This is a genomic window from Dendronalium phyllosphericum CENA369, assembly GCF_016056275.1.
In the GTDB taxonomy this organism is placed as follows: domain Bacteria; phylum Cyanobacteriota; class Cyanobacteriia; order Cyanobacteriales; family Nostocaceae; genus Dendronalium; species Dendronalium phyllosphericum.
This window is the reverse complement of sequence record NZ_JAECZA010000014.1, coordinates 1-57,671: the sequence shown is the minus strand read 5'-3', so window position 1 is coordinate 57,671 and position 57,671 is coordinate 1. Positions and strand designations below refer to the sequence as shown.

General features: G+C 42.3%; 43 protein-coding genes, 28 tRNA genes and 1 pseudogene (1 of these 72 running past the window's edge). 58 read left to right on the top strand and 14 right to left on the bottom strand.

Annotation, left to right across the window (positions count from 1 at the left end; genetic code table 11):
• Both petE and petJ read left to right on the top strand, forming a co-directional pair.
• A protein-coding gene (gene petE, locus I8752_RS06085; RefSeq protein ID WP_214431405.1) for a plastocyanin crosses the window boundary here: on the top strand, positions 1 to 74 show its end. The gene continues 343 nt to the left of window position 1, outside the view; the window shows 74 of its 417 coding nt (coding positions 344-417); the start codon falls outside the window, past its left edge; it ends in the stop codon at positions 72 to 74.
• 355 nt (positions 75 to 429) lie between these two features.
• The gene (gene petJ / locus I8752_RS06080; RefSeq protein WP_214431413.1) at positions 430 to 771 is read left to right on the top strand and encodes a cytochrome c6 PetJ; all 342 of its coding nucleotides are present in this window, start codon (positions 430 to 432) and stop codon (positions 769 to 771) included.
• 334 nt (positions 772 to 1,105) lie between these two features.
• Here petJ and I8752_RS06075 read toward each other — a convergent pair whose 3' ends face one another.
• Positions 1,106 to 2,602: a hypothetical protein gene (locus I8752_RS06075; protein ID WP_214431404.1), complete on the bottom strand. Its 1,497-nt coding sequence runs from the start codon at positions 2,600 to 2,602 to the stop codon at positions 1,106 to 1,108.
• A gap of 494 nt (positions 2,603 to 3,096) precedes the next feature.
• On the opposite strand from I8752_RS06075, the gene I8752_RS06070 reads away from it, so the two are divergent.
• The gene (locus I8752_RS06070) at positions 3,097 to 3,792 is read left to right on the top strand and encodes an esterase/lipase family protein (protein WP_214431403.1); all 696 of its coding nucleotides are present in this window, start codon (positions 3,097 to 3,099) and stop codon (positions 3,790 to 3,792) included.
• Positions 3,793 to 3,894: 102 nt separating this feature from the next.
• Positions 3,895 to 4,509 carry a cytochrome b N-terminal domain-containing protein gene (locus I8752_RS06065; RefSeq protein WP_214431402.1) on the top strand — a complete coding sequence of 205 codons (615 nt, stop codon included), beginning with the start codon at positions 3,895 to 3,897 and terminating at the stop codon, positions 4,507 to 4,509.
• A gap of 145 nt (positions 4,510 to 4,654) precedes the next feature.
• Here the strand turns inward: I8752_RS06065 and I8752_RS06060 are convergent, their stop codons facing one another.
• The gene (locus I8752_RS06060) at positions 4,655 to 6,574 is read right to left on the bottom strand and encodes a cation:proton antiporter (protein ID WP_214431401.1); all 1,920 of its coding nucleotides are present in this window, start codon (positions 6,572 to 6,574) and stop codon (positions 4,655 to 4,657) included.
• A gap of 423 nt (positions 6,575 to 6,997) precedes the next feature.
• Here I8752_RS06060 and I8752_RS06055 point away from each other — a divergent pair.
• Positions 6,998 to 7,070 (top strand) — tRNA-Glu (locus I8752_RS06055).
• 100 nt (positions 7,071 to 7,170) lie between these two features.
• Here the strand turns inward: I8752_RS06055 and I8752_RS06050 are convergent.
• The 3 genes from I8752_RS06050 to I8752_RS06040 all read right to left on the bottom strand — a co-directional run bounded on the left by I8752_RS06050 (position 7,171) and on the right by I8752_RS06040 (position 10,970).
• Positions 7,171 to 7,770, bottom strand: coding sequence for an SRPBCC family protein (locus I8752_RS06050; protein WP_214431400.1), 600 nt, complete (start codon positions 7,768 to 7,770; stop codon positions 7,171 to 7,173).
• An 8-nt stretch (positions 7,771 to 7,778) separates the two neighbouring features.
• On the bottom strand, positions 7,779 to 9,797 hold the full coding sequence (locus I8752_RS06045; RefSeq protein ID WP_404827079.1) for a sensor histidine kinase: 2,019 nt from the start codon (positions 9,795 to 9,797) through the stop codon (positions 7,779 to 7,781).
• Between the two features lie 837 nt (positions 9,798 to 10,634).
• Positions 10,635 to 10,970, bottom strand: coding sequence for a ribbon-helix-helix domain-containing protein (locus tag I8752_RS06040; protein ID WP_011321131.1), 336 nt, complete (start codon positions 10,968 to 10,970; stop codon positions 10,635 to 10,637).
• A gap of 70 nt (positions 10,971 to 11,040) precedes the next feature.
• Here I8752_RS06040 and I8752_RS06035 point away from each other — a divergent pair, with 70 nt between their 5' ends.
• The 3 genes from I8752_RS06035 to I8752_RS06025 all read left to right on the top strand — a co-directional run bounded on the left by I8752_RS06035 (position 11,041) and on the right by I8752_RS06025 (position 12,304).
• Entirely contained in the window at positions 11,041 to 11,289 is a 249-nt protein-coding gene (locus I8752_RS06035) for a hypothetical protein (RefSeq protein ID WP_214431398.1), read from the top strand.
• Between the two features lie 123 nt (positions 11,290 to 11,412).
• A complete protein-coding gene (locus I8752_RS06030; RefSeq protein WP_214431412.1) occupies positions 11,413 to 11,898 on the top strand; it encodes an HNH endonuclease in 486 nt (161 codons plus the stop codon).
• A gap of 16 nt (positions 11,899 to 11,914) precedes the next feature.
• Entirely contained in the window at positions 11,915 to 12,304 is a 390-nt protein-coding gene (locus tag I8752_RS06025) for an alr0857 family protein (protein ID WP_214431397.1), read from the top strand.
• A gap of 34 nt (positions 12,305 to 12,338) precedes the next feature.
• Here the strand turns inward: I8752_RS06025 and I8752_RS06020 are convergent, their stop codons facing one another.
• On the bottom strand, positions 12,339 to 13,184 hold the full coding sequence (locus tag I8752_RS06020) for a polysaccharide deacetylase family protein (protein WP_404827078.1): 846 nt from the start codon (positions 13,182 to 13,184) through the stop codon (positions 12,339 to 12,341).
• Between the two features lie 194 nt (positions 13,185 to 13,378).
• Between I8752_RS06020 and I8752_RS06015 the strand changes: the two genes are divergently transcribed.
• From I8752_RS06015 to I8752_RS05900, 24 genes are all read left to right on the top strand, one after another.
• Complete coding sequence (locus I8752_RS06015; protein ID WP_214431396.1) at positions 13,379 to 13,555, top strand: hypothetical protein; 177 nt, start codon at positions 13,379 to 13,381, stop codon at positions 13,553 to 13,555.
• Positions 13,556 to 13,671: 116 nt separating this feature from the next.
• Positions 13,672 to 13,745 (top strand) — tRNA-Asp (locus tag I8752_RS06010).
• Positions 13,746 to 13,748: 3 nt separating this feature from the next.
• Positions 13,749 to 13,825 (top strand) — tRNA-Glu (locus tag I8752_RS06005).
• A gap of 3 nt (positions 13,826 to 13,828) precedes the next feature.
• Positions 13,829 to 13,901, top strand: a tRNA-Cys gene (locus I8752_RS06000).
• A 10-nt stretch (positions 13,902 to 13,911) separates the two neighbouring features.
• Positions 13,912 to 13,987: transfer RNA gene (locus tag I8752_RS05995), tRNA-Met, on the top strand.
• Between the two features lie 2 nt (positions 13,988 to 13,989).
• A tRNA-Trp gene (locus I8752_RS05990) sits at positions 13,990 to 14,061 on the top strand.
• Between the two features lie 9 nt (positions 14,062 to 14,070).
• Positions 14,071 to 14,169, top strand: a tRNA-Glu gene (locus I8752_RS05985).
• 7 nt (positions 14,170 to 14,176) lie between these two features.
• Positions 14,177 to 14,259, top strand: a tRNA-Tyr gene (locus I8752_RS05980).
• A 4-nt stretch (positions 14,260 to 14,263) separates the two neighbouring features.
• Positions 14,264 to 14,353, top strand: a tRNA-Ser gene (locus tag I8752_RS05975).
• A gap of 71 nt (positions 14,354 to 14,424) precedes the next feature.
• Positions 14,425 to 14,499: transfer RNA gene (locus I8752_RS05970), tRNA-Arg, on the top strand.
• 80 nt (positions 14,500 to 14,579) lie between these two features.
• A tRNA-Phe gene (locus I8752_RS05965) sits at positions 14,580 to 14,654 on the top strand.
• A gap of 6 nt (positions 14,655 to 14,660) precedes the next feature.
• A tRNA-Asn gene (locus I8752_RS05960) sits at positions 14,661 to 14,735 on the top strand.
• 10 nt (positions 14,736 to 14,745) lie between these two features.
• Positions 14,746 to 14,818: transfer RNA gene (locus I8752_RS05955), tRNA-Gln, on the top strand.
• Positions 14,819 to 14,821: 3 nt separating this feature from the next.
• Positions 14,822 to 14,897: transfer RNA gene (locus I8752_RS05950), tRNA-Gln, on the top strand.
• A 6-nt stretch (positions 14,898 to 14,903) separates the two neighbouring features.
• Positions 14,904 to 14,980: transfer RNA gene (locus I8752_RS05945), tRNA-Leu, on the top strand.
• A 25-nt stretch (positions 14,981 to 15,005) separates the two neighbouring features.
• A tRNA-Leu gene (locus I8752_RS05940) sits at positions 15,006 to 15,083 on the top strand.
• A gap of 1 nt (position 15,084) precedes the next feature.
• Positions 15,085 to 15,157 (top strand) — tRNA-Pro (locus tag I8752_RS05935).
• A gap of 3 nt (positions 15,158 to 15,160) precedes the next feature.
• Positions 15,161 to 15,234, top strand: a tRNA-Leu gene (locus tag I8752_RS05930).
• A gap of 4 nt (positions 15,235 to 15,238) precedes the next feature.
• Positions 15,239 to 15,315, top strand: a tRNA-Leu gene (locus tag I8752_RS05925).
• A gap of 6 nt (positions 15,316 to 15,321) precedes the next feature.
• Positions 15,322 to 15,394: transfer RNA gene (locus I8752_RS05920), tRNA-Pro, on the top strand.
• A gap of 4 nt (positions 15,395 to 15,398) precedes the next feature.
• Positions 15,399 to 15,471, top strand: a tRNA-Leu gene (locus I8752_RS05915).
• A 324-nt stretch (positions 15,472 to 15,795) separates the two neighbouring features.
• Positions 15,796 to 15,867: transfer RNA gene (locus tag I8752_RS05910), tRNA-Gly, on the top strand.
• 86 nt (positions 15,868 to 15,953) lie between these two features.
• Positions 15,954 to 16,027 (top strand) — tRNA-Arg (locus I8752_RS05905).
• An 85-nt stretch (positions 16,028 to 16,112) separates the two neighbouring features.
• Positions 16,113 to 16,186: transfer RNA gene (locus I8752_RS05900), tRNA-Ala, on the top strand.
• Here I8752_RS05900 and I8752_RS37955 read toward each other — a convergent pair.
• Positions 16,160 to 16,291, bottom strand: a complete 132-nt coding sequence (locus I8752_RS37955; protein WP_263985287.1) for a hypothetical protein — start codon at positions 16,289 to 16,291, stop codon at positions 16,160 to 16,162. The genes I8752_RS05900 and I8752_RS37955 overlap by 27 nt on opposite strands.
• A gap of 8 nt (positions 16,292 to 16,299) precedes the next feature.
• On the opposite strand from I8752_RS37955, the gene I8752_RS05895 reads away from it, so the two are divergent.
• From I8752_RS05895 to I8752_RS05865, 7 genes are all read left to right on the top strand, one after another.
• Positions 16,300 to 16,382 (top strand) — tRNA-Ser (locus I8752_RS05895).
• A 171-nt stretch (positions 16,383 to 16,553) separates the two neighbouring features.
• Positions 16,554 to 16,626, top strand: a tRNA-Asn gene (locus I8752_RS05890).
• Positions 16,627 to 16,637: 11 nt separating this feature from the next.
• A tRNA-Lys gene (locus I8752_RS05885) sits at positions 16,638 to 16,711 on the top strand.
• Between the two features lie 9 nt (positions 16,712 to 16,720).
• Positions 16,721 to 16,792 (top strand) — tRNA-Lys (locus I8752_RS05880).
• Between the two features lie 645 nt (positions 16,793 to 17,437).
• Positions 17,438 to 17,797: a hypothetical protein gene (locus I8752_RS05875; protein ID WP_214431395.1), complete on the top strand. Its 360-nt coding sequence runs from the start codon at positions 17,438 to 17,440 to the stop codon at positions 17,795 to 17,797.
• A 285-nt stretch (positions 17,798 to 18,082) separates the two neighbouring features.
• Positions 18,083 to 18,622 (top strand): Dps family protein, encoded by a 540-nt coding sequence (locus I8752_RS05870; RefSeq protein ID WP_214431394.1) that lies wholly within the window; start codon positions 18,083 to 18,085, stop codon positions 18,620 to 18,622.
• A gap of 220 nt (positions 18,623 to 18,842) precedes the next feature.
• On the top strand, positions 18,843 to 19,610 hold the full coding sequence (locus I8752_RS05865; RefSeq protein ID WP_214431393.1) for a ChaB family protein: 768 nt from the start codon (positions 18,843 to 18,845) through the stop codon (positions 19,608 to 19,610).
• Positions 19,611 to 19,886: 276 nt separating this feature from the next.
• On the opposite strand, the gene hpnK is transcribed toward I8752_RS05865, so the two are convergent.
• From hpnK to I8752_RS05850, 3 genes are all read right to left on the bottom strand, one after another.
• Entirely contained in the window at positions 19,887 to 20,879 is a 993-nt protein-coding gene (hpnK, locus tag I8752_RS05860; protein ID WP_318780817.1) for a hopanoid biosynthesis-associated protein HpnK, read from the bottom strand.
• Positions 20,839 to 22,275 carry a hopanoid biosynthesis associated radical SAM protein HpnJ gene (hpnJ, locus tag I8752_RS05855; protein ID WP_225895468.1) on the bottom strand — a complete coding sequence of 479 codons (1,437 nt, stop codon included), beginning with the start codon at positions 22,273 to 22,275 and terminating at the stop codon, positions 20,839 to 20,841. Before hpnJ ends, hpnK begins: the two co-directional genes overlap by 41 nt.
• Before the next feature lie 105 nt (positions 22,276 to 22,380).
• Entirely contained in the window at positions 22,381 to 23,202 is an 822-nt protein-coding gene (locus tag I8752_RS05850) for a squalene/phytoene synthase family protein (RefSeq protein WP_214431391.1), read from the bottom strand.
• Positions 23,203 to 23,789: 587 nt separating this feature from the next.
• On the opposite strand from I8752_RS05850, the gene I8752_RS05845 reads away from it, so the two are divergent.
• Together I8752_RS05845 and I8752_RS05840 are read left to right on the top strand one after the other, a co-directional pair.
• Positions 23,790 to 24,710, top strand: coding sequence for a Na+-translocating NADH-quinone reductase subunit B (locus I8752_RS05845; protein ID WP_214431390.1), 921 nt, complete (start codon positions 23,790 to 23,792; stop codon positions 24,708 to 24,710).
• Positions 24,711 to 24,752: 42 nt separating this feature from the next.
• The gene (locus I8752_RS05840; protein WP_214431389.1) at positions 24,753 to 26,132 is read left to right on the top strand and encodes a DUF2330 domain-containing protein; all 1,380 of its coding nucleotides are present in this window, start codon (positions 24,753 to 24,755) and stop codon (positions 26,130 to 26,132) included.
• A gap of 359 nt (positions 26,133 to 26,491) precedes the next feature.
• Here the strand turns inward: I8752_RS05840 and I8752_RS05835 are convergent, their stop codons facing one another.
• Together I8752_RS05835 and I8752_RS05830 are read right to left on the bottom strand one after the other, a co-directional pair.
• Positions 26,492 to 27,286 carry a response regulator transcription factor gene (locus tag I8752_RS05835; protein WP_225895467.1) on the bottom strand — a complete coding sequence of 265 codons (795 nt, stop codon included), beginning with the start codon at positions 27,284 to 27,286 and terminating at the stop codon, positions 26,492 to 26,494.
• 161 nt (positions 27,287 to 27,447) lie between these two features.
• On the bottom strand, positions 27,448 to 29,406 hold the full coding sequence (locus I8752_RS05830) for a scytonemin biosynthesis sensor histidine kinase (RefSeq protein ID WP_214431388.1): 1,959 nt from the start codon (positions 29,404 to 29,406) through the stop codon (positions 27,448 to 27,450).
• A gap of 1,498 nt (positions 29,407 to 30,904) precedes the next feature.
• Between I8752_RS05830 and scyA the strand changes: the two genes are divergently transcribed.
• The 17 genes from scyA to I8752_RS05745 all read left to right on the top strand — a co-directional run bounded on the left by scyA (position 30,905) and on the right by I8752_RS05745 (position 54,911).
• Complete coding sequence (scyA, locus tag I8752_RS05825; RefSeq protein ID WP_214431387.1) at positions 30,905 to 32,791, top strand: scytonemin biosynthesis protein ScyA; 1,887 nt, start codon at positions 30,905 to 30,907, stop codon at positions 32,789 to 32,791.
• 114 nt (positions 32,792 to 32,905) lie between these two features.
• Entirely contained in the window at positions 32,906 to 33,967 is a 1,062-nt protein-coding gene (gene scyB, locus I8752_RS05820; protein WP_214431386.1) for a tryptophan dehydrogenase ScyB, read from the top strand.
• A gap of 71 nt (positions 33,968 to 34,038) precedes the next feature.
• Complete coding sequence (gene scyC, locus I8752_RS05815) at positions 34,039 to 35,007, top strand: scytonemin biosynthesis cyclase/decarboxylase ScyC (protein ID WP_214431385.1); 969 nt, start codon at positions 34,039 to 34,041, stop codon at positions 35,005 to 35,007.
• A 98-nt stretch (positions 35,008 to 35,105) separates the two neighbouring features.
• Positions 35,106 to 36,374 (top strand): ScyD/ScyE family protein, encoded by a 1,269-nt coding sequence (locus tag I8752_RS05810; protein ID WP_214431384.1) that lies wholly within the window; start codon positions 35,106 to 35,108, stop codon positions 36,372 to 36,374.
• 122 nt (positions 36,375 to 36,496) lie between these two features.
• Positions 36,497 to 37,840: a ScyD/ScyE family protein gene (locus tag I8752_RS05805; protein ID WP_214431383.1), complete on the top strand. Its 1,344-nt coding sequence runs from the start codon at positions 36,497 to 36,499 to the stop codon at positions 37,838 to 37,840.
• Positions 37,841 to 38,129: 289 nt separating this feature from the next.
• Positions 38,130 to 39,302 carry a scytonemin biosynthesis PEP-CTERM protein ScyF gene (gene scyF, locus I8752_RS05800; protein ID WP_214431382.1) on the top strand — a complete coding sequence of 391 codons (1,173 nt, stop codon included), beginning with the start codon at positions 38,130 to 38,132 and terminating at the stop codon, positions 39,300 to 39,302.
• Positions 39,303 to 39,588: 286 nt separating this feature from the next.
• A complete protein-coding gene (locus I8752_RS05795; protein ID WP_214431381.1) occupies positions 39,589 to 40,866 on the top strand; it encodes a glycosyltransferase family 4 protein in 1,278 nt (425 codons plus the stop codon).
• 3 nt (positions 40,867 to 40,869) lie between these two features.
• The gene (tyrA, locus tag I8752_RS05790; protein ID WP_318780816.1) at positions 40,870 to 41,955 is read left to right on the top strand and encodes a bifunctional chorismate mutase/prephenate dehydrogenase; all 1,086 of its coding nucleotides are present in this window, start codon (positions 40,870 to 40,872) and stop codon (positions 41,953 to 41,955) included.
• A 328-nt stretch (positions 41,956 to 42,283) separates the two neighbouring features.
• Positions 42,284 to 43,510, top strand: a complete 1,227-nt coding sequence (locus I8752_RS05785) for a 3-dehydroquinate synthase (RefSeq protein WP_214431380.1) — start codon at positions 42,284 to 42,286, stop codon at positions 43,508 to 43,510.
• Positions 43,511 to 44,147: 637 nt separating this feature from the next.
• Entirely contained in the window at positions 44,148 to 46,337 is a 2,190-nt protein-coding gene (locus I8752_RS05780; RefSeq protein WP_214431379.1) for an anthranilate synthase, read from the top strand.
• Between the two features lie 181 nt (positions 46,338 to 46,518).
• Positions 46,519 to 47,352 carry an indole-3-glycerol phosphate synthase TrpC gene (gene trpC, locus I8752_RS05775; protein ID WP_214431378.1) on the top strand — a complete coding sequence of 278 codons (834 nt, stop codon included), beginning with the start codon at positions 46,519 to 46,521 and terminating at the stop codon, positions 47,350 to 47,352.
• A gap of 248 nt (positions 47,353 to 47,600) precedes the next feature.
• Positions 47,601 to 48,428, top strand: coding sequence for a tryptophan synthase subunit alpha (gene trpA, locus I8752_RS05770; RefSeq protein ID WP_214431377.1), 828 nt, complete (start codon positions 47,601 to 47,603; stop codon positions 48,426 to 48,428).
• Between the two features lie 184 nt (positions 48,429 to 48,612).
• On the top strand, positions 48,613 to 49,845 hold the full coding sequence (trpB, locus tag I8752_RS05765) for a tryptophan synthase subunit beta (RefSeq protein ID WP_214431376.1): 1,233 nt from the start codon (positions 48,613 to 48,615) through the stop codon (positions 49,843 to 49,845).
• Positions 49,842 to 51,086 (top strand): anthranilate phosphoribosyltransferase, encoded by a 1,245-nt coding sequence (gene trpD / locus I8752_RS05760; protein WP_214431375.1) that lies wholly within the window; start codon positions 49,842 to 49,844, stop codon positions 51,084 to 51,086. The genes trpB and trpD overlap by 4 nt, the downstream gene beginning before the upstream one ends.
• 88 nt (positions 51,087 to 51,174) lie before the next feature.
• Positions 51,175 to 52,239 carry a 3-deoxy-7-phosphoheptulonate synthase gene (gene aroF, locus I8752_RS05755; protein ID WP_214431374.1) on the top strand — a complete coding sequence of 355 codons (1,065 nt, stop codon included), beginning with the start codon at positions 51,175 to 51,177 and terminating at the stop codon, positions 52,237 to 52,239.
• 500 nt (positions 52,240 to 52,739) lie between these two features.
• Positions 52,740 to 53,354, top strand: coding sequence for a hypothetical protein (locus tag I8752_RS05750; protein ID WP_214431373.1), 615 nt, complete (start codon positions 52,740 to 52,742; stop codon positions 53,352 to 53,354).
• A 444-nt stretch (positions 53,355 to 53,798) separates the two neighbouring features.
• Positions 53,799 to 54,911 carry a hypothetical protein gene (locus tag I8752_RS05745; RefSeq protein WP_214431372.1) on the top strand — a complete coding sequence of 371 codons (1,113 nt, stop codon included), beginning with the start codon at positions 53,799 to 53,801 and terminating at the stop codon, positions 54,909 to 54,911.
• Positions 54,912 to 54,967: 56 nt separating this feature from the next.
• On the opposite strand, the pseudogene I8752_RS38955 reads toward I8752_RS05745, so the two are convergent.
• A pseudogene (locus I8752_RS38955) lies at positions 54,968 to 55,141 on the bottom strand (IS982 family transposase); the annotation flags it as partial.
• Positions 55,142 to 55,427: 286 nt separating this feature from the next.
• Positions 55,428 to 57,563, bottom strand: a complete 2,136-nt coding sequence (locus tag I8752_RS05740; RefSeq protein ID WP_214431407.1) for a tetratricopeptide repeat protein — start codon at positions 57,561 to 57,563, stop codon at positions 55,428 to 55,430.
• Positions 57,564 to 57,671: the final 108 nt, after the last annotated feature.

Here is a 57,671-nt window from a genome sequence, read left to right as displayed (position 1 = left end):
CTGCTGGTGAATATAGCTTCTATTGCGAACCCCACCGTGGTGCTGGTATGGCTGGTAAAATCGTTGTCGAATAGAATCAGCACTTTTGAGACAAGATAATTTTCCCGGTTCCTCAGCAAGATTGGCCAAAACCAACACGCCACCTTTCTAGAGTGGTTCATAAAAGGAAAGATAAATGGCGGTGACGAGTCCTATTTCCGCCGAGAATACTCAACGCCACATGGCGATGGAGGTTATGAGCTCGTCACCGCTAATTTTGTTCAAATTTGCCTACATCAGAAATTAATCACGTTTATACTCTCTAGGAAATAAAACCTTATGGGGTAGAGTACAAATAGCGACTGGCAACTTTAGAATAACTATTCTGAGGCTTCTTTTAAACCATAGAATGAGTTGCTGGAGGCTTCTTGTGAGGAGAATATCTTGAAAATACGTATATTAATAGTATTATTGTCGGCGATCGCTCTATTCAGACTGACCTCTATTCATCCAGCACTAGCTGCCGAAACACCCAACGGAGCCAAAATTTTCAATGATAACTGTGCTGCCTGCCATATAGGTGGTGGTAATATCCTCATTTCTCAGAAAACTTTGAAAAAGGAAGCATTGTTAAAGTACCTGGAAAACTATGAACGAGATCGAATTCAGGCGATTATCCATCAAGTACAGAACGGCAAAAATGCTATGCCTGCCTTTAAAAACAAGTTGAGCGCTGAGGAAATTTTAGAAGTAGCTGCTTACGTTCTCCAACAATCAGAACAAGGTTGGTGATTTATAGCAAAGTGCTGAGTGCTGAGTGCTGAGTACTGAGTGCTGAGTGCTGAGTAAAAACCCAGTTACTTTAAGACTTTGAGCAATCATAACTCTCCTAAAGGGTGTGGCTACGGCTATAGTTATTCGCTCAAGGTTCGATTTACTTTTGCCTTGTTGTAGTAGTGGCGTGGAAATTTATGCAAAATACTGGCTCCTGTACTTAAGGAGCCAGCTTGGCGTACGGTTTTGCCACACCAGTCGTCACAGCCGAGGTAAACCCTCTTGCAATGCTGGACTCACCGTGCAGCAATGGGTTGACTTGAGAAAACTAGCGTGAAACTCCAAACCGTTTTTATTTTTCTGGATTAGAGTTTTGTCTTTGCTGTCTTACCTCGTTCAACTTTTGTATTAATTTTTGACTGGGTTCGACAGAGAGCGGCTGTTGAGTATTGTTAGCAGCTGGTGTAGGCAATGGTTTGACATTGGTTATCGGTGCAGGTGCTGGCTGCTCGTTTCTAATTCGCAGTGCTGGTAATGGTTTAACACTAGTTGCTGGTGTTGACGTTGGCTGATTTCCATTAACCGATGTAGACAAAGGTTTGGGAATAACTACAGCTGGCTTTTGCTCTTGAGTAGCCTCAGCAGAGTTATTGTCATTGTTTTGGAAACGCAGGCTAAATGGATAACGGTTAGTCTGCTTATCTCCCTTAGGAGCCTTAGCATTGAAATATTCTCTAGCCTTTAATTGTAAATCAGGGGTAATTGACTTGTCTTGGAACTTGATGTCTAAGACTTTACCTTCAGGATCTACTACTAAATAACCCAATACCGTACCTTCAATGCCAGGTTTATCTGTAGAGATTGTGTCGCGAATGACTGCTTTTTCTTGCGAATGGGGGTATTCTCTCTGAACAGCTTTTCTCAAATTTTCGTAAGAGTTTACCTGAGCAACGATAGTCTGTTGTGTGGCTTGCGTAGGCAAATTAGGCATTTTAGGTGTAACGCCTGACTGCCTGCTAATACTTTCACTTGCTAAGGTCAAGTTATCTCCAGCTTTGGGAATTTCTCCAATCGGAGCTACTTGCGATCGGTTTTGAGCAACTTTGTACGTATCATTGCTAACTGGCGTAGTTTGGCGAGTGATATTACTGTTTGCCGCCGTAATCGGTGGAGCAACTGAAGGGCTAGGAGGCTGGGCATTCAGCAAATCATTGGGTATTCTAGCCGGAGATACTTTCGGCAACGGATCTACAGGCAGCGGTTTAGATTCTCCTAACGCTAATTCCTTTTCGCTAAAATTAGAAATTGGTGTAGTGAATTTTTTGTTAGCAGCATTGAAACCAGACGTATCAAATCCTAGGTCATTTCTAGGAACTTGCTGCAAAGACCGGCGTGGAGACGAGGAAGAAATACGATAATCGTTTGGGTTTGTGACAATCGGTGGTGAGATTGGTTGCATATACGCAGGTGGCGACGGGGGCAACACAATCGATTGGGCATCCAGATTTGGCGGAACTGACTGTTGAAGAGGTAATTGAGATTGTTGGAGAGGTAATTGAGATTGTTGGAGAGGTAATTGAGATTGTTGGGGTAGTTGGGGTAGTTGGGGTTGCAAAGCAACTTGGTTGCTATTTGGAGTTTGCGGCAGACGGTTTTGGTCTGCTTGGCTTAATTCCAAAATTCCTACTGGTTTTGTTGATGCTGATTGTTGAGATTTGCTAGAGTCTATAGGCATCAATGGCACAATCAACGCAATAGCACCGTGGATACCAAGAGATGCTATAGCTGCTATTCCAGTTGGCTGGCTTAAGACTTCTGGTATATTTTTTAGTAGGGAGACGTAAGACATAGCTGTTATCGTTCACTCGGCTCAATTGCAGTTAACACAAGGGAATTTATCTTTATTGCAATAGTTGCGCCCTCTTAAAAATAATAACTTCCTGCGCTGGCACTCAAAACGGTAAGATTGTATTTTTTTGAAGTTTTTATTTTAATAAGGCAGTATTGCACTTTTGAGTTGCATTTGCTGACGAAGTTCTTAAAAACGATCGCTTCAATTTTTGTGAGGTGATGCACAACAAAAACTGAAACCTAGAGTAGTTGTTAGTCAAGGCGAACGCGTCAGTCTCAAGACGTAGACTAGGCTTGCTTGAGTTACCTATTTGACCTCCTGACTACTTTTGATTCAGTTTTGCTTTTGTAATATATTTCCCAATGCTCGTAACACATAAGGAAATTTGAGCAAACAATACCACATCGCCCCAATCGCAAACTGTAGCTAATTTTGCTCTTTGTCCTCAGATTGGCATTACTTTTTAATATTTGAACGCCTAAATTGCCAAAATGCCATTACCTACCGTTATTTTACCTGGATATTTAGAAAGTGCGATCGCTTATCGCCAATTAGAAGAATCCCTCAAGCAGTTGGGGTTTCCAACGGTTACAGTCCCGCTGCGACGGCGGGACTGGATATCTACTCTCGGTGGAAGACCAGTAACGCCGATTTTGGGGAAACTCGATCGCACAGTCAAACAGATATTACTTGAATGTAATGCCGCTCAAATCAACTTGATTGGTCACTCAGCTGGAGGTTGGATTTCCCGTATTTATTTGGGAGAAAAACCTTATTTAGCAAGGAGCGAGCTGAAATCGTCCCTTTGGAAAGCTCACCCCTTGGTTGCTACTCTGATTACTCTAGGTACGCCCCATATCAGCCAAGAACGCTGGACGCGCTCAACTCTGGATTTTGTTAACAATAACTACCCTGGAGCTTTTTACAAAAATGTCCGTTACGTTTGTGTTGCGGGAAAAACCATTTTTGGAGCAAGGCGGCGTGGCAGCTGGCTAGCTTACAGCAGTTATCAATTAACCTGTGGTACTGGTAACACTTGGGGAGATGGCATCACACCGATTGCAACTGCCCATCTAGAAGGTGCTGAAAATCTTGTGATTGAAGGTGTCAGGCATTCCCCCAGAAGTCCGGGAATTTGGTACGGTTCGCCAGAACCATTAAAAGCTTGGGTACGATATTTAATTTAATAAAGTTTCTTTTTATGATAAAACACAAAATAACTTAATTTTTCTTAGCTAAAATTGTAATAAAAATACACTTTTAGTTAAAAAATTTAAGAGGAGTCAGCCATGCAAAGCACCGAGTTCGATAGGATTTTGCAGCGACTAACGACTGTAATCTCAGTCGTAATTCTTAGCTTGTCTTTAATTTATGTCTCAACCGGAATTTTACTGTCTTTTTACTACGAACCGACAGCAGGTGGGGCTTATCATTCACTGAGAATGATTGATACAGAAGTGAAATACGGTTGGCTATTCCACAGAGCGCACGATCTTGCTGGTAATGCAGTAATCGCGATCGCCCTGATTCAAATTGTGGCAATGTTTTTAAGTCGCCAATTTCGCAAGAGTTGGCTGATTGCTTGGGTGAGCGGCATTTTATTCACCCTGAATGCGATCGCTCTAGATTGGACAGCGATGATTTTATCTTGGGATCAAGAAGGATACTGGCGTTTTAACATAGAGCTAGGAAATATCGAAGCAATTCCTTTAGTCGGTTCCCAACTGCGAGACATCTTGACGGGCGGCGGAGCAATCAGCAGTCTTACTGTCCAACACATGTACGCCATACACAACTATTTGATTTCGATTACTGCCGTAATTCTGGCTGTAGTGCATTTATCAGCATTACTCTGGCAAGAAAAGGAAATGTCTCAGGAAGAGTCATTAGTCAGTAGTCAGTAGTCAAGAGTCAGAAGGCAGAAGGCAGAAGGCAGGAGGTAGGAGGTAGGAGTAATTATTATTTCTTGTCTCCCTCATCCCCCTCATCTCCCCCTGCTCCTCTGCTCCCTTGTCCCCAGTTCCTAATCCCCAGTCCCCAGTACCGTCCTCACCCACCAGGCGCATCGCTAACAGAAAGTTGAGCTAACTTGGCTAGAGGCACTTCTTCCAACTCCGGTAACTTTTCAACAGACAAAGGAGTAGACTGGGTAGCGCCAGATAAACGTTTTAAAAGGTTAGGTCTGGGGTCATATAACAAATAAATAATGCGATCGCCTACTTCCCACTCTTGATTTGCTGGCATTATCTGTAGGCGTTCTTCTCGTTCTAGCAACAGAGGCACTAATACCCCAGTCCGAATCTTTTCTTGTATGCGATCTAGTTGATTAGAAAATTCCGATTCATCCAGCGTAGTTGTACCTAACTTGACGCGCCCATCATTGAGGTACTCATTCCAAGTCTTAATTGCTAAATCTGTGGCAAAAGCTTGGTGAACCTTATTATTTGAGCTTCCAGTCGCTTGTGGGTCGCGGGGAAAAACTGCTAAAACGCGTGGCGGATGAAATTCCTCAGCAGCCCGTTGAGCTAAGACAAAATTCACTTCACCATTACTAGTCATCGCCAAAAAAGTGCCTATAGAGGCCAGTCCTGCTTCTTCTAGAACCGCAGCATCAAGGGCACTGCTCGATATCACCCGCAGATTTTGGGCTTCTGCTTGGGAAAAACATTCGGGGTCAGTATCAATCATGACGACGTTTTCTCCCCGTTCTTGAAAGAATCGGGCAATCAATAGACTCAACGGATTACAACCTACAATTACTGCTCCAGTGGCTTCTTTAGAAGTGATTTGCAGCCAATTAGCAATCCAGCCAGCTGTTAGCCCTTGACAGACAACCGTCATGATAATTGTCAGAAAGACTAAGGCTTTGATGGCATCACCACCGTTAATGCCTCGCTGTGTTAGCAAAATTCCAAATAAAGAAGCAACAGAAGCAGAAACAATCCCTCTAGGAGCAACCCAGCTTAAAAACAGTTTTTGTCGCCAATTGAGGTCGCTATTCCAGGTACACAACAAGATGTTAATCGGGCGAACGACGAACATCAACACCAAAACAGTAAATAAACTGCCCCAACCCAAAGCAAACACACTAGCGATTGATAGGTCCGCTGCTAGCAGGATGAATAGTACAGAAACGCTCAGAATTGTTAACTGACCTTTAAAGCTACGCAACAAGCGTTCTTCTGGCACTGAGGAATTGGCAAATACCGCTCCTGCAACTACTGTTGTCATTACTCCCGCTTCACTGCGGATCGTTTGTGCCCAACAAAACAAACCCCACAGTATCGCCAACACTACTAAGTTTTTTAACTCGAATGATAAAAAATGGGCGCGTTTGAAAATCAAGCTCATCAAATAGCCACCGATTCCACCAATTGCCGCACCAACTCCCAAACGCAAAAGTAACCCGACGATAGCGTTAATGGGATCGGTATCGCCATTCACAATCGTGTCAAGGACAACGAAGGCAAGAATGGCCCCCACTGGATCGATTAAAACCCCTTCCCCTTCCAAAAGGGTTGCCACTTGTCGATCCACATTGATTTGTTTGAGTAGAGGACTGACCACAGTTGGCCCTGTCACCACAACTATGGAAGCGTAGAGAAAAGCTATATTCCAGGGAAATTCACCTAACCAATGAGCCGCCATACTACCGCCAAGCAGTGTGATTAGCGTTCCCAAGGTTACGAGTAATTGCAAACTCACTGAAACTCGACCTAATTCTCGCAGATCCAAGTTGAGTCCGCCTTCAAATAAAATTATTGCTGTCGCCAGAGCAACAATCACCTCTAGTCCTGTGCCTAGCAAGTGGGGGTGCAAAAACCCAATGCCATCAGAGCCAAGCACAATACCTAATAACAGCAACAAGACGATGCTCGGTACGCGCAAGTATGCGGCCAGCACTTGGGCGCTAATCCCTGCAAAAACAGCGATCGCCATCTGTATGGTGATTTCAAAAGATGCTTCCATGTTGTAGATTTTGAGCGATATATTTCAAAATCTTTTGTAAAGAAGAGTAAATATTACTTCTAAAGGGTACAACATCACACCCTTTGTATTTGCTAAATTCAAACTTTTTTTCATACTTAGTTTTTGATAATACTCTATTTTTACTAGTTTGGGAGAAATAGCAGTGCTTAGTTAGAAATTAAAAGCGCCTCTTTGGATACGTGGTATCAACCCAAGATAGCGAAGTATATTTGAGTTTGCAATTATGCATTGGAGCTTATATTACTTCAGCTAATGAAATAAACAAATAATTACTTTATTATTTGATTTTTGTAGCGATCGCTGCTATTTACAACTTGTTTAGCTTTCACTCAAAACTTTTTTGGCAATAACCGTTGACATCAACGGAAAAATTCGTTAACTTATATAAGGTCTGAGTCTGATGCCCCCATCGTCTAGAGGCCTAGGACACCTCCCTTTCACGGAGGTAACGGGGATTCGAATTCCCCTGGGGGTACTTAAGTAAGCAAAAACTAGTTGTAAAAACAGAATGTTTTCTGTCTTTACTGAATCAGCCTTCACCTCAAGAAGATTTTTGAAGTGAAGGCAAATAAACTCTATGAATTTTGATTAGCCAATTGCTCTACACGCTGGTGAATAGCTAAAAGATTTAAACGCAAATCGTTACTGAGGCGACGTTCGATAATTGTCACTGGCATAGTCAGTTTAGGCCAAATTTGGATGGTATAGCAGAGATTAGTACCGACAAACTCACCAAAAGAATAAGGCTCTAGACACCAGCTACCAGAAAAGCCTTTGAAATCTCCCTCTACCATCTGGAAATTAATTTCTTTGGGGAAATTCTCTACCAAATCCAAAACCACACGCGCACAGAAGTTGAAATTGAGTAGGCGCTGAGAACCGATTTGTTCGAGTCGAATACCACCGTTAGGATGCTCAAGCAAGCGACTTTTGGCTAGGTTGGGTATAAAGTCAGCTAAGGCTTCATAATCTGTAAGCACTTTCCAGATTGCTTCAACTGGTTGGGGAATTTGCACCTTAGCACTAATTTGCCGCTGTCGCTCTGCGATTTTCTCAATTTGGACTGCCACATCTGGCAAATCACCTGCATTAGCAGCAAACTTGTCTTCTAGGGTTGTGTCCTCACCAGCTCCGATGAGATCGAGATCCTCTGTGGTGTTGTGTTGTTCAGTCACTTTCAGATTTATGGTTTACTTTCGTCAGAAAATTGAGGCAGAGTGAGAGTGAAGCAAATTTCGCTCAGTTGGGAATCTGAGATGGGAATACTCTCAACGGAAATTGACCCATTCAGATGCTGTACTAAGGACTTGACTAAAGCTAATCCTAAGCCAGTCCCAGGTGTCCAACGTCCTCCTCTACCGCGACGGAACCTATCAAAAATGTAGGTTGCCTCTTCTTCGGAGATGCCACGTCCTGTGTTAGTCACTTTGATTGTAACTTGGTCGGCAAGTTGCTCGACTTGGTGAGTGGCTTGCAAGCGAACGATAGTATCACGCTCAGAGTACGTGGAGGCGTTATTTAATAGTTCTTGAAGGATGCGGTCAAAACTTTCTAGTTCGGTTTGTAGTTTTAACGGCTCCTGTGGTAAATCTACGGTTATACTTAATCCTTTATCTACGAGCTTTTTCTCAAAGGACGCGCCTAATTCCTGAATTTTAGTATTTAAATCAATAATTTCAAACTGAGGAGGTTCTTGGTGAGACTCTAATTTTTGCAGTTTCAACAAGTCATTGATTAAATTTATTTCTTTAGTACATTCTTGCTCTAGGATATTTAGGTATGTGGACTGACGCTCCGGTGTTACTCCCGGCCGACGTAAATTTTTGATAGACATTAGCATATTTGTCAGCGGGTAGCGCAGGCGATCGCTCATGTTACTCAAAAACTCGTCTTTGAGTTCGTTAAGTTCCCGCAGCTGCTCTACATATTGTCGGGTTCTTTCATGCAATTTGGCTTGAAGTTCCAGACTGCTTTTAAGTTTCGCCGTTCGCTCATCTACCACAGTTTGTACTTGCCGCAATGTCTGTGACTGAATTATGGCATTGCTCACTTGGGCACAAACCATTTCCACAAGATTTAATTCTGCTACTTGCCAACTGCGAGGAACCGCTTGCTGTAGCACTAAGAATCCTAAAATTCTACCTTGATTTTCTAATGGCATTAATAGGACTGCTGGCAATACCTCAACTGCAAACAAAGAGGCAACTACCGATGTATCTTGTAATTCTGTATAGTCATTGATGATTACTGGTTTTCCAGAGTCTACAAACACGCGCTGGCATAAACCACAATCTGTAAGCGAAAAGGACTCTTCTAAGCTGTTTGCTCTACTAGTACGAGAAGTTTGTGATTCTCGATTCCATTCGCCAACAACAGTAGCTTTGGCATTAGGAATTTGTTTTTTGGGTTGAATTCTAAACAGAGGATCTGTATATTTCAAAAGTATTAGCAAACCCCGATCTGCCTGGAGAGACTCGGCAGTAGATGCGATCGCCAACTGGAGCATTTGATTGATCTCCAAGTTTGTACGACTAAGTATTGTTAATTGCTTGATTAAGCTTTGGTGTTGGTTGGTCTTTTGCAAATACTGCTGTTGAGCAGCAATCAACTGTGCTTGTGCCACTTGGGAAAAAGCGATCGCGCAAGACGACTCCACCGCTTTTAGTAATTGTTTTTCTGATTCGCTCCAGTCATGGGGTTGGAATTTAATCAGACTAATCACGCCATTATTTTTTCCTCCAAAACGGGTAGGAATAGCTAATACCGCTTTGATCGGCAATGGCAAGTATTGACACCCAACTACCAAACTGTTTTGAATTGTTGCAATATCCTCAATAGTTAAAGTTTCAGCAACACATTGCAATACTCGCCAGTCCATTAGCAACTGTTCCATCGGGAACATCTCGCTGAGATGAGGCATTCCTAGATATTCATCACAACACCAATTACCAGTGGTCGGTTCGACCGATGCTTCATCAGTAACAGTAACCAAGCAGCAATCAACTTTAGAGGTAACTCCCAGCAATTGGGCAATCTCTTGCAGCATCAGTGCCGTTACTGAGGTATTGGCAATGATGTAGTTAATCTTTTGCCCCAACTGGTGGGCTAGTTCTTCCTGATGCTGCATCAGCTTAACTGGATATGGTTGTAGTCGCTCTAGGTCATCCGGGCACTGTGGCGGCAGTGATAAATGATTTTTCATTCCTGGCACGCTTTTAGATAATGACCCCATTTGTTTTGCACCCAAATTCTTGGCATATTTTTCACTTTTAGTGGTGTTGTTCCACCTGAGGAATTGCAAATCTTTGTATTAAGACTTTGCTTTTACCTGTTGTAGCCTTTTTTTATATAGATGACCAAGATACTGGTATATTAAACCAATTTATACATAGGTATTAAAATATTTAAAATATACTTAAGTGCTTCAACCAACTTGTCTTTGAGTGACTTATGCAGACTTGATTCACTAACTTTGGCCTAGGATACCCTGTCTGTAACTATACATAAACCGTAATTCTTCTGGAATTGAGGCAGCAAGTTCAAAAATAAATGCCGTGCTAATACTGAGGTTATTTTATAGAACGAGTATTATTTTTGGCATTAATTTTTATGAAGTAAGCTACTCTTTTCTATGGGTTTGCTAAACGTTAAATACTATTACAGCAAAATTACAGGAAAAATGTGGATGACCAATCGAGAACTCCAGCAAAGAATTTATGATGTAGTTGTCTAACTTTTATTCTCTACGGTTGTTTATTTACTAAAGTCTGCTGGTTTTCATCTGCAAGTGCTGTAATTATGGAGAAGTAGATAAGGGAATTGGGGACAAACTTTGACTGAAAGTAGGGGGTTGTCACAAAGATGTCTTGTTTCTTTGTTGTACTCTTTAAGAGAATAAATCTTTTTTCTTTTCAAGATTTAAGAAGTGTTTTTATAAATTTTTTAAATAAATATAATAAATATAATAAGTAAAATTAAATTATGAATGCAGCTCGGTTGCCTTAGTTAGTAACCGAGCTGCATTCACCTGAATATAGGGCTATCCAGCCAGACTCTCGACACTCAGAGGAACCATATCGCCATTCCTCGTCAGTCCTAGCAACATCGGTTGTTGGGGTTGAATAAGTTGACCTGTAAGTACACAACGTTCTTCTTGTTGAGCAGTGGCAGCTATACTAGCTCGAATATCGGCTCGTGAAAATCGGGGTTTCCACTCACCTGATTTTTGCTGGACATAATTCCAGAGGATATCTCGGATCAAAGCTTGATACCCTTGATTGCCAGCTATCTCTTTGAGTTTTTCTTTGAGTTCTCGCTCTAGGCGAATGCTGGTAACTTCCATGTCTGTGGTTGGGGTGCGAGCGATTGTATGCATGATTTTTTCTCCTTAAAGTGTGGACAGGATAGTAATACAAGTGTAGTATGTTTAAAGGAATGTTCAATAGGTGAAATTTTCTGTGATATCCATTTACCCCATCTCCACTTCTTCGCGTGCTACCAACTGCCGAGCCAGTTGGGAATTAGCAGCTGCGGGAGTGGAGTATTTATTTATGGGCGATGGGAGCCAAATTCATTGGCAAATCACAGAGGGTAATTATGATTTTAGATATTTCAGCATTAGCGCGCTGAATGCAAAACCACAACTAGATGAAGGAAGCGGGAGGTACAGACGAAGGAATACTGTACCGATATAAGACCAGAAAATTTTTCGGTCAATTTCTAACCCCCGCTTCTCCCGAACCAGAAGCGGGGGTTTCTTTATAAGGAGTGAAGCTGTGACGACATCTTCGAGACGCTACGCGAACTTAAAGCAATCTATGGTGGTTTTTTCACAAAATGACTTGCCACTGTGTCAGGTCAATATCAAGCGAGCAATTGTACCGTTAGTAACAAACAAAGCTGAAGCGTTAGGTTTCCCGACGCAAGGCGGATGGCGAGTTCAATTACCTAGCTTAGTAATAGATGTGCCAAAACATATTCGCTTGAAAATTGCTTCTAGTAAGCGTATGTGGAAAGTTCTGCCAGTCAATGGGTGGGAAATGTTGCAAAAAGACGATCGCAGTTGCCAATATTGCGATAGTAGCAAACATCCAAAACTAAATCCTCTGGTTTTGCGATTTAAAAGCGGCTCACACACTTGGGATAACTTAGTCACAGCTTATGAAAGATGTAACTCCCGTAAAGGTGACTGTACCTTGTTTGAAGCTGGTATGCAACGACAACAAGCGCTAAAGACACCAGTCCATCAAACGATTTTTTGGGTCAAACAATTCTGGATAAATGTGCAAGCAAACCTGGAATAACAGGAGAGCATAAGGAATGCTGAAATTAACTTACACCGAAGGGAGCTTTTATTTAGAGTGTCTTACTCAGTCGCCAGAGGAATGGGTGGCGCAGCGAGTGATTTTGGCACTGCGAGTCGGACAAAGTCTGTGTGTTGAACCTAGCACTGCTTCCTTTTTGCTGCCTGTTGATTTACCAGGGGTAGATTTGCTGAAGGCTGAGGTGAAACGAGATGACAGTGAAATCATTTCCCTGTGTGTCTGTGACACAGAGTTTCTAGAAGTCACTTTGCGGGGTTCTTGGCTATCAGATAATTCAGAGAACGCTGTAGGTGTATTTACTACTACGATGAGCGATCGCGCCGAGTTTTTGTTACATAAACTTTGGCAAGAAGCGCAAGCTTGCGCTTCTGTGATGAGTGAATGAACAAAAAAGTAGGGTGAGTTGAATTTCTCACCCTTTATGGTATTTTGAGTAGTTCGGGAATTGTTACAAATCTGTAGCCTTGCTGTTTGAGTCCGCTGATGATTTGTGGCAAAGCCTTTACGGTTCTTTGGCGATCGCCACCACCATCATGCATCAAAACAATAGCACCTGGTTTTGCGCCTTTGAGAACATTGTTCACAAATGCTTGCGGTTTGGCATGGGGATCGGTATCGGCTGAAGTTAGCGACCACATAATTACAGTATCTTTCTGACTTTTAGCGTAAGCAGCTAGTCCGTTATTTAAAAAGCCTCCAGGAGGACGAAACAAATAAGTTTTCACTCCTGTAGTTTTGTAAATTAAGTCGGCTGTGCGTTCGATTTCACTTTTGGCTGTGGCTTCATCCATCCGTCGATACCAATGATGCCAAGTATGATTGCCGATTGCATGTCCCTCGGCTACCTCTCGCTTGGCAAGTTCCGGATTGGCTTGTAAGGCTTGTCCTACCCAAAAGAATGTCGCTTTCACATCATTTTGCTTGAGAATATCTAGCATTTGTGAGGTTGTATTTTGCCAAGGGCCATCATCAATAGTCAAGGCAATAACCTTTTCATTACTGCCAAGATGCACTTGATAAACTGTTTTTCCCTGAAATTTATTTGGTGCAGCGAAAGAGAGGTTTTCTACTTTGGCTGCTGGTAATACTTGGGAATTAACTTTGCTGTTTGTTGGCTGAACTGGAAATTTTGCAGCATGAAGTTTACTTGTTGGTAGGTCAGTTTTCAATTGGGGAAGCTTACCTGGGTTCATGCTACAAGCTGTTACAGAGAAAGCGATCGCCATAACACCAAATATACTTTGTCGCTTAAGGTTGTTTGCCACATCAGGTTTCCAAAAACTCGTTCGATTGTAAACTGTAGTTCTGCTTTTTAGAGAGTTTAGCAAACTACAACCTATATCCAGAGACAGTTTTAGACAATTACAAAAAAATTTTCCCAAACCCCTTGACAATTTTTGTAGTATTTTTGTAGTATAAACGTAGTGAAGCGAAAGACAAAGCTTCCAAGGTAAAAGTTATGTTCTACATCCAAGTAGTGCGGCAACGCAGGGGTGGCAAAGCCCCTTCTACTTCCAAACCATCTGAAGTAGAAACAAGAAACGAAAAAAGTTCTAAATTTGCGAAGACAAAAACAATCGAATACATCAGTAATACACAACAGGTTTATTACTTAGAGCGTCGGTTATTTTGTTAACAGTTTCTAACAGTCATAAGTAATTTTTCCGAACCTTGAAAACTGAATAAGAAATGGGCAAGTTCACCAACAATCTGTGCCTAAAAGCCTAAAAATTGGGCACAGATATCAAACATGGGGGTATAGCTCAACTGGTTAGAGCGATCGCCTGTCGAGCGATAGGTTGCGAGTTCAAGTCTCGTTACTCCCGTGTAGCCTTGTGGACGACTAGATAAGTCGCTGTGCCTCTCAAGCACAGAGAAGCGGGTGCAACTCCCGTCGAGGCTCCCAAACGGCTGAGTAGCCAAGTGGTCGAAGGCATTGGTTTGCAAAACCGACATCGTGAGTTCAAATCTCACCTCAGCCTTTGGTGACATTGCAGTGTAGCTTAACTAGCAAAGCACCAGGTTCATACCCTGGTTGATGCGGGTGCAAATCCCTCCGCTGCCACCAATGCAGGGATGGTGTAATGGCAACACCTCGTGACTCCAAATCCGATGTTCTGGGTTCAAATCCTAGTCCCTGCGTCAATCGTGCCCCCGTGGACGAACGGTTTAAGTCGCTGTTCTTTCAAAGCAGAGATTGCGGGTACTCTTCGAGAAGCCGCTTCGCGTCTACAAATCCCGTCGGGGGAATTATTTCGGGTCGGTGGCCGAGTCTGGTTGAAGGCGACAGTCTGTAAAACTGTTCTATTTTGCGCGCAGGTTCAAATCCTGCTCGACCCACTGTGGAGAGGTGGCTGAGTGGCTAAAAGCATCCTCCTGCTAAGAGGAAACGGGTAGTTAATGCCCGTCGCAGGTTCAAATCCTGTCCTCTCCGCCTTAAAAGTGCTGAGTGCTGAGTAAAAATACTAATACCCTGTACTTAGTCCCCAGTCCCTAGTCCCTCTTGAGAGCGTGGTGTAACTGGATAACATCTCAGTCTACGAAACTGAAGACGTGAGGGTTCAAATCCCTCCGCTCTCGTTAGATGGGAGAGATGATGGAGTGGCTGATTAAAGCGGAACTAAATCAGTCCACGGCTAAGCTCCATCTCTCCTCTTTATCCCCCGGTAGCTCAGTTGGTAGTTAGCGCCTGTCTGAAGAACAGGAGGTCGTCGGTTCGATTCCGACCTGGGGGGCTGCGTTGCCTCATAGCTCAATGGCAGAGCCAGCGGCTGTTAACCGCGAGGTTGTAGGTTCAAGTCCTACTGAGGCAGCCATTTATTTCATTGCCGGGTGGACGAATTGGGAAGTCGCATCGCTCTGAACGATGAGGTTGCAGGTTCAAACCCTGCCCTGGCAATACAGCCCTGTGGTGTAATTGGCAACATCGCGCCCTTTGAAGGCGGAGATTCCAGGTTCGAGTCCTGGCGGGGCTGCCAAATCTTGCTCCTGTAGCCCAACTGGAAGAGGCTGCCGTCTCAAAAACGGTAAGTTGTGGGTTCGATTCCCACCAGGAGTACCAAATTTAAAACTTAAATCTAAAACTTGCTCCTGTAGCCCAATTGGAAGAGGCGGCAGACTTAAAATCTGTCTGGTTGTGGGTTCGAGTCCCACCAGGAGTACCAACGGGATGTAATTCAGCGGCCAGAAGCCATGCTTTGGGAGCATGGAGTCGCAGGTTCAAATCCTGCCATCCCGATATGCCCCTGTGACGGAACTGGCATACGTGCTGGAATCAGAGTCCAGATTTTGCAGGTTCAAATCCTGTCAGGGGTACTAAGCTCTCGTGGCGGAATGGAAGACGCACTAGACCGAGGATCTAGTTTTTTACAGGTTCAAATCCTGTCGGGAGTACCAAAATATCTGGGTGTGGCGCAGTTGGGAGCGCAGGAGTTTCGGGAACTCAAGGTCGTAGGTTCAATCCCTACCACTCAGACTTTGCCCTTGTAGCCCAACGGAAGAGGCGCTTCGCTTAGAACGAAGAGGTTGCTGGTTCAAATCCAGTCAGGGGTATTTGGTGATTTTGCGGGGATGAAGCAAGAGTGGCTTGGAGGTCTCATAAGCCTCACATCAGCAGGTGCAATTCCTGCCCCCGTCACCAAATGCTAGTGTAGCTCAATTGGCAGAGGAGGACACCGCCGTGCGGGGGTTCCCCCCGTTGAGGCGAGTATCCGTCAACTGACTTGTAATCAGTAGGTTGCAGGTTCAATTCTTGTTACCAGCTTCAGAATGCGGGTGTGATGTAACGGTAGCATGAGACGTTTCCACCGTCTTCGTGCGAGTACCCTTCGGGAAGCCGCTTTGCGTCTACAAATCTCGCCGTCCGCTCTGATTTCTGCGGGTGTGATGTAGTCGGTAGCATCTGAGTGCGCCATATTCAGTGCGTGGGTTCAAGTCCCTCCACTCGCTTGCGTAGTCCTGTAGCTCAACGGTAGAGCAAGTGCCTTACAAGCAAAAGGTTGCAGGTTAAAATCTTGCCAGGACTACCAAATATTGGGAGTGTAGCTCAATGGAATAGAGCTTCGAGCTTCTACCTCGAAAGTTGTAGGTTCGAGTCCTACCACTCTCGCCTGAAAAAGTTAAAAATCAAAAGAACAAATTTAATTATTTCTCTTTCTTTTGACTTTTAACTTTACTCTTTTCACTTGTTTGATGGGGTCATAGCTCAGTTGGCTAGAGCGCCTGCCTTGCAAGCAGGAGGTCATGGGTTCAATTCCCATTGATTCCACTGATGGTGTCTGAAGCCAAAGCGATCGCGGCGCTGGTTTGTGGAACCAGTCATAGCGGGTACTCTTCGAGAAGCCGCTTCGCGTCTACAAGTCCCGTCAGACACCCCTGAATGGAAGATGCCGCTGAATGGACGGCAACTGGTCTTGAAAACCAGGGTACAGATACCTGTAGGGGTTCGATTCCTCCATCTTCCGCCTATCCACCTGAAGCCGAAAAGCGAGGCGCTGTGCTGATAACACAGAGATAGGAGGGGCAGTACCTCCCTGGTGGATTAATACTGTGAAAGAAGTTTCCTTTGTCTACCGGATGCAGACTTGTCTTTTTGAAGGACGAGTAGCTAGGTTTAATTCCTGGACAAAGGCTATTCTGGGGTGGCTCAATTGGCAAAGCAAGCGGCTGTTAAGCGCGAGGTTGTGGGTTCGATTCCCACCCCTGGAGTTAATTTTTATGGGGATATAGCTCAGTTGGTTAGAGCAGGTGACTCTTAATCTCAAGGTCGTAGGTTCGAGTCCTACTATCCCCATTTTTTTATGGGTGGTTGACATAGCGGCTGTGTAGCGGGCTTTTAATCCGTACTAGAGAGGTTCGACTCCTCTACCACCCATTTTTTTGGTAGCTGATTGTTGGAGATCGGCTCTGTCCGTGTATCTAGTTCACTATTTTTTCTGGGCGATCGCAACCTTCGATCTCATGTCGATGCCAGGAGTTTGCCTTGCTTGATAGAGGCAATGTCCTGTAAACACAAATATTAAATTAATATATGAATAAATATATTTATAGATATGAAGTGGTAAAGGCTATTTGAATATAAATAGAATACAGGCGATCGCTTGTAGAATTTCGAGTGAAAATATTTTGCCTCAATTTGCTGATTAGAGTATTCAAATCGTATAATTTAACTCTAGTCGATATATCTATAGATTGATTTTAATGTACCTCTAGATAGAATAAACTTCATTCTGGAGATTGATGCAAGTGTTAGTCTCTAATAGGTAATAATTAAGTAGGTGAAATTTGACCGAAGACTATCTGTGTAAAACGCAATGTTTAATATAATAAATTTTCTAAATTTATTATTATACAAAGCTGAAATACACGCGATGTGTGCTTTAAAATTTCATGATTTAGGGACTTAGAACTATAGAAGCATACCTTGATAATTTTGAGGGGTCAAATTTACCAGGTAAAAGCATGGGCTTCTTTTGCAAGACAAGTCCTGTGTTGTTGAAGCTGTTATTGAGGATTGCAAATGAAAATTTTTACTGTTGTTTTATCTAGCCTACGCCCGGTGCGCTTCTTAATTGTGGCTTTTACTTGTGCGTTACTATTGTTGTCTAGTGCAGTTCCAGCCTTTGCAATAAGTAGCCCTCAAAGCGATCCTAAAGATGCTACTACACAACTTTTAGGAACTCAGCGCGAAGCTGACGAAGTTGCTAAAGAGCCACCACCAGGACTGAAAGAAGTTCAAAAGAAATCAAACGAGGGACTTAATGAGGTTCAAGGGGCTGCTGATATTGAGAAGCAGAAGCGTCCTGATAATTCGCAGGGTGCAACCTCAGTTAGAGATGAGGTAGAGAATTTTTTAGGAAAAGTGACAGGTAATAAGTAAGCAATTCATTTTTGAAACTACTTTACGTCTGAATAAAATGGACATCTTGATTGCTGGCGGCTTTCAAGATGTCTATTATTTTATATTGAAATAATAGAGGAAATAAAAATTGGTTGTATATTAAAGTTTTTTTAATTAGCTTTACTTGTTATCTGTTATGAGGTACAGATAAATACAAACTTAAGTCGTAATTTATAAAGCTTGCACAATATTTCCTATGGTTGATGCCTAATATATGGGAATTTTGAGATGTTATTGAATAAGTTCGCTTAGGGATGGAAAGCAATGCGTCCGATAAACATTGGTTTAACAGAGGAACAGCGTCAAGGAGTAATAGATCTGTTGAATCATGATTTAGCAGATTCCTATGTGGTGTTAGTCAAAACTAAAAAGTACCACTGGGATGTGGTCGGCCCTCAGTTCCGTAGCCTGCACCAGCTTTGGGAAGAACACTACGAAAAACTGACTCTCAATATTGATGCTTTAGCAGAGCGGGTTCGTGCTTTGGGTGGCTACCCAGTTGGCACAATGGAGGGGTTCCTCAAGATTGCCTCCGTTAAAGAACATGCTGGTGATGTACCCACAGCAACGCAGATGGTAGCTAATCTTGTGGAAGATCACGAACAGATTGTTCGTAACTTGAGAGAGCATATCGATCGAGCCAGCGAGGAGTTCCATGATGAGGGAACAGCTGACTTTCTGACTGGACTGATGGAAGAACATGAAGAAATTGCCTGGATGCTGCGCTCGTTTATTGAAGGCCAACCTATAGAGCCAAATGGTTCAAAGCCAGCAACAGAAGCTAAAACCCCGATAGGCGTGTAGCCAATAGTAGATGTAAATCCAGGTCATAACATTTGGGAACTTCCAAATGAAAGACATCCTATTAGCTTTGTTTACTGTTTCCAGTAAACAACTGTAAAAAGGCGATTCGTTTCTTGCAGTTCCTTTGATTTGAGGATGGCAGTTTGTAGGAAGAATTAATCTTCCCGCAACTGCCTTCTCACATATCAACTATAAAAAGCAAGATTCAAGGAGTATTCAAGTGCCAGAAGCTTACAAAGCAGAACGTACAATATCTGCTGTATTTAAAGAACAAAAGCAGATTGATGATGTTATTCGACGTTTACTTGACAGAGGTGTGCCTAGAGATCGGATTTCGGTCATGGGCAGAAATTTCCAGTCAGAAACTCGAATTTCTGGCTTTATTACTAAAAAAGACAAAATTTTAGGAGGTTTGAGAACAGGAGCAATTTTTGGCTCTTTGTTTGGTTCCTTCCTCAGCTTGCTTACAGGCGTAGGTGTACTGTTCATTCCCTTTATCGGTTCAATTGTCGCAGCAGGCCCAATTAGTGCCCTGTTATTAGGAGCTACTAGCGGCGCGATCGCAGGTAGTGCGGGTGCTGGTTTAGTATCGGCTCTGACTGCTTGGGGAATGCCAGAAGATAAAGCCGCTATTTATCAAACTCGTTTACAAGCTGGCGAATTCTTATCAATGATAGAAGTGCCGAGCGATCGCGTTGGTGAATTTCAATTGCTACTCGAAAGTGCTGGTGGCGAAGAAATTCATACAGTTGAGAAAACATTTGCTCGCCCTTGTCTTGGCCCTTGCAACAGTGCAGAAGATTTGTCTCCAGAGGTGCGATCGCATCTTTCTAGTGATGCTCAACGCACATTTATAGAACGCTACAATGCTGTATTAAGTGAGACAAGCGATGAGTTCACAGCCGAACAAGCAGCATGGGAAGCAGTGCACAAAAACTATGATGAAGATGAAAATGGTGTCTGGTCAAAGGCTAAAGTAAACGTTTAATCTAGTTAGGCCATCGTTGGCTAGAACTGATTACCTAATACCAACAATTACCACGTTAACCAAATTGGGAAAGCATATATAGTGAAAAGAACAGGCTAAAGTATAGGCAACAACTTTGCTTTAGCTTGTTTTTTACGTATATTCATTATAAATGATACCAAGTCCGGCTAATTCGTTATCAAATCATGTCCGGCTAACAACTTGTAATTAAGCTAATCTATGCAGAAAGCCTGAAAACTCCTCCCCTCGCTCCCCTGCGGTCTTAACGATAAGTCTTTAGCCGGGCACGATATTACGGGTTGCTTTCACGTAATTAGTTAGTTCAAAGCCATTGATTGCCAACACTTGGCGCACTTCCTCGCTTAAAAGGGCAGCAAGTTCTATTTCACCCGCCCCTAGTGGCCCGTTGTGTGGTTCTCCATCTTTAAGTACTGCGGGATGAGAGTAAATCTCAACCAAATCAGCCTGAATCTGGGGTATGAGTCCAAGCAAATATTCCTCAGTCATGGAACCTGTTTGCAGCAACCCGTAGACTCTATTGGCAAAGCTAATACCTTGAGATGTCAGCAAACCTTCACCATAGCGACGCAATCCACCAAATACCGCCGACCAAACAAGCTTAGTTAGTAATTCCCGACGGTCAAGCTTTAAAGACATTCTCAGTTCTTCAGATGGCAGACGAATAACTCGAATGTCAAACTCCTGTGCAAACTCAACTAGAATATTCAGTACTCCTGGATGGACGTGTAAATGTAAATGTCCGTCCACATGGGAAAGAAGTAATCCAGATTCGCGGAATTTTTCTAACTGGGCGCGAATTTCCTGCCTTAGTTCCTCACGGGCGGCACGATGGAATTGATAGCGCAACCCAGCTTGCAAGGGGCTGTTTGAGAAGTTCCCCATTGAGTCAACCAAATGGGGAATCTGAGAGGGGGGCAAAACAGCGCGACCGCATACCAACACCAAGTGTAGACCAACTGCCAAATTGGGGTGAGTACGTGCTAGAGCGATCGCTTCTTTGGCCGCATCGCCAGTTACCATCAAGCTGGTACTAGTCAGCACCCCTTGCTCGTGTGCTTTGATAATTGCTTGATTAACGCCACGAGAAAAGCCAAAATCATCGCCATTGATAATGATATGGCGGACATGAGAAAGGGAGATTGGAGATTGAAATTTCTCCTCTGCTCCCCTGCTCCCCTGCTCCCCTGCTCCCTTGCTCCCCATACTCTTATGTCCGTTCGCTAGCAACAAATTGCTTACGCTTGGCACGTAAGTTCAGATATTCCCGTGCCTCTTTGTACAAGCGCTGGCGTTCCTTGGCATCAAAAATTGCATTCTTGACAATGCGGGCAACAATGCGGGGGCGGAAATAATATTTATCGTAGAAATACTCAACTGCCTGCATCATTTCGCCACGGGACAACCCAGGATACTCAATGTGAGGTAACTGATGGCCTGTTTCATCAGTCATGTCAACATCAGAACGCAGATAGTTGTTTGCTTCGACATAGCTGTACAGTTCAGTCCCAGGGAAAGCATGAGCAATTGACACTTGAATCGTTTCGCAATCCAGTTCCTTGGCAAATGCCAGTGTCTGCTCGATGGTTTCTTTGGTTTCACCTGGCAACCCAATAATGAAATCACCATGGACAACAATACCAGCTTTTTTGCAGTTCTTCATAAAAGTGCGGGCTTGTTCTACTGTTGCTCCCTTCTTGATGTTCTTGAGAATTTGAGAATTACCCGACTCAAACCCGACAATAAACAAACGACAACCAGCCGCTTTCATCGCCTGGAGAGTTTCTAAATCTACATGCACGCGGGATGTACAAGACCAAGTAAAATTCAGCGGCTTGAATTTCTCGCACAATGCCAGTACTCGCTGTTTACCGATAGTAAAAGTATCATCATCAAAGAAAATTTCTTTGACATCTGGGAAGAGTTTCAGGGCGTGTTCTACTTCTTTAGCAACGTCATCTACAGACCTTTGTCGCCAAGCATGACCGTCAAAGGTTTGGGGCCAAAGGCAAAAGGTGCATTTGGCAGGACAGCCGCGTGTGGTGTAGAAGGCAATGTATGGATGCAGTAAGAAGGGTACGTTGTAGCGAGTTACATCGAGGTCGCGCTTGTAAATAGGCGTGGCCCAAGGAAGAGCATCCAAATTTTCAATTGGGGGGCGGGGTTCGTTGTGAACTATCTGACCATCTTTGCGGAAACTCACACCTTTGATTTCTTCGAGGGGCTTGCCAGCAGCAAACTCCGGAACCGAATAATCAAACTCTCGATGCGTCACAAAGTCGATCGCTTCACTTGCCATTAAGCTTTCTGTTGGCTGTGTTGTGACATGAGGGCCGACAAAGGCAATTTTTAAACTAGGCTTTGCTGCCTTCATCATCTCTGCTAAACGGACATCGCTATAAAATCCCGGCGTACTTGTAAAAATTACAACAAAGTCGTAATCCGTTGCGATTTGCACAGTTTCTTGGGGCGAAATACCGTGCGGTGGGGCATCAAGCACCCGACTTTCCGCGATCGCAGCAGCTGGATATGCCAGCCATACAGGATACCAATACGATTCAATTTCCCGTGTGGCAGGCCAGCGAGAGCTAGCTCCCCCATCAAATCCTTCAAAAGAAGGTGGATTCAGCAGCAAAGTCTTCATCATAAATCTTTACGTGTCCTTGTCTTTATTGCTTGTTTACGGCTGTTATGAAGTGGAAAAATCAGAAAATGGTGGCTGTTAACAGGGGATATCAGGATAAAGCTTGTTTTATTTGCTGATGTTACTTAGCTGCTCAATGAGTGCAAACACATCACTACGGCTAAGTTTTTCTTTACCGTTAGCTAGAGCATCTAGAGTACCATGAGCTAAGGTTAAAGGAATTTGACAAAAATCTAAAGCAGGCCCCGTAGGCAGAGATTGGGTATAGGCATTTGCTAGAATTAGATTGCGACGAGCATATTCGTGAAGATTTGTTGTACTCCAACCTTCTGGAAAGAAGTTTACCCCACGTTTGATATCTTCTTTGTGATTACGCAGGATATTAACTGCTTGTAGTCCGCGACCGAAGGCGATCGCTTGAGTGCGGTTCGTTTGCGTTCCGTCATACCAAGTCCATAAATCTGAGAGTAACAAACCAACTGCACCTGCAACTCCAAAGGTGTAACGATCTAAATCAGATTCTGTATGAATTTTCCAGTTTTTTTCTGCCCAGTAAGCCATTCGGTCTGCCATTGCAGCGGTAGCATCCCAAATTCGCGGGGCGATGGTTTCAGGTGCTAGTAGCGACCATTCTCTCACCCTAACAGTGACTTCTTCTAGGGAATTCTCATATCCGCTAAATCCTACAGAAAAAGCATCAACCGCAAAACCATCAACACCTGCCTGTAATGTCAAGCTAATTATTCGTAAGAGTTTGGCTTTAGTAAAATTATCCAGTTCTGGATGATCTTCAATTTCATCAATGGCACGCATACACAAGTATGCTGAAGCTACTGCTTCTTGCAATCCTGGCGGTAATATACTAATTGGAATATAAAAGGTTCGGCTAGTTTCTTTAAGGATTTGCAATGCATCGCTACGTAAATCCATGTCTCCACTCCCCTGTTGTTTCGGACACCACATGCAGTTAGCAGTTTTATGATGATACTGGATCTAGTTGTTACTAAATCTAAAAAACTTTAGCTGTGCTAGTATTCCATCTAAAACTCGATAGTTTTCGGTATCATAATTAACGAAATATACAAAATTTATCAAAGTAAATCATAGTATATTAAGACTTTGGTTGCATAAAGTTGTGGTATGTGATGTTGATATAGTCATCGGCAATTTTTAGTGTAAATACAAACAATTATGCTAAAATTCGATACATTTAAAATCGAATATTTTAAGTGGTAAAGCAGGGGAAGAGAAGAAGTAACCTCACAAGAACTCTGTTTTGTTGACAGCTTGCCACAATACAAAGTTTCCTTAGCGCACCACTCAAAGAATGAGCACGGGAACGCTTTGCTACACAGACAAAACCCGGCTTTGCGAAATTTAAGATTATTTTGAGATTATTTCGAGTATTCAGACATATCATCAGGTTTTGTAACAAAATCTGTAACAGCAACCTTATTCGAGCTTGCACTCGTTTAGATTGAGTAAAAATCTAGGGGGAATCCCTGAGTTAAGGGTTAATGCTGCTCAAAGATATACGAGATTATCAAATTCTCTTTCTTAGCTTGTTTCTGGTCTTAGGAATTGGTACAAGGGACTGGACGTTGCGACCGGAGTTGATTGGGGTAGCGATCGCCACTTGTTTCGCAATTCAATGGATGTTGTCAAGTGTCAGTTGTCAGTTGTCAGGTGTCGTTGGCAAAGAACAACAGCCAAATGACGCAGGGCAAATGAAGAATCTTCGCAGTGCCTTGATTACTTCCTTGGGACTGAGCTTACTATTGCGGGCTGACCACTGGACGACAATGGCCTTTGCTGCGACAAGTGCGATCGCTAGCAAATTTCTTTTCCAACTGGGCAACAAACATTTCTTCAACCCTGCGAATTTTGGCATTATTTCTGCCTTACTTCTCACCCCCGATGCTTGGGTTTCACCAGGACAGTGGGGCGAAGAATGGTGGTATGGGCTGTTATTTGCTGGCACTGGCGGCATGATTTTGCAGCGGATCGGTCGCTGGGATACTACAGCTGCTTTTTTGGGTGCATATTCCTTGCTAGAAGCAATTCGCAATCTCTGGCTGGGTTGGACTTGGGATGTTTACTGGCATCGATTGATGAGCGGTTCTTTACTGCTATTTGCCCTATTTATGATTACCGATCCTCGCTCAATTCCCAATGCTCGGATTGGACGCGTAATTTGGGCGATCTGCATTGCCATCTTGACCTTCATTCTACGGAATTACTTCTTTATTTCCACCGCAGTTTTTTGGGCATTATTCGCCCTTGCACCATTGACCATGCTGCTAGATGTTCTCTGGTCAGCCCCGCGATTTTCTTGGAGAGATGAAGGGGATGAGGGAGCAGAGAAAGCAGGGGAGGTAAGAATAACAACTAACTCTTGTACAGACGCGATTAATCGCGTCTCTACGACAGCACAGTAATCAATCGCGCCTCTACGACAGCACTTAAATTGGAGGTATAAAATGAAGCGTTTTAAATTCATCATTCCATTATTACTAGCATTGGTAGCTGTGGCGTGCTTTGCACCAGCGGCTTGGGCATTTTGCGGATTTTATGTTGCTAAAGCCGATGCCAAATTATATAACCAAGCTTCTCAAGTGGCGATCGCGCGAGATGGCGATCGCACTGTTTTAACAATGGCAAACGACTTTCAAGGAGAAGTTAAAGATTTTGCAATGGTTGTACCTGTGCCAACGGTATTGCAAAAAGAGCAAGTTCGCGTTGCCGAACCCAAAATTATTGAGCGCTTAGATGCTTTTAGCGCGCCGCGATTAGTTGAATATTTTGACCCCGACCCTTGTGACATAGAGAGGAGAGATAGGGTATATCAAGAAGTGCCTGCACCAGCAGCGAGTAATGCGGCGGGTAGACCTAGAGGTAGCGATGATAGTTTAGGTGTCACCGTTGAGGCGCGTTTCAACGTCGGTGAATACGACATTGTGATTCTCAGTGCTAAAGAATCTGGCGGGCTGGAAACTTGGCTCAATCGCAATGGCTACAAAATTCCTAGAGGAGCAAAACAGTTACTTAAGCCATACATTCGCTCGGCAATGAAATTCTTTGTTGCTAAAGTCAACCTCGATAAATTTGAAGAATCTGGCTATCAGTTTCTGCGTCCATTGCAAATTTCTTATCAATCACCTAGGTTCATGCTGCCAATTCGTTTGGGCATGATCAATGCGACAAAAGAGCAGGATTTAATTGTTTACATTCTATCGCCAGAAGGACAAGCAGAAATCACTAACTATCGAACTGTGAAAATCCCTTCAGACGCTAACATTCCCGTATATGTCAAAGATGAATTTAGCAACTTCTACAAGTCCATGTTCCAAACTTCCTACATTAAAGAAGATCGTAAAGTCGCTTTCTTGGAGTATGCATGGGATATGAGTAGTTGCGATCCTTGTTCTGCCGACCCCTTGAGCCAAGAAGAACTCAAGCAAGCGGGCGTATTTTGGCTGGATGATAATTCTACCAGTGACGCGCCAGTACCCCCTAGCTTTCGTCGTCGTCCTCCTACTAGTAGTGTCTTTATTACTCGCTTACATATCCGCTACACCCGCGATAAATTCCCTGAAGACCCGATGTTTCACCAAACCTCTAACCAAGAATCTTTCCAAGGACGTTATATTTTGCAACATCCTTTTACGGGCGAACTGAACTGTCGCTCAGGTAGAGAATACAAGCGGTCTTTGCCCAAGCGTTTTGAACAAGAAGCTCAAACTCTAGCCAAGCTAACTAACTGGAATATCCAAGATATTCGCAAAAAAATGCAGTTAACTGTAGGTAATCTCACTGGTTCTTGGTGGGGAAATTTCTTATCTTGGCTGATAGGGTTTTGATTCAGAAGGCAGGAGGCAGGAGGCAGAAGGCAGAAGGGAACCTACCCTTAAAAGAGTAGGATTGTAATAATGACGTTTTATACGTCGCTGTAAGCAAAACCAGTAATTATGCTGCTTTCAGCTGGACTTTAAACCCAGACTAAAGTTTTAATTAATACTCTTAACATAAGTGCCTTCTGCCCTCGACCCTCTGCCTTTCTTTGTAATAGCGATCGCAGCAAAATGAACCAATAGCTTATATTGAGCCAACACGGTTCGGATAAGCCGAAAAAGCTGGGGAAGTGAAGAGATTAAATTTCATACTCTTTGCTCCCTCATCTCCCTCATCTCCCTCATCTCCCCCAACCTACCATCACAACTTAATGCTTTTTGCGCCAAGCCTGGGGAGGTAAACCGTGATGTTGGCGAAACTGGCGGGAGAAATGAGATACATCTTGATAACCCAGTTCTTTGGCAATTTGCTCGACTGTGCGATCGTTGTTTTGAAGTAAGAAACGCGCCCCTACCATCCGGCGTTTGACAATCCAACAGTTGACAGTTTCTCCTGTTTGTCTTGCGACTCGGTTTGTTAAGTAAGCAGGTGAGTAACCAACTGCCTCAGCTACATCACACAGAGTAATTCCTTCATGATAATGGGCTTCGATGAAGTCGAAAACTTCTTTCAGTTGGGGAATGTCGGGAAAGATTGAACTGGGAGAAGTGAGCGCTGTGTTATCTGTAGATACTGGTTTTGCAACTTTCTGAAGTTTAGTAGCGCACCAATATTGCAGATTTGCTTGTCTTTGCAAGCGACTAGCGATCGCTCTAAGCAATTCATCTAGTGTAGAAGGTTTGGTAATATAATCGTCTGCCCCCAATTCCATAGCTTTGCGAATATCTGCCCTCGTGCTACTACCAGTCAGAAATATAAAAGGAATAACCGCTGTTGTCGGATCTTGACGTAGAGTAGTTAAAACCCTGTAACCATCCATATCGGGCATTGTAATATCGCAAATCACTAAATCGGGTATATGCTCTTGTACTTGCTGTATACCAACACGACCGTTGGCAGCTCCCACAATCTCGAAACCTTTAGCCTCAAGACCTTTTAAATAAAGATTGCGAGTAATATTATCATCTTCAATTACAAGAATTTTTTTCGACGATTTAAACATGATCTTTGGTTACAATAACTTTAATAGAATATGTTGCTAAACATAGTTACCAAACTTTCTAGCAAGCATTAATTAGGGACGAGATGAATTGCCTCTTTCCAAGAGTTATGAATGTTTAGTTTTAACGAACAACTAAACATTCATAACTCGGAATTGCGAGTTTATTTTGTCAATAGTGGCAGTATGACAGTAAACGTAGTGCCAACACCAACTTCACTTTCCACAGCTACTTGACCGCTATGTAAGTCTACGAGGGTTTTCAGTATTGATAGCCCCAATCCAGTACCAGATATACTATCGACATTACTGCCTCGATAAAATGGCTCAAATAAGCGTTGTCGATCTTCTAATGGAATGCCGATACCCCGATCCTTAACCTGAAAAATTACTTGCTCCTTTTCGCAAGAGAGATTAAAATCCACTGCTCTATTTGAGGGCGAATACTTAATTGCATTGTCGAGCAAATTCTTTAAAATAGGCTCTAGCAATTTTTTATCTATGCAAGCTATTAAAGAGTTAAGTTGACTGACAAAATTAATTGAGTTGTGCTTGATACCAATCTGCATTTGTGCCACTAAATCCTTACAGAATTGAACTAACTCAAGGGGTTTTGGCTCAAAGTTGAGTTTTGCTGATTCTGCTTTAGCAAAGAAGAGAATATCGTCCAACATCTGACCGATTTGCTCGATAGCGGCTTGCATATGATCGAGTAATGGTTGTATTTTCTTCGCTGTCCGTTTATCTACTTCTTCTTTGAGTAAGCTATTAGAAAATGAAACAATATTTAGCGGAGTACGGAATTGATGGCAGACCATCGAAAGAAAACGCGCTCTGAGTTCGCTAAGTTGTTTTGCTTGTTCTAAAGCTTGGTTGAGATCCGATTCTGCATATTTGTAATCGGTGATATCGATGCCTGTAATTAGTTCAACTGGTTTTCCTCCAAAATCCAACATGCCATCAAGCTTTGTAACAGCACAGGCTAGCCAGCGTTCTGTGCCGTTTTTTGTGAGAATATTCATCTCTTGATATTCAAAGTTAGCTGCTTGATTTTGATTGCGTACCTGCCTAGTTTTTTTACTTTTAATTAATCGTCGAACATCGAAACCATTTAGCAGTTCCTGTATTGTATAACCTGTAAGTTTCTCGACTGCGGGATTTATATAGCAAAGCCGCGTACCTTGAATCAGAAAAGTGTTAGCATCTGTTGTTTCTGCCAAAGTCCGAAATCGAGCTACGTTCAGTTGTAGTGCTTCCTCGGTTTTCTTGGATTCAGTAATATCCCAAATGCTCCAGACTCTACCAATAATTTGGTTATCAAGCCAATGAGGTTTAGAGTAATGTGCGAAGACTCTCCCATCTTTCAATTCCAGAATGTCATAGCTCTCAAAATCTGATTGGCTGGAAACTTCCCAAATCAATCGAAAAAAGGCTTCTGGATCTTTGAGTTGATTTTCAAAAAAAGTTTTACATTGCGGGCATTTTTTAGATAACATCAGAGATTCTGGAATCTGCCACATATCCGTAAATCTCTGATTTAAACTCAGAATATCTCCTTCAAAGTTAACTGCGACAATGCCAACGGCGGTAGATTCGAGAGTGGAATGAAGTAAAGATAAAGATGTTTCTAATTCTGCTTCTTTTGTCTTGAGTTTAGAAACTTCTTCTTGTAAATTATCTTTAGCTTGTCTTAAGTCATCAGTCCACTTTTGCATACTCAACTCTACGACTCGATCGCTCTTGTCATAAATAAAAACACAACTAAACTTCTTACCTTGGTGTTCTACACGAGTTAAAGATATTTCTACCAAAAATATCCGTCCTGTTTTTGTCCGATACCGAGATTTAAAGGTAATGAAATCCCGCACTTTTATTTCTGACCAGTTATGTAGAGAATAGTCTACATCTACATCAGCCAAAGTCATGGCAAGTAATTCCTCGCGGGAATACTCGGTCATTCGGCAAGTGGCATCATTGACATAAAGAAACTCTCCATTCTCTCCTAAACCAAAGGCTGCATCTACAGCTTGATTTATAAGAAGATGAGCAAATTTCAACTCTCCTTCTGGCTGTAGTGTCCATTTAGAGTTAGAGCTAGCTAACTTACCATTGCCAGAATTCATATCTTTAATTACCTCTTTTCTGTATCTCGACACCAGTACTAGAAATCAGTTAATTATGACAAATGCCTAAAATAGGCTGTGAGTTTAGCTCTAAATAAAATTGAAGATAATTTATCAAATTAAGTAATACAAATATATCAGATTATAAAAGTAAAAAGCAAGTAAAAATTATTGCTTTGAAAAGAAAGTATGGGGTAGCGATCGCCATTTTTGGCAGCAATTCCTTATTTGAAAGTAAGTAACCTCAATAGTAAGGGCGAAAAATTTTTATACTTGGTTGTCAGGTTTTCATCCAAACAACTATTTAGACAAATACGAAATAGATAGCTTGTTATCAACTAGAAAACCTTTAGAAATAGTCATTAGATTCAAGGCTTTAAAACCTTAAATTTTTGGGAAAATAAAAAATTTATGCAAATTCCTACTAAACGAGTTCAATCTGATGCATATTCTTTGCGATTGCTAACTTTGGTATGTACTTAGTTCGCAATGCACTGCTGAAAGTTGTAAATTTTCGCTCATATACTTAATGTCTTAATTTTTCTTAACTACCTTCTCAGGGATTTAACTACAGAATTCAATGTTCACACATCTGTCGTAAGATATACGTTTTTATCAATAAAACCTGTGTTTTTAGCTACGACTTTTGTTTAAACAAATACATATTTTCCAAAAAATACACATAAAATACTTAATCATCCTCCAAAAGTTATAAAAAGTTTGAATTAGTGCATTTTAATGTGGTTATCATCACAATGATAGTTGCAGCAATCGACACATATTCTGATTGTTAAACGCTTCGTCATCAGCTTTTCCGTAATAGTACATTTAGAGTATAAAAATACATAAGTACTGAATGTACTCCCAATAACAAAATCAAAAAAATTACCACTATCATCAAAAAATTTTTCATTAAAAATGTGCTGACGCAGCTGAAGTGATTCGGCATTTTAGATGATAAAAGTCTTATCGAATAACAATTTTGTAGTGTAATCTCTCGCAGTCAGCATTCAACTTGATGTTTACAGATATTGAAATGTATCATTTTATAATGCAATTTAAGTAGTTGTTGTAGCCATCAGCATAAGAGCAAAAAAATTGACATTTTCATCAAAAGATTTTTGATTGTAAATTAATCTCCGACATATTATATTTATCTGTCACAGATAGAAATTTTTTAAAAGCTAAGTAAATACTCTAAGCATCATCATAAAAGCGAAAGAATTGACATTCTCATCAAAAGATTTTTGATTGCTTGGAGATATTTATCTCCTTTATTCTAATTTTTAGAAGCACACCCTTAATGTTTATACGCTGGATCAAAATTATTTGTTACTGCCCACACAAGCGTTAATCAGCAGGAATTAATCACATCTACTATCGACTAAACCCAGTCATTACTGTAAACAAACAATCAGGGGTTAGTTAGTGTCATATATTACTAAAAATCTGGGTGTTAAAGAGCTTCTGTGCAAGTTTTTGGTATTACGTGAAAGCAATGAGTCAAAACTATACTGGTTCAAATCCTTCGTTTCTTACTGAGCCGTACAAGGAATTACCACTCCACAACTATGTAGAACCTATATCCGACAATTCTCTTGAGCTTGACAAAGTAGAGAATAGCAAGGAAATTCGGTCTTCTTCAGTCGATGAGACAGCCTCAACCCTCTCGGTGGCAGATGCGATCGCTCAAATGCTGGCAAACTTGGGAGTAGAGTACGCCTTTGGTGTCGCTGGCGGTGCGATGGCTAGCGTTTGGGGTGCGCTGTCCAATAGCACAATTGAGGTGTTGAACTTCCGCCATGAAGCGGGAGCAGCCTTTGCAGCCTCGGAGGCATACTTTACTAGCGGTCGTCCTAGCGTAGTGTTTACCACAGCAGGCCCCGGTATCACCAACTCGCTCACCGGCTTATTTGCGGCCCGTGGTGAAGGTGCAAAGGTAATCTTGCTGTCGGCTTGCACCTCAGCACCGCAGCGCGGACGCTGGGCAATTCAAGAAACCAGCACCTACACATTACCCAGCGGCGGAATTTTTACTTCGGGAATGCTGTTTAACTATGCAGTTACCATCGAATCTGCTGCTCAACTTCCCCAGATTTTTCGCAAACTAGCTCTGGGTTTAGCACAACCAGGAGGATTTGTTGCTCATTTGAGCATTCCTACTGGCGTGCAGACAAGTTTAGTTGAGGATATATCTTTACCTCAACTAGATGTTGCTCCTTTTAGGCTAACTCCTGCCAAAGAAGCGATCGCCAAATCTGTAGAATTATTATCTGCTGGTTCCTTTGCCATCTGGGTTGGTTTTGGGGCGCGTGACGCAGCAGACGAGATTCGCCAACTTGCAGAGAAAACTGGGGCAGCAGTCATGTGTTCGCCCCGTGCTAAAGGCATCTTTCCCGAAGATCATCCCCAGTTCGTCGGTGTTACAGGTTTGGGCGGTCATGCTTCCGTATTGACATACATGGAACAACAACCTCCACTACGCACACTTGTACTTGGAACTCGTCTTGGCGAACCGACTTCTTTTTGGAGTCTAGCGATGGTTCCTAAAGGCGGCTTTATCCATGTAGACATTGACCCGGAAGTGCCAGGAGTGGCTTATCCATCTGCTGAAACTTTCCCGATTCAGTCTGACATTAAAGCTTACGTACAAGAATTATTGCAGCAGTTACCAGACGCTCCTCCTCGTTCCACACCATTGTTGTTACCTTGTCCAGAACGCAAAGAAATCGCACCAGATTTAGATATAGACTATCCAGTGCGACCAGAAGTATTGATGGCAGCAATTCAAAAAATCATTGTTGAAGGTAGCGATGCAGTAGTAATGGCAGAGTGTGGTAACTCCTTTACTTGGTCAACTCATCTACTGCAATTTTCACAAGCCAATCGTTACCGAGTCAGCACCGGAGTTGGAGCGATGGGTCACACCGTTACTGGAGTTTTAGGTGCAGCACTGGCGCGTAATGGCAAAGCTGTAGCCGTTGTCGGCGACGGGGCAATGCTGATGAATAATGAAATTAGTACAGCCGTCAAATACAAGATTCCTGCTATCTGGATTGTGCTGAACGATGCTCGTTATAACATGTGCCATCAAGGCATGAAAGTGTTGGGATTAACAGGTGCAGATGCGACAATTCCCCCAACAAATTTTGCCATGATTGCTCGTGCTATGGGGGCAGAAGCTCTGGGAGTTGTCAGAGAATCGGATATCGAAGCAGCATTAGAGCAAGCGATCGCTTCAACTGTTCCTTTTGTCATCGATGTAGTCATTGACCCCGACCGACCTGCACCCTCTGGCGCACGCAATAAAAGTTTGGCAGCCCAAGGCATCAAATCAAGTGCTCTGAAAAATCCAGCCAAACCAGTTTCATTCCCCGCAATTTGAATTTCTGAATGATTCTAATCTTATCAACCACATTGTATTTAGTTGATTCATCCTCTTCATCCCAACAGATAAATAAAGCTCTAACCACTCCAAAATCAAAATTGAGAGACAACAATGTTGCTATTTGAAACTGTTAGAGAAATGGGTCACGAACAAATTCTCTTCTGTCATGGAAAAAATCCAGATATTAGAGCAATAATTGCTATCCATGACACGACTTTAGGACCAGCAATGGGAGCGACAAGACTTTTTCCTTATCTTAATGAAGAAGCTGCTTTAAAAGATGCTCTGCGTCTTAGTCGTGGTATGACCTATAAAGCTGCTTGTGCTAACATTCCCGCTGGTGGCGGGAAAGCAGTAATTATTGCCAATCCAGAAAATAAAACAGATGAAATGTTGAGAGCTTATGGACGTTTTGTCAACAGCCTCAATGGTCGTTTTATCACAGGACAAGATGTAAATATTACTCCTCACGATGTACGCACAATTAGCCAAGAAACTAATTTTGTCGTGGGAGTATCAGAAAAGTCTGGCGGCCCTGCTCCCATAACAGCCTTAGGAGTATTTTTAGGAATTAAAGCTGCTGTAGAATTTCGTTGGCAAACCCAAAGACTAGAAGGGCTAAAAGTTGCGATTCAAGGTGTCGGAAATGTCGGTAAAAATCTCTGCCGTCACTTACACGAGCAGGGAATGAAACTCTATGTAAGCGATGTCAATCCTGTAAAAACAGAGGAATTAAAAAAGCTTTTTGATGTCACTGTTGTCAACCCAGATGAAATTATCTCACTTGATGTAGATATCTTTGCTCCTTGTGCTTTAGGAGGAATTCTTAACAGTCATACTATTCCTTTTCTGCAAGCTCCGATTATTGCAGGTGCAGCTAATAATCAATTAGGAAACGAACAACTACATAGTCAAATGCTTGCTAAAAAAGGAATTCTATATTGTCCTGATTATGTAATTAATGCTGGAGGACTAATCAATGTTTATAACGAAATGATTGGTTATGACGAAGAAAAAGCTTTCAAGCAAGTGCATAACATTTATTACACCCTGTTAGAGATTTTCCACATTGCTAAACAGCAAGGAATTACTACTAATGATGCTGCCAAACGATTAGCAGAAGACCGAATTCTCAATACTAAACACAGCAAAGCTAAAGAAATCGCAGCTTAGACGCGATTAATCGCGTCTGTACAAAAGTCTGAGATTAATTGCGTTTGTACTGTTGATTTAAGGAGTATTTAGTGGAAAAAAATACATTTGCAACATCAGCTTATATTGCTACTTCTTCGGATAGTGCTTTTGACTACCTTTGTAGTTTAAAAAACCTGGATGATTGGACTCTTTTCAGTCGGATGAAAGAGCAAATTGACGAAGATACTTGGCTGGGAAGTGCATCCGGCTATCACAAAAATCTCTATTATCACGTAAAAAAACTAGAGAACCAGCTTTTTTACGGTATTGAGTGGCATTGCGGTTTTGAGTATCAGAAATATTTTCAGGTTTACCCTGTCTTACTTTTTCCTCCCGACTATATTGAGCCAGGAAGTGATGAAAAAGGCGTATATTTTCACTGGTTAAGCTTTGTCGATCCGAAACGACAAACTCAAATGATTATGCAGGGAATTCATACCGTACATACTTCTGAGTGTCGTTCTCTCAAAGCTATTTTAGAACGCAAATCAGGACTGACCACAGCAGCGAAAGGACGCTATTTTATCGATACCGACACTATCTATGTTGATGCTCCCATTGAACTCGGAATTGAATACTTAAAAGACTTGCACAACATAGATGAGTGGGCGCATTTACTGCGACCAAGTGGCGAAATTACTGCTGATTCAGGTGAATTTCAGGATGAATACGACCAAAAGGTTAAAGTTTCCGTGCGGTTGCATAGTTTGAGTAAATATTACTTGCTCGAACAGGAGTATTTTTATCCAGACTACAAGTTTTATCAGCGTTCTGTAGCCTTGCTGATTCCAACTTCCTATGCTTTTGCCGACCCAGAAGCTTCTGGTTTCATCTTGCATCGGATTACCTTCTGGAAACCAAACGAACCTTTTACTCACGGCAAACTCCAGATAGAAGACTTTGGCGCTGAGAGTATGAACATCAAACGTTTGCTCGAAGGCAAAGCCGGCAATCTGCAATCTTTCGACCGGGGAATGAGTTATATACCCAAAACTCAAGAATTAGTTGCTAGTCGCTAGTTAGTGGTCAGTGGTCAGTGGTCAGTAGTCAGTGGTTAGTGGTCAATGGTTACTAAATAAAGAGCAACTAACAACTGACAACTAACAAAAAACAAAATATGAAACCAAAGCAACTTACTATTACTTTTCTTACTTTTTGTGTTACCGCTTTTTCTGGAATGAAAGCTGCGTCAGCTGCATCGTTTTCAGTAATTGCCGACGGTCTTAATAATGCCAGAGGTATAAGCTTTGGCCCTGACGGAAATCTCTATGTTACAGAGGCGGGAACGGGGGGAAATGGAGCTTGTGTTCCACCACCGAGCGGTCAAGGCGATTCTTTATGCTATGGCGCAAGTGGTGCTGTTACCAAAATCGAGAATGGTCAAATCAAACGCATACTTACTGGACTGCCTTCTTTAGCATTACCAGATGGCACTCAAGCCGCAGGCCCTCGCGATATCAAATTTGATAATGCGGGTAAGCCTTATGTTTTGATTGGGTATGCAGCTAATCCAGCAGATCGCGATCGCAATCTTGGTAAAACTGACCTCGGAAAAATCATCACTCCTGACTTTAATACCAATTCATGGACGAGTGTTGCCGATTTAGCTAGCTATGAACTCGCCAACAATCCCGATGGCGGCGATTTAGGTAGCAATCCCTTGGGTTTTACTATAGATGGCAATCGAATTGTGGTGGCCGATGCAGGTGCAAACGACTTACTCAAAGTCCAGACTGATGGTAGTAATTTGCAAGCACTTGCTGTATTTCCCGAAGATATATTAACTAATCCAGTCTTCCCACCTTCTGGCACTCCATCCCCCGAACCAGGTCAAGTGCCATCTCAAGACGAGCCGCCACCATCGCAATTTGCCACTCAATCAGTACCTTCGAGTGTGGTCAAAGGGCCTGATGGTGCTTATTACATCAGCCAATTTACTGGTTTTCCCTTTCCAGAAGGTGGAGCAAAAATCTATCGAGTTGGTGCTGATGGTAAGCCAACAGTCTATGCAGATGGCTTTACCCAACTCACAGATTTGAAATTTGATACTGCGGGTAATTTATATGCTTTGCAGTATGCAAATCAGTCAGCTTGGAAGGGTAATTTAGAGGGTTCTTTAGTCAAAATAGCGACCGATGGCACTCGTACAACCATCCTCAGCGGCAATGGATTAGAGTCACCTAGCGCTTTCACCATAGGTGCTGATGGTGCGATTTATATCACAAACCGAGGCGATCGCCCAGGTCAAGGACAAGTCATCAAAGTTGCAAATACAAAGTCTGTTCCCGAACCTAATTCTGCTTTCGGCATATTGATACTCAGCGCTTTAGCCGTTGTTTGGTTACAAAAAAGTAAAACTACCAAACCGCTTATAGATGGAATCTAGCGCTCAGGTAAAGAGTTTCAACCCAATGTCATTGCTTTTAATCAAGGACATTTAGAGCCTGAAATTCACCGTTTCTCAAACCACAAAAATTTTACAAATTACTAACCTCAATCTTAATAGGTATGAAACTCAAACCATTTGTTCTGACATTTTTTGCTGTTTGTGTTGCCGTTGTTATCAAACCCAAAGCAGCCGAAGCAGCTACATTTTCAGTAGTTGCCGATGGTTTGAATAACCCACGAAATTTAGCATTCGATCCTCAAGGCAATTTGTATGTAACAGAAAGCGGTAGCGGTGGAGATGGCAAAGATGGCAGATGTATTCCATCACCTAGCGCTCAATATATTCCTTTATGTGCTGGTAGTACTGGCAGCTTGCTCAAAATTACTCCAGACGGGAAAAAAGAAAAAATACTCTCGAATCTGACATCTTTAGCATTAACGCCCTCTGGAGAACAAGCAGCTGGCCCTGCGGACATCAAATTTGATAACAAAGGTAACGCCTATTTTCTAACAGGTTTAGCTGGCAATCCGGACAAACGCGATAGCGTCTTAAAAAGCCCCGATCTGGGAAGATTATACAAACTTGATTTAAATACCAAGTCATTAACAAGTCTCGCCGATTTTGGCGGTTATGAACTCAAAAATAATCCTGACGGTACAGACATAATTTCTAACCCTTATGCTTTAGCAATTAAAGGTAATACTGGTTATGTTGTTGATGGGGGTGGGAACGCGATATATTCTGTGGGACTTGATGGAAGCGGTATTAAGAATGTAGCTAAAATACCTGAGAAACTAATATCACCAGATAAGCTCGAATTTCCCAAACTTCCTGAAGGCACAACAGACCCCACCGGAGGCGCACCGTTACCCCCAGGTTATACAACTGGTGAAAATGGTCTGCCAATATCGAATCAATCAGTACCTACAGGAATTGCGATCGCTCCTGATGGCAGTTTAACAGTTAGCGAATACACCTATTTTCCCTATCCAGAAAATGAAGCACGTATCTTCAAAATTAGCGATGATTTGTCGTCAATACAAACCATCGCTGATGGTTTTACCCAGCTGACTGGCGTAACATATGACCCGCAAGGCAATTTATATGCTTTGCAACACATCAATAATTCAGAATGGAAAGAAATTCAACAAGGCGGCGTCATTACTGGTGATATTAGTGGTTCTGTGATCGAGATCGGACGTGATGGCACTCGCAAAACTATCTGGAGCGGCGATGGACTAGAAGCTGCTTCCGGCATCACTTACGGCCCTGATGGTAAATTATACATCTCCAATAGAGCTAGACTCGCAGGAGGAGCAGGACAAATCGTCGCAATTGACCCCAACGCTACAAGAGTCCCCGAACCTACTTCTGCAATAGGTCTTATAACTGCTGGTGCTTTAGGTGCAACTTCAATGCTCAAGCGCAAACGTAGCAAAGAATTAGCAAAAGCAGGTATTTAAAACCATTTTAAATTTTGGTTTGTAGTAAAGGTTTAAGTCGAATGGCACGCTTGTTATCGGCAAATCCACTATTCATAAGGATGAGCGGGTGTGGGGTGTTGGGTGTTGGGTGTAGTGAGTCAGAGATTTATTTGTGTCCGTACTCATATTTACTTTTCTTGATTTTTCCCTACACCCCACACCCTATCCCCAACACCCTGCCCAGACCAGGTTTCACCTTTTATTAGCGCCATTGGCTTAAGTCTTTACTACAAAACCGTTTAACTTACACAAGCAGGACTTTAAAGGTATGGGATTAGTCAAAAATCTGTCAATAACTATGGCTGGTGCTGGATTTATGGTGTTGGCAACAGCAGCCCAAGCCAAGGCTATAACATTAACCTACGACAGAAGTATTGGTAGCCCTGGTTTTGGCCCTGGGCAGCTTTTTGTTCCCCAAGGCATAGCGCTGGATGACCAAGGGAATACCTACATAGCTAACGGACGCGGTGTTAACCCGGATGGTACTCCTAATTACAACCTCGGTGACAAAATTGAAAAATTTAGTCCAAGCGGTGAGTATATTGGAGCAATTGGCTCTGGCGGCACAGGACCCGGACAGTTTGACGAGCCAACAACTGTAGACTTTAATCCCGTAACAGGGGATTTGTATGCAGGCGATGTTTACAACAACCGCATTAATCAATTCGATTCTCAGGGTAAGTTTATTAGATCCTTTGCAAATGGAGAATTTACCCCTCGTGTAAATGATAGGATTTTCTTTGGGCCATCTGGTGTGACTTTTGACAAAGCTGGCAACGTTTACGTAGGTGATTTTAACGGCGAAAGAATCCTCAAATTCACACCAGACGGAAAGCAAATTGGTGTCATTGGCGGCACTCTGGGCACTGCACTAGGAGAAACTCAAGGTGTAGCAGGTGTAAGAATTTCTCCAGTTAGTGGCAATATCTTTGTAGCCGATCAGTATAACAACCGCGTTCAAGTACTCGATCCAAATGGTAAACCACTGTTAGCATTTGGTTCAGCAGGTAGCGGGCCTGGACAGCTTCTTCAGCCAATTGGCATCGAAGTGGACGACCAAGAGAATGTTTATGTAGCTGATTCTATCAACAGCCGCGTTCAGGTATTCGATAAAAACGGTAAGTTCCTGACATCGTATGGCTCACCTGCCCTAGATGCATCTGGCAATCCTGTACCACCTCCAGGATTAACTGACCCTCCATTTGGCAATCCCCTCGACCTCACTCCAGGCAGATTTAACTGGACGGGTGGCACAGCCTTCAAAGATGGCAAGCTATATGTAGGCGATTTCTTCCAAGGTCGCGTCCAAGTGTTAAACGTAGAAGGCAGAGCTAGAGTACCTGAGCCTACCTCGATGATAGGTTTGGGATTATTCGGACTTGGAGCCGCTGCTGCCAAATTGCGGAAAAATAGACAGCAAAAGCCAGCCATTTTAAAGTAGAGACGCGACACCATTCGCTACAACGGGGGGAACTCCCGCAACGCGCTGGCTCATTAATCGCGTCTGTACAGGAGTCATGAGTCATTAAGAATTTCTCTAGTCTTTTATCTCCTAACAACTGGCAACTGACAACTGACAACTAACTCTTAACTTCGACTTTACTGTGACTTAAAACGTAAAACCTTCAATTTTGACTGAATACGCTTTAACAATGTCTGATGACCTACCGCTTTACCTTTACCTACAGCGCGCAAACTCTCAGGATGACTTGAGGAAGATATAGCTTATGCACATTCTGATTTATTCTTACAATTATCATCCAGAGCCGATTGGAATTGCGCCTTTAATGACTGAACTAGCAGAAGGACTGGTGAAGCGAGGTCATCAAGTGCGGGTGATTACAGGTATGCCTAACTATCCTCAGCGCCTGATATATAAGGAGTATCAGGGTAAATGGTACGTTACTGAAGAAAAAAATGGCGTTACTATTAGGCGTAGCTACCTGCGAATTAAGTCTAACCCTAACCTCTTAGACAGACTACTATTAGAGTTGAGCTTTGTCCTCACGAGTTTGCCACAAGCATTTAAAGGCAAGCGACCTGATGTGATTCTGTTAACAGTGCCGCCTTTACTAGTTTCTTTACCTGCAACCTTACTTGGTTGGCTGTTTAACTGTCCAGTAGTGTTGAATGTGCAAGATATCCTTCCTGAAGCTGCTGTGCGTGTTGGGCTGATTAAAAATAAGTTAATAATCCGAGTTTTTGAAGCTATAGAAAAATTTGCATATCGAACTGCTAATACTATCAGCGTGATTGCCGATGGTTTTGTGGAGAATTTAGTAAATAAAGGCGTACCAGCTCATAAAATTGCCTGCATTCCAAATTGGGTAAATCTTAATTTTATTCGTCCTTTACCCCATAAGAATAATGCTTGGAGAAGCGACCATCAACTAGATGGCAAATTTATCGTGATGTACTCCGGTAACATTGCGTTAACGCAAGGATTGGAAACAGTAATAGAAGCGGCTGCTCGTTTGCGTCATATCAAAGACCTTGCTTTTGTCATTGCTGGCGAGTCTAAAGCTTTGAAAAACTTACAAAAATATTGCCTCGATCGCGGGGCGGATAATGTTTTATTGCTGCCATTACAGCCACGAGAACAACTACCACAAATGCTGGCAGCCGCCAATGTGGGATTAATTGTGCAAAAACGCAATGTGATTTCTTTCAATATGCCTTCCAAAATACCATTGTTGCTGGCTAGTGGGCATCCGATTGTGGGTTCAGTTCCCGCTACTGGCACTGCTGCGAAAGCGATTCGGCAAAGTGGCGGCGGCATAGTTGTTGAGCCAGAGTCAGCAGAAGCTTTGGCAACTGCGATACTGAAACTATATAAAAATCCAGCTTTGGCAGCGCAGTTAGGCAAGCAAGGAAGAAAGTTTGCAGTCGAGAACTATTCTTTTGAGCAAGCACTGGAGCGCTACGAACAACTATTTTTTGATGCGATCGCTAAGAAAGCAGCAACTTTGGATATGCTGCCGGAATTGACTTCTACTGTTGAGTGATAGATGAAGCCTATGATTTCAGATAAACTCAGACAAACTGACCAGAGCTTAATCGCTTTGTTGAGCGATCGCTTATCATTACTCGCAGCATCAGAACTCCCTTCTTTAGAAGCACAAATCGCTGATGTGGCTCCCCTACTTGCTGAAGCTGGTATTCCTGAGTCTGTCTGGGCTGGTGTGGTGCACAGCTGTCATGCCACACTGATTCCTGAGTCTGTAACAAATTATGTTAGACCCCGACAAATCACTATAATCGGTGGGCGCGGTCGGATGGGAAGATTCTTCAAAGAGCAATTTTCTGCTATCGGTCATAATGTTCGCGTTCTCGAACAAGAGGATTGGGAGTATGCAGACCAAATGTTGAATCAAGCAGATTTAGTCTTAGTATCGGTTCCAATTAAATATACAGTTGATGTTATTAAGCGGACAGCCAAATATCTGTCCCAAACTACAGCTTTATGCGACATCACAAGTATTAAGACTCAGCCGACTCAAGCCATGCTTGAATACCATCCAGGCCCCGTTATGGGCTTACATCCCATGTTTGGGCCAAGTATCAAATCATTCTTGGGACAAAAAGTGGTGGTATGTCCGGGACGGAATGAAAACTCATTTCAATGGTTATTAGACTTTATTAAAAGTCAAGGTGGAGAAGTAATTTCCTGCACGCCAGAAGAACACGACCAAATGATGGTGCTTGTGCAAGCAACGCAGCATTTCTTACGATTTAGTCTTGGTGTTTTCTTGGCACAAACAGGAACTGATATAAACCGTAGTTTATCAATGTCAACTCCTAACTATCGCCAAGAAATTGATATTGTGAAACGTTTGTTTTCTCAAAATCCTAACTTATGTGTTGACATTATGCTTGCCACAGAAGAAAGAAGTCAGGCAATTAATTCTTTAGTCAATACTTACAGTCGCTTGGCAAGACTGGTGGCAATGAAAGACCGAGCCGCATTAATCCAAGAATTTGAAAATACTCAAGAATTTCTGGAAATAGAAAATCATTGTTTACAGACTTTATATACAATCCCTAAAAAGGATAACCAAAAGAATTTTCAACCACAAATATACTTCAATCAATAACTGAACTTTGGTTGAAAATCAGCAACACTGGAATCAGGCGAGATATAAGATTCCTATTTGATTTTTGAAAAAATCAGTACATTTCTACCTCACTTTCTTATTCCCTTTTGTCTCCCTATCGGGCTTCGCGCACCACGTAAATAAGTAGGTGGACATAATTAAATGTAAAATGCCAACCTGTGAAATCCGCTCAGGATTTGGCTTTTCCCTTCTGCCCTACGGGTTCAGCAGTTCGCAATCGACGCAAAGCGCCAAGACTGCGACTGCTTCACCATCTGCCTCCTGCCTTCTGCCTTCTACTTAATTTCAGAAATCAAACCGGATTCCTATGGTATTAAACATCAAGCAGAAAAGTATATTTAATCTGCAATCGATTCATCAAAGTGTCTCAGTTCGCTTCAACTACGAGATTTTCTTTACTACTAATCTGTTCGACTTGAAAAATCCTACCTTAGCGCAAGTTATTACAGCTGATGGGGAGAAAAAGCCCAAGAAAGTAGTAGCTATAATCGATGCAGGATTATTACAATACTGGCCCGATCTACCCCAGCAATTAGCAGCGTATACCAAGTTTTATGCAGAAATACTAGCGCTTGCTGTTGAGCCGATGATAGTTCCAGGTGGAGAAGCTGCCAAAAACGATCGCACCTTACCACAGCAAATTCACAAATTAATTGAAGCAGCCGGATTGTGTCGCCACTCCTATTTATTAGCAATTGGCGGTGGTGCTGTATTAGATTTGGTAGGATATGCAGCTGCAACCGCTCACCGAGGAATTCGCCTCATCCGCATTCCGACAACAGTGTTAGCACAAAATGATTCCGGGATAGGAGTAAAAAACGGTATTAATGCCTTTGGTAAAAAGAACTTTCTCGGTACATTCGCCCCGCCTTATGCCGTTATCAATGACTTGAATTTCTTAACAACCTTAAGCGATCGCGATTGGCGTTCTGGAATTGCGGAAGCTGTGAAGGTGGCATTAATTAAGGATGCTCGCTTCTTTGATTTTATCCATAGCTCTAGCGCTGCACTTGTCAGTCGAGACATAGAAGCAATGCAACAGCTAATTTATCGTTGCGCCCAGTTACACTTAGAACATATTGCCAACAGTGGCGATCCTTTTGAAATGGGTTCGTCTCGTCCCTTGGATTTTGGTCATTGGGCAGCTCATAGACTGGAACATTTGACAAACTATAATTTACGTCATGGCGAAGCAGTAGCGATCGGCATCGCTTTGGACAGTACTTATTCTTTCCTACTAGGACTGCTTGATTGGTTAGAATGGCAACGGATATTAAATACACTATTGGCGTTGGGTTTCACGTTGTACGTGCCAGAACTAGCCGAACAATACTTACAACTCGAACATCCTCGCTGTCTATTCCGAGGTTTGATCGAGTTCCGCGAACACTTGGGCGGAGAATTAACTTTAACTCTACTGGAAAATATTGGACAAGGAATCGAGGTTCACGAAGTGGATCTGTCTCTATACAGACAAGCAATATCTTTATTGCACGATGTAGAAAATAGGCTGACGTTATTAATAGAAAGCTAAATTTATGAGTACTGCGTAAGGACGCGATCGTTTGCGTCCTTACAAAGGATTGCTGAAAAAAAACTAGTCACCTTTTCATTAAATTCATCAATTATGCTAATTATTTTTATTTGTTACCTCTGATAGAGAGTTTTTCACGATAGAATCAATCTTAATTTATAACCAGAGAAAGAAGTTAAATAATCCAATATATGTAGATTAGATTATTTAACATATTAGTAAAGACGAATAATTTACTAGTCTTGTCGAAAGATAATTCATGTAATAACCTTTTCAAATTGAGTAAGCTTATATTAAGAAGCAGCAAAATGTTCTACTCACATTAACTTTGCTCAAAGTCCGATAGATATTACCTAAGGTAGCAATATAGTAAATTATCTAGATAACATGTTTTTAAATAAAAAATAAAACGTGAATTTAGATTAAAAGGTAAGACTAAAAAGATACCAATTCATAATTAATTACATAAAGCGCTCGAACCTATTTAATATGTATGGCTTTTCCGGCTAGGTTTATCTTGAAAAAATGTAATTCAATAAATTGAAAAACTTTGTCATATTTTCCTTTGTTTTAAGTTAATTATAAATAATACATGGCTCGTGAAAAATAAACAGTAACTATTCTAGAGAAATTACCCATGATTGTTGATTCTTCCTATAAAACTCTTGGTGGTGTGCATATCTCTCGCTCCATCACAGAAATAAAGATGGATACTGCTCTTGAAGAGATTTTATTCTACCTCAATTCTCAACGTGGAGGCCTACTAACCAGCAGTTACGAGTATCCAGGAAGATATAAAAGATGGGCCATTGGATTTGTGAATCCACCGCTAGAATTAACAACACGAGGTAACGCTTTCACTCTCACAGCCCTCAACGATCGCGGTCAGATACTTTTACCGTTACTATTAGAGCGTCTATGTCAATCTGGACAACTTCAAGAAGTCAAACAAAATAACAATTATATCGCCGGATTTGTAAAACCCGTACAGCAATTTTTTGCCGAAGAAGAACGCAGTAAACAACCTTCCACATTTACAGTTATCCGCGAAATTCTCCATACTTTCTCTAGTCAAGAAGACGAGCATCTAGGGTTATATGGGGCATTTGGTTATGATTTAGTTTTCCAATTTGAGTCAATTACCCAACGCCTAGAACGTGCCCCAGATCAAAGAGACTTGGTGCTTTATTTGCCTGATGAACTAATAGTTATAGATTACTATCAGCAAAAAGCATTTTGTCTGCAATATGAATTTGCAACAACGCACGGCAGTACAAATAATCTGCCTCGCACAGGTGAATCTATTGATTATCGAGGTCAGCGTTTAATACCGACTCAAACTGCCGATCATAAAATAGGCGAATATGCCAAGCAAGTTGAGGTTGCACTTGATTATTTTCGTCGAGGCGATTTATTTGAAGTCGTTCCCAGTCAAAACTTTTTTGAAACTTGTGAAGAGAAACCCAGCAAACTGTTTGAAACTTTAAAGCACATTAATCCTAGTCCTTATGGATTTATTTTTAATCTAGGTGGAGAATATCTCATTGGGGCATCTCCTGAGATGTTTGTACGAGTTGAAGGTAGGCGTGTAGAAACTTGTCCGATTAGTGGGACTATTACGCGAGGACAAGATGCTCTTGATGATGCCATTCAAATACGCTCCTTACTCAACTCACACAAAGACGAAGCTGAGTTAACGATGTGTACCGACGTAGATCGCAATGATAAGTCTCGGATTTGCGAACCTGGTTCGGTACGAGTGATTGGTCGTCGTCAAATCGAATTGTACAGCCATCTCATTCATACAGTGGATCATGTCGAGGGTACACTGCGATCGCAATTTGATGCCTTAGATGCCTTTCTCTCCCATACTTGGGCTGTGACGGTGACTGGCGCGCCCAAACGAGCAGCAATTCAGTTTCTCGAACAACACGAACGCAGCGCTCGACGTTGGTATGGTGGAGCAGTCGGCTATTTAAACTTCAATGGCAACTTAAATACTGGATTAATCCTGCGAACAATTCGTTTAAAAGACTCCATTGCGGAAGTGCGAGTTGGTGCGACTGTCCTTTATGACTCCATACCCCAAGCAGAAGAACAAGAAACAATTACTAAAGGAGCCGCTGCATTTGAAACAATTCGTCGCGCTCAAACGAGCGATAAAACCGACAATTGTAGTTCTGTAAGCCAATGCATTCCAGATGTAGAACAAAGTAAACGTATCTTACTAATAGACTACGAAGACTCATTCGTTCATACATTAGCTAATTACATTCGCTCCTGTGGTGCAGAAGTGATTACACTACGTCACGGCTTTTCAGAATCGTTATTCGATATACAACGCCCCGACTTGGTTGTTTTATCTCCTGGCCCTGGTAGACCAACTGATTTTCGAGTTCCAGAAACAGTCAATGCTTGTATTCGTCGCCAAATTCCTATTTTTGGAGTTTGTTTAGGGCTGCAAGGCATAGTTGAAGCATTTGGCGGAAAACTGGGAGTACTCAACTATCCCCAACATGGAAAATCTTCGCGGATTTTCGTCACCGATTCAGATTCTGTTTTGTTCAAAAACCTACCAGAATCCTTTGCAGTAGGTAGATATCATTCATTGTTTGCCCTACCGCAAAGTTTACCAAACGAACTGAAGATAACAGCGATTTCCGATGACGACGTAATCATGGGCATTGAACATCAAACACTTCCCATCGCTGCCGTTCAATTTCATCCAGAATCAATCATGACCTTAACAGGAGAAATCGGTCTAGCAATAATTAAAAATTTAGTGCGTGCATATACGATTTCTAAAGAGTCAGTTGTCAGTGGTTAGTTGTCAGTTGTCAGTTGTCAGTTGTCAGTGGTTAGTTGTCAGTGGTTAGTTGTCAGTTGTCAGTTGTCAGTTGTTAGTGGTCAGTTGTCAGTTGTCAGTTGTTAGTGGTCAGTGTTATTCTCCCCTGCCCCTCTGCCCCTCTGCTCTCTTGTCCCCGCGTCCCCTCATCTCCCAGCAGCTTATGCCTAACCCAGCTTCCCCTCCCCGCTACATTCTCGACGAAATTGTGTTGCATAAAAAGCAAGAAATCGCACAAATGCAAAAAGAATTGCCTTTAACTTTTTTGCAGAATCAGTTAACTACTGCTCCAACTGTGCGAAATTTCCTGACGGCTTTGCAGGAAAACCCTAGCCAACCTAGCTTGATTGCCGAAGTTAAAAAAGCATCACCAAGCCGCGGGATTATTCGGGAAGACTTCGATGCAGTGGCGATCGCTACTGCTTACGAACGAGGTGGCGCAGCTTGTTTATCAGTCCTGACTGACCAAAAGTTCTTTCAAGGCAGTTTTGCGAATCTGCGGACTGTGCGATCGCATGTAGAATTGCCTTTATTATGCAAAGAGTTCATCATCGATCCCTATCAAATTTATGTAGCACGGACAGCCGGAGCAGATGCTGTGTTGTTGATTGCTGCTATCCTTTCAGATGAAGAACTCCAAGCCTTTTTGCACGTGATTCACGACTTGGGGATGAATGCGCTAGTGGAAGTTCATACTTTAATTGAACTGGATCGAGTGCTAAAGCTAGAAAATCTACGTCTAGTAGGAATTAACAACCGCAATTTAGAGAATTTTACACTCGATTTAGGAACAACAAAGCAACTTTTAGCACAGCGCCAGCAACAATTACAAAGCTTAGGTATCACCGTTGTCAGTGAATCTGGACTATATACATCTGCTGATTTATCTCTTGTAGCTGAGGCTGGCGTGCGTGCGGTGTTAGTAGGAGAGTCTTTAGTTAAACAAAGCGATGTAGAGCAAGCTGTGCGTAGTTTGCTAAGACACGATCTCCTATGAAAATGTCAATATAGCTGGGGACTGGGGACTGGTGACTGGGTGAAAAGTTTTTTTGTGTCTAGGTTCGATCGTCTGTTGATGTCCTAACACTACTAGCGACGGCTATAAAAAATAAATTTCTTGCAGAAGTTGGGCTAAGGGGAAAGATTTAAGACTAAAGTGAATAATTTTCTTCTTTACCTTTCCTCTGAACCCTTTCCTTAAATTTAAGGCAATGATTATTAGCAATTTCTAGGTGAATTATTAGGATGGCTTCTATATCTGATAAATTTCAATCTTTACGCCAGCGCCAACAATGTGCCTTGATTCCCTTTATCACGGCTGGCGAGCCTAACTTAGAAACTACCGCCGAGGCTTTACGTATCTTAGATCGCAATGGTGCTGACTTGATTGAGTTGGGCGTTCCTTACTCCGATCCTCTAGCAGATGGGCCTGTGATTCAAGCGGCTGCAACTCGCGCTTTGCAAAAAGGAACAACATTAGAGCAAGTGCTAGAGATGTTGCAAATTGTGAGTCCCAGCTTGAAAGCGCCGATAATTTTATTTACTTACTACAATCCCATTTTGTATCGGGGTATCAAGCCGTTTTTAGCAGAAGTTGCTGCTGCTGGGGTGCGCGGATTGGTAGTACCGGATTTACCCTTAGAAGAAGCAGAAGAATTAATACATACTGCTGTTACTTTTGAAATAGAGGTAATTTTGCTCGTAGCCCCTACCAGTTCTCAAAATAGGATTGAAGCGATCGCCCGTCAATCTCAGGGATTTATCTATCTGGTGAGTGTAACAGGTGTCACAGGAATGCGCTCTCAAATCCAAGAGCGGGTGAAGCATTTACTAACAGATTTGCGAAGCGTTACCGATAAACCTATTGGTGTTGGCTTTGGCATCTCAGCACCAGAACAGGCACATCAAGTAAGAGAATGGGGTGCAGATGCAGTGATTGTAGGTAGTGCCTTCGTCAAAAGGTTAGCTGAAGGTAGCCCAACCGAAGGACTGCAAGCTGTAGAACAACTTTGTCGAGAACTGAAAGCAGCAATCGCCCCAGCCTCTTTACAACAAGTGAGTGCTGCTAAGTAAAAAATCTTTCTTCTCTCTGTGTCTCTGTGGTTCGATTCAAGAGTAACGAACCGCAAAGGGCGAGGCAGTGCGTTGCGGAGGTTCCCTCCGTTGTAGCAACTGCCGTGCAAAGGACGCGAAGAAGGAAATGCAAAGAAAATCTCGGTTTTGAAGAAGATATTGCGAACGTGAGAGGTTTTAGACTGTGGTAAGTATTTCAGACATCAAAAATCCGATTGAGACTATACAACCTGACTCTTTAGGTCGGTTTGGTAAGTTCGGCGGGAAGTACGTCCCTGAAACTTTAATGCCTGCATTAAGTGAGTTAGAAACAGCATTTCATCAATATCGCAATGAGGTGAGTTTCCAAGAGGAATTACAAAATCTTCTCCGAGATTATGTAGGACGACCTAGCCCGTTATATTTTGCCGAACGCCTGACAGCACACTACGCTAGACCAGATGGCACAGGAGCGCAAATTTACTTAAAACGAGAAGATTTAAACCATACTGGCGCGCATAAAATTAACAATGCTTTGGCTCAAGTGTTGCTAGCCAAACGTATGGGTAAACAGCGGATTATTGCGGAAACTGGTGCGGGTCAGCATGGTGTGGCGACTGCTACCGTGTGCGCGCGGTTTGGGTTGGAATGTGTGATTTATATGGGCGTTCATGATATGGAACGACAAGCCCTGAACGTGTTTCGGATGAAGTTGATGGGGGCTGAAGTTCGTCCGGTGGAAGCTGGTACTGGCACTCTTAAGGATGCGACTTCCGAGGCAATTCGAGATTGGGTGACAAACGTCGAAACGACTCATTACATCTTGGGTTCTGTGGCTGGCCCTCATCCCTACCCGATGCTAGTGCGTGACTTCCACACGGTAATTGGCCAAGAAACTCGCGTTCAGTGTCAAGAGAAATGGAGCGGGCTACCAGATATTCTCTTAGCTTGTGTGGGTGGAGGTTCCAATGCGATCGGATTGTTCCATGAATTTGTAGATGAACCGTCTATACGCCTAGTTGGAATAGAAGCAGCAGGTGAAGGCGTAGATACAGAAAAACATGCAGCGACTTTGACGCAAGGAAAAGTAGGAGTTTTGCACGGTGCGATGAGTTATCTATTACAAGATGATGATGGTCAAGTAGTTGAAGCGCATTCGATTAGTGCAGGGCTAGATTATCCGGGTGTCGGGCCGGAACATAGTTATTTAAAGGATCTCGGTCGCGCCGAGTATTACAGCGTAACCGATAAACAGGCACTAGAGGCATTTCAAAGACTTTCGCAACTAGAAGGAATCATTCCAGCTTTAGAAACAGCTCATGCGATCGCCTATTTAGAAACCCTTTGTTCGCAATTAGATGGCAATCCCCGCATTGTCATCAATTGTTCTGGTAGAGGCGATAAGGATGTGCAAACCGTAGCCAAAATCCTCAAATGATAACCATCACACCAGCTTCAGATCGCAACCTTGCCGTCGCTTTGGATTCCTACGACTGGTCTGTTCTATTAAAACAGTTGCTCGACCGGCGATCGCTCACAGCTTCTCAAGCTGCGGATTTAATGCAAGGTTGGCTCACAGATGCCATACCCCCTGTACTATCAGGAGCGATTTTAGCAGCCATTCAAGCCAAAGGCGTATCCGCAGAAGAACTGGTTGGTATGGCCACCGTCTTGCAATCCCAATCAATAGGACATGGAGACACAGAGACACGGGGACACGGGGACGCGGAGACACGGGGACATAGAGATACAGAAAATTATTTCCCCGCGTCACCCTTCGGGTTCGGAAGTTCGGACTCGACGGGAACCGCCAAGACTCCGACTTCCTCACCGCGTCTCCCCCTCTCCCCGTCCTCTTTCCCCGCGTCTCTCATCGACACCTGCGGCACTGGCGGAGATGGGGCTTCCACTTTTAACATTTCCACTGCTGTTGCCTTTGTTGCCGCAGCCGCAGGGGTAAAAGTTGCCAAACATGGCAATCGTTCCGCATCTAGTAAAGCTGGTTCCGCTGATGTTTTAGAAGCTTTGGGTATAAATCTCAATGCCAGTCCCCAGAAAGTGCAAGCCGCAGTTAGTGAAGTTGGCATCACCTTTTTATTTGCCCCAGGCTGGCATCCAGCATTAAAGGCGATCGCTACTTTGCGAAAAACTTTGAAAGTGCGTACTGTTTTTAATCTGTTGGGGCCTTTAGTAAATCCGATGCGACCGACAGGGCAGATTATTGGTGTGAACGACCCGCTTTTACTAGAGGTAATCGCTGAAGCTTTATCAAAATTGGGATGTCGGCAAGCGATCGCACTCCACGGACGGGAACGTTTAGATGAAGCTGGTTTAGCAGATGTCACAGATTTGGCTGTACTCCAAGCCAAAAAAGTACGTTCTTTAACACTCAATCCCCAGGAACTTGGTTTGAGTCCTGCACCGACTGCGGCTTTGCAAGGTGGGGATGTTCAAGAGAATGCGGAAATTTTGAAAGCTGTTCTACAAGGTAAAGGCACTCAAGCGCAACAAGATGTAGTCGCTTTAAACACAGCGCTAGCACTGCAAGTTGGCGAAGCGATCGCTGGCGAAACAGATATTTTAGAAGGTTGTGTTAAAGGTATTGTCCTTGCTCAAGAAGTTCTGCAAAGCGGCGCTGCTTGGACAAAACTAGAACAACTTGCTGAATTTTTGCGCTGAGTTTAGAAAGACGCGATTCATAGCGTCTGTACAAGAGTGCTGAGTAAAAATACTAGTCCCCAATTAACTATACGAAGGGAAAAAGAAGATGATTATAGTACTTAAGAGCGGTACACCTACTGACGAAATTACTCAGATTAGCGAAGGTTTGAGAAATACTTGGGGAGTCACAGTAGAAAAAAGTATCGGCGAACATAAAGTTATCTTGGGCATGATTGGCGATACTTCTACTATCGATCGGATGCTAATCCAGGAGTTGAGTCCTTGGATTGAGCAAGTATTGCGAGTTGAGAAACCTTTTAAGCGGGTTAGTCGAGAATTCCGATATGGAGAAGCTAGTGAAGTTGTTGTACCCACACCTAACGGTGATGTTTATTTTGGAGAGCATCATCCTATAGTGGTAACAGCTGGGCCTTGTTCGGTTGAAAATGAAGCGATGATTGTGGAAACGGCAAAGCGGGTGAAGGTAGCAGGAGCAAAGTTTCTGCGTGGGGGAGCCTACAAACCTCGTACTTCACCTTATGCGTTTCAAGGGTATGGTGAGAGTGCTTTAGATTTGTTAGCAGCTGCTCGTGAAGCTACAGGTTTGGGTATCATCACAGAACTTATGGATGCTGCCGATTTACCAGCAGTGGCAAGAGTCGCTGACGTAATTCAGATAGGAGCGCGGAATATGCAAAATTTTGCGTTGCTGAAAAAAGTAGGCGCGCAAGATAAACCAGTGCTGTTGAAGCGGGGAATGTCAGCCACCATTGACGAGTGGTTGATGGCAGCAGAATATCTCCTAGCAGCAGGTAATCCAAATGTAATTCTTTGCGAGCGGGGAATTAGAACCTTTGACTCGAAGTATGCCCGCAATACTTTAGATTTGTCTGTGATTCCAGTATTGCGATCGCTCACACATCTCCCGATCATGATTGACCCCAGCCATGGTACTGGTAAATCTGAGTATGTTGCACCTATGGCTTTAGCTGCGATCGCAGCTGGTACAGATGCTTTAATGATTGAGGTTCACCCCAATCCAGCCAAAGCTTTATCTGATGGTCCTCAATCCCTAACTTTTGATAAATTTGACCGTTTGGTTCAAGAAATGTCAGTTCTCGGTAAAGTAGTTAATCGCTGGTCTATACCTGAATTGGTAACTTCTGTTTAGTTATACTCACTTGCATTCAAAAGTGAAAATTTTAAGCTAAGTATTTTGTTGCCTATTCTTATCATTTATCTTAAGTTTCATGTTTGAATGCAATTTTATATTAATAACCAATTGACGCATTTGTATTAGAGCTATCTCATGCGCCAAACAATGATACACCCTGAAAATTAGAGATTTAAGATTAAAATAAATCTCTAATTTTTTTAGTAAAATTATTAAAAACTACTGTATCTAAACTATTGACAAAACAATCTAAAAATTTTTCATTTTCCTATTAATAAATCTTGTTTATACTGTATGTAACAGATGAAATAAAAATGGAATTGTACTTATCAAGTATTTAAGTATTCTTTTCATTAAATCAGGAAGTTCAAGATGCTAATGACTATATCTAATAGTAGAAAAACAAATAAAAAAGCCATAAATGTGACTGTATTGCGTCTGTTTTAGATTCAAAGACTAACGAAATTTCATCCAAAAAACTAGGAGAATTACTTCTGATGACAGATACAAATAACAGTGGTAGCGGCAATACTCCTTCTACTGAAGAACTTGTCAATCTGCTTAAACAATCGCCTTTTGGCTCCTTGTTCGATATTCCAAATGTTAAACCGGAACAAATACTTGAAGGTTTTACTAATGCCTTTAAGGACGGAAGTGTAAGTAATCCATTCCCAAGTGGTTCAGGTAGTCCAGGTGGCTCAGGAAGTAGCGTAAACCCTTTCGGCGACCAGTTCTGGGATATCTTTGCTGGTGGTAAAAACCCAACCGATGGTGAAAATTTCTGGGATATCTTTGCTGGTGGTAAAGACCCAACAAAAGATCCCTTGACTGGCGGCAGTATTCCCGGTGGCACTGGTACTCCAGGTAAGGATGACCCTTTCGGTGAGAAGTTTTGGGATATCTTCGCCGGTGGTAAAGATCCAACTAACAGTGAAGATTTCTGGAAGGACTTTGCTGCTGAAAAAGATCCAACTCAAGGTTTCATTACTGGCGGTAGTATTCCCGGTGGTGGAAGTATCCCATCATTCGGAGGTAGCGAGATTCCATCATTCGGAGGTGGGGGTATTCCCTCATTTGGTGGTGGCGGTATTCCCTCATTCGGTGGTGGATAGTAACATGTTTGCTTAGTAACGGCAGTCATTAAAATTACGGCAATCCGCAGATAAACACAGATGGAATATTTGTATTTGTCTGCGGTTTCGTTTGTAGAAAGAATATCCGATAGGGCGGGTAGGCTGTTGGATTTGATTCAATTGAAAACCGCTATAAAAGCAAAAAAATTGACATAATAATCAAAGGATTAGTCATTGTAATGGTGATATGAGTTTTGTAGTATCTATAGCGAAAGTTCGTTTGATAACAGTTTCGTTGCTTTATCAGAGTTACTGTCTTGAATACTTGAAGTTAGTAATTATAAAGCTCTAGACGCTACTAGCTAAAAATTAAGTTTTGCTATAAAATACTACAAAATAAAGTTATAAATTCTGATTTAAATATCTCTTTTTAATGCTTATTTTTATCCAAAATTTTGAACCAAAAAGAGGAGATTAGTACTAATGAAAGCGTCTGCTATCAACTCCTTTAAAAGTGGGGAAAACACCTTTGGTACTGATAATTTTTTGGCTGGCAATATTAATGGTAATTCCATTGTAGGTAACGCTAATAGTGCTATTCCAGGCGGTGGTATTAATCCGTTTAGAGGCGATGGGGGCAGTAAACTTCAGCAATTAATCTTCGATCGCTTAAAGTTAGTTCTGGGTGACGACTTTCCAAATGATGCTAAAAATCCCTTTGCTGGCGGTAAAAACCCATTTACAAATGGTGGAACACCTCAATCACCTTTCGATCCGCTGAACATAATCCGTGGTGGCACACCCTATAGCGGTAATAACCCTGCTGGTGGTCTGCCCTTCAACAAGGATAATGCACCCATTGGTAATGCCAACAAAGACTCTGGTAGTAATAACGCAACTCTTGGTAATTTAAATTCAAACTTTGGGAACGACAGCGCCACTATTGGCAATGGTAATTGGAACTTTAATAATAGCAACGCAACCATTGGCAATGGTAACTGGCAGTTCGGCGGCGATAACGCAACTATTGGCAATGGTAACTGGTATTGGGATGACGGCAGTAACAACTTAAACCTAGGAAATGGTAATTGGCACTTTGGTAGTGATAACGCAACAATTGGAAACGGTAATTGGGATTTTGGTAGTAACAATACAATTATTGGTAATGGTAACTGGGTATTCACTAGCGGTAACACAATTGTTGGTAATGGCAATTGGCTAGAAGATAAAAGCAACACAACCATTAATGTTGGTAACAATACCAGTCAAGAACTCAGGGCTGATGTTGATACCGTAATTAACTCCCTGATGGGCGGAATAGGTAAAGATTTTATTGAGTTAACAGGAAATTTGGACGCATCAGACATCCAGACGTTTAACCGACTCATCCTTTCTAAAGGTAATAGTGTTAACGCCAGCGATGCATTTGGTGATATCAAGCAGCTTTTAGCATCAGTTACTGAAACTCCAGGCAATGGAATTCCTTACCCACCAGTGCACAATCCTCAGTCTGTTCCAGAACCTACTTTCTCAGTGCCGCTAGTAGTCATGGGACTTGTATGTTTGCTGTGGTCGAAGTTCAAAAAGGTAGGGTAAGGAGTCATACCAATTCGTAATTCACGTCTAATGTGAATTAAAGAGAATGAGACTGACTGGAAGGTGAGAACATCAATACCAAAACGACGGCGAAGCAATTTGCGTAGTGTGTGAGAGGCAATTTTGGCAGCAATGTGAACACAAAAACCATCGACAGTCTTGTTGAGTAAGCGTTCGGGATTACGACCAGTGTTTTGGATTTCGTGAAAAACACCTTCAATGCGCTGACGAACACGACTAATAAAGCGCTATCGCTCATACTTGCTTTGACTCCTGGTTTTAATGCAGTTGTCTTTTTTAGTTGCTTTTGACACCAATCATCTACCACTACAAATATTGTCGTTAATAGCGTTCCAAAGTTTATGCTAGTCATGGAGGAAGTTTGATTTGAGAAGCTGGTAACTTTCATCTTCTTACTTCTCCCGCCTTTTTTCCTAATTCACATTAGGCGTAAATCTCTTTTCTTTACATTCTTGGCGTTCTTGGCGGTTCGTCTACTCATTCTATTACATCCTTTCAACGCCCAGGGTTCACTTGCGTTGGATTAATGGAATTAGGACTTGGTAAAATGGGAACAATTACAGGCTTTGAATTTTCACTCTGTATTTGAAGTTGGGCTTCGTTACGGGCATTTATTGCTTGTTGATAATCTGGCTTATATTTAATTGCTCTATTATAAGATGCGATCGCATCCTGATATCGTTTCAAATTTAATAAAGCATTGCCTCTGCTGTACCAAGTTTCGTAAGAGTCTGGTTTATAACGAACTGCTTTATTATACGATGCGATCGCAGCTTCGTATTTCTGTAAATTAAATTGGGAATTTCCCATGTTATACCAAACTTGATAATCTTTTGGTTCTATCGCTGACGCTTTAGTATAAGATTGCACCGCTTCTTCATAGCGTTGAGTTTGATGCAGCGCCCAGCCGCGATTATACCAAGCCTGATAATTGTTTGAATCGTATTTAATTACTTGGTTAAATGATTCAATTGCTTCCGGGTAGCGTCGTAAGGTAATCAGAACATTGCCTCTGGACAACCAACCTAGATAATAATTTGGCTGATACTGTACAGCCTTATCATAAGCTGTAAAAGCATCTTCGTAGCGGTTTAAATTTACTAAGGCATTACCTCGATTATACCACGCTTGCTCGTAATCTGGTTTGATTTCAATCGCTTTATCGTATGCCGCGATCGCATTTTCGTACTGTTTTAAATTCTGCAACGCTAAACCTTTTTGATACCAAGTCTCGTAAAAATCTGGTTTAAGTTCTACCGCTTTATCGTAAGATTTAATGGCGTTATCATATTGCTTCAAACTACTATAAACTTCTCCTTTCGCGTTCCAGACTTCTGGATAGTCATTATGTAATTGTAAGGCTTTATCAAAAGAGGCGATCGCTTCTGAATATCGCTGTAAATTTTGCAAAGTAAAACCCCTACCACTCCAAGCATCTACATAGTCCGGCTGAATTTGGATTGCTTTATCGTAAGCCGATAATGCTTCTTTATATCGTTTTAATGCAAATAGTGTTTTTCCTTGACCGTTCCATCCTTGGGCGTAATTTGGCCTAATATCAACAGCTTGTTGATAAACTGCTAGCGCATCTGGATAGCGTTGGAGTTCAAAAAGTGTATTGCCTTGTTTAGATAATTCTGTTGCATTCTTTGCATTGATACTATTAATCACAAATATTGATGCTATCCCACTGGCTCCAATTAAAAATATTGCCAATAATAACTTGATTAATAGTCCCTTTTTGTGTTTACTGCCTTGATGATTTTTTGCTGGCAAAACAGGAGGCAAAGCGATAGTAGCAGATGCAGGCTGCATTAAATCTTTGAGTGCTTGCAAGGCAGCGGTTGCTGAAGAATAGCGTTGCCGAAAATCATAACACACCATTTTATCTAAAAATCGGGCAAATTCTGGCGATACTGTAGTATGATTTTGCCAAATAATCTCATTAGTATCGGCATCTTTTTCTAATTCTTCGGGAGGTAATCCAGTTAATGCTTGAATAGCAATTATACCCAAAGCATAAATATCACTGCTATATTTCGGCGTACCTTGAGCTTGTTCTCCTGGGATATATCCTGGAGTGCCTATAGCAACAGTAGATTTGGTTTGACCTTCAGGAGTAATGACTTGGGTAGTAATTTGTTTGACTGCCCCAAAATCAATTAAAAATAACTTATCATCTTGCTGCCGTCTGAGTATATTTCGCGGATTAATATCGCGGTGAATTACTTTCTGTTGATGGACAAATTCTAAAATTTCTAAGATTTCTTGTAATAGCAAAACCACTTGAATTTGACTAAAGGTTTTTCCTGGTGCTAATTCTTTACTTAAATCGTGACCTTCGATGAATTCTTGTACGAGATAAAATTCAGCTTTTTCTTCAAAGTAAGCTAAAAGTTGCGGGATGCGATCGTGAGTACCTAATTTGTACAGCACTTGCGCTTCTGTATCAAATAACCGTCTAGCTGTTTCTAAAGTTACCGGGTCGCTTGCTTGAGGCTTGAGTTTCTTGACAACACATTCAGGTACTCCTGGTAAATGAGTATCAGAAGCGACAAAAGTTTCACCAAATCCCCCACCTCCCAAGTGGCTAATAATTTGGTATCTTCCAACAAGTGTGTTTCCTAACATCTCGTTTACCCAATTGAGTGCATTACGATCTGTTTCCAATCTTGCCACAGGTTTAGGGGGAGATGGGGGATAAGAGAGCAGGGGGAGCAGGATAACAACTGACTTTTG

Excerpts from the sequence above, each read along its gene's own strand:
- I8752_RS05780 (WP_214431379.1), top strand. The coding sequence starts at position 44,148 with ATGATTGTTGATTCTTCCTATAAAACTCTTGGTGGTGTGCATATCTCT.
- tyrA (WP_318780816.1), top strand. The coding sequence starts at position 40,870 with ATGAAGCCTATGATTTCAGATAAACTCAGACAAACTGACCAGAGCTTA.
- I8752_RS06040 (WP_011321131.1), bottom strand. The coding sequence starts at position 10,970 with ATGCATACAATCGCTCGCACCCCAACCACAGACATGGAAGTTACCAGC.
- I8752_RS06075 (WP_214431404.1), bottom strand. The coding sequence starts at position 2,602 with ATGTCTTACGTCTCCCTACTAAAAAATATACCAGAAGTCTTAAGCCAG.
- I8752_RS05835 (WP_225895467.1), bottom strand. The coding sequence starts at position 27,286 with ATGTTTAAATCGTCGAAAAAAATTCTTGTAATTGAAGATGATAATATT.
- I8752_RS05795 (WP_214431381.1), top strand. The coding sequence starts at position 39,589 with ATGCACATTCTGATTTATTCTTACAATTATCATCCAGAGCCGATTGGA.
- I8752_RS06060 (WP_214431401.1), bottom strand. The coding sequence starts at position 6,574 with ATGGAAGCATCTTTTGAAATCACCATACAGATGGCGATCGCTGTTTTT.
- I8752_RS05840 (WP_214431389.1), top strand. The coding sequence starts at position 24,753 with ATGAAGCGTTTTAAATTCATCATTCCATTATTACTAGCATTGGTAGCT.
- trpD (WP_214431375.1), top strand. The coding sequence starts at position 49,842 with ATGATAACCATCACACCAGCTTCAGATCGCAACCTTGCCGTCGCTTTG.
- trpA (WP_214431377.1), top strand. The coding sequence starts at position 47,601 with ATGGCTTCTATATCTGATAAATTTCAATCTTTACGCCAGCGCCAACAA.
- I8752_RS06030 (WP_214431412.1), top strand. The coding sequence starts at position 11,413 with ATGGTGGTTTTTTCACAAAATGACTTGCCACTGTGTCAGGTCAATATC.
- I8752_RS05875 (WP_214431395.1), top strand. The coding sequence starts at position 17,438 with ATGAAAATTTTTACTGTTGTTTTATCTAGCCTACGCCCGGTGCGCTTC.
- scyF (WP_214431382.1), top strand. The coding sequence starts at position 38,130 with ATGGGATTAGTCAAAAATCTGTCAATAACTATGGCTGGTGCTGGATTT.
- hpnJ (WP_225895468.1), bottom strand. The coding sequence starts at position 22,275 with ATGATGAAGACTTTGCTGCTGAATCCACCTTCTTTTGAAGGATTTGAT.
- I8752_RS05870 (WP_214431394.1), top strand. The coding sequence starts at position 18,083 with ATGCGTCCGATAAACATTGGTTTAACAGAGGAACAGCGTCAAGGAGTA.
- I8752_RS05745 (WP_214431372.1), top strand. The coding sequence starts at position 53,799 with ATGAAAGCGTCTGCTATCAACTCCTTTAAAAGTGGGGAAAACACCTTT.
- I8752_RS05750 (WP_214431373.1), top strand. The coding sequence starts at position 52,740 with ATGACAGATACAAATAACAGTGGTAGCGGCAATACTCCTTCTACTGAA.
- I8752_RS05805 (WP_214431383.1), top strand. The coding sequence starts at position 36,497 with ATGAAACTCAAACCATTTGTTCTGACATTTTTTGCTGTTTGTGTTGCC.
- scyB (WP_214431386.1), top strand. The coding sequence starts at position 32,906 with ATGTTGCTATTTGAAACTGTTAGAGAAATGGGTCACGAACAAATTCTC.
- aroF (WP_214431374.1), top strand. The coding sequence starts at position 51,175 with ATGATTATAGTACTTAAGAGCGGTACACCTACTGACGAAATTACTCAG.
- I8752_RS05850 (WP_214431391.1), bottom strand. The coding sequence starts at position 23,202 with ATGGATTTACGTAGCGATGCATTGCAAATCCTTAAAGAAACTAGCCGA.
- I8752_RS06025 (WP_214431397.1), top strand. The coding sequence starts at position 11,915 with ATGCTGAAATTAACTTACACCGAAGGGAGCTTTTATTTAGAGTGTCTT.
- trpC (WP_214431378.1), top strand. The coding sequence starts at position 46,519 with ATGCCTAACCCAGCTTCCCCTCCCCGCTACATTCTCGACGAAATTGTG.
- scyA (WP_214431387.1), top strand. The coding sequence starts at position 30,905 with ATGAGTCAAAACTATACTGGTTCAAATCCTTCGTTTCTTACTGAGCCG.
- I8752_RS05845 (WP_214431390.1), top strand. The coding sequence starts at position 23,790 with ATGCTGCTCAAAGATATACGAGATTATCAAATTCTCTTTCTTAGCTTG.
- I8752_RS06070 (WP_214431403.1), top strand. The coding sequence starts at position 3,097 with ATGCCATTACCTACCGTTATTTTACCTGGATATTTAGAAAGTGCGATC.
- I8752_RS05810 (WP_214431384.1), top strand. The coding sequence starts at position 35,106 with ATGAAACCAAAGCAACTTACTATTACTTTTCTTACTTTTTGTGTTACC.
- I8752_RS06015 (WP_214431396.1), top strand. The coding sequence starts at position 13,379 with ATGTTCTACATCCAAGTAGTGCGGCAACGCAGGGGTGGCAAAGCCCCT.
- I8752_RS05740 (WP_214431407.1), bottom strand. The coding sequence starts at position 57,563 with ATGTTAGGAAACACACTTGTTGGAAGATACCAAATTATTAGCCACTTG.
- I8752_RS06065 (WP_214431402.1), top strand. The coding sequence starts at position 3,895 with ATGCAAAGCACCGAGTTCGATAGGATTTTGCAGCGACTAACGACTGTA.
- I8752_RS06045 (WP_404827079.1), bottom strand. The coding sequence starts at position 9,797 with ATGAAAAATCATTTATCACTGCCGCCACAGTGCCCGGATGACCTAGAG.
- I8752_RS05830 (WP_214431388.1), bottom strand. The coding sequence starts at position 29,406 with ATGAATTCTGGCAATGGTAAGTTAGCTAGCTCTAACTCTAAATGGACA.
- I8752_RS05785 (WP_214431380.1), top strand. The coding sequence starts at position 42,284 with ATGGTATTAAACATCAAGCAGAAAAGTATATTTAATCTGCAATCGATT.